Here is a 57,671-nt window from a genome sequence, read left to right as displayed (position 1 = left end):
CTGCCAGCAGAGAGGCGTGCCCGTGGTGGATATCTTCCATGTGGACGAAGACGATGTCTTTTCGCTGGCTTCGGGGTTTGTTACGCCGATGCCATTTTTACGCCACGAGCCAGCGGTCAGTTTCCAGAAACACGTCCACAACGCGTTCACCGATACCGGGCTGGATCATTGGCTCCGTACCAGAGACATCAACCACCTGATTATCTGTGGGATCCGCACCGAGCAATGCTGCGAAACCACGACGCGGGTGGCATCCGATCTGGGTTACCGGGTTTCTTTTGTTAGCGAGGCAATGCTGACCTTCCCGATGACCTGGAAAGGCGTTACGCTGGACGCCACCACCCTGCGTCACCGCACAGAAACCGTGCTGGCAGGGCGGTTCGCCGAAATTCAAACTGTAGCCGAGTGCCTGGAGTCGCTGGAATGAGTGTAGGGGTCTGGTTTGTGGTGCTGCCGGGAGTTTTGTCCCTCGATCTGAGCGGCCCGGCGGAAACGCTGGTGCTGGCGAAGAACGCGTTTGACCTGCACTACATTGGCCCGGACCCTGAGGTCGAAACCTCTATCGGCCTGACGTTCAGCGGCATTCAGCCGTTACCTGAAACCCTTCCCGCCGGGAGCCTGCTGGTGCTGCCCGGCGTATGCGATTCAAACCGCTTTTTTGCCACGCCGCAGGCGGAAGAAGTCCGACGCTGGTTAACCCGCCTGCAGCCACAAATCCACAGCCAGCAGCTTAATTTGATGTGTGTTTGTTCCGGGGCGCTGCTGGCAGCCCGTGCAGGTTTGATGCACGGCATTCAGTGCACAACGCATCATGATGTGCTTGAGCGACTGAAAATCGCAGCGCCTGGTGCGCAGGTGAAAGACAACCGCATTTTTGTGGAAGATCGGGGCATCTGGACTAGCGCAGGGATTACGTCGGGGATCGATCTCGCTTTGCATTTGATTAACCGCTACTGCGGTCCACGGGTGGCACTGGATGTTGCCAGGGAGATGGTGGTTTGGTTCCGCCGCTCGGGCGACGATCCGCAGCTTTCGCCCTGGCTACGTTACCGAAACCACATTCACCCGGCGGTGCATCGTGCGCAGGATCTGCTTTCGGCTGCGCCTGAGGCTGCCTGGCCGATCCCCGAAATTGCTAGCCGGGTTCACGTCAGCCCCCGACATTTATCCCGTCTTTTTCAGCATCACCTGGGCATTTCCGTGCGTGACTACCTGGAACAGCTCCGGCTGGCGGTAGCGGAACAGCGGCTGCAGCAGGGGCAGCGTATGGAACAGGCGGCCAGCGCAGCCGGGTTTTCCTCTCCGCGCCAGCTCCATCGGGCCAGGGGCCGGAGCCGCGACGCTTAGCTCACCAGTTTTTTGCGGTCGAGTTTTCCTACCCCAAAGGCCAGCAGCAGGCTGCCCGCCAGCGTCGCACCGAAGATCCACATAATATCCAGCACCGGCCAGTGGGTCAGCTCGATATTATGGGTACGCAGGTAATGGATAATCAGCGCATGAAACCCATAAATACCTAGCGAGTAGCGTGAGATAAACGTCAGGCCCGGCAGCGGGCGCTGGTTCAGGCAGTTTTTGGCAACAACCAGCAGGCTGATGGCGGCGATAAACACCAGCGGGCCGCAGTAGACGTAGAAGGTTTCGGCGAAGTTTTTGTTGATTTCCAACTGCCGATGAGTGCCCAGCGCAATGGAGATGACGCAAATTACAAACAGGCCGGCCGCCAGGCCGCTGACGCCTTTTCTTTGGGTATCGAGCATCCCAATCGCCCGGCCAAGCAGCCCGTAAAGCACGTAATAGAAGGTGTCGCCGTTGATGTAGAGGTTAACGGGCATCCAGCGCATGTTGCCCAACGTCTGCGGCACCGTGTTGGGGTTTGCCACCACGCCGAGCAGCACCATCAGCCCCAGGATTGTCACCGCGCTGACTTTCTTCACCTGTATCAGCGGTGAAAGCAGATAAATCACTATAATCGCGAAGAAGAACCACAGGTGATAGAACACCGGCTTGACCAGGATGTAACGCAGCGCAAGGCCGGTGCTGATGGGGGTAAACAGCCAGATATACAGCAGCGCAATGGCGCTATAAAACAGCAGGCAGCTGGCTATCCGGAGAAAGTGGCGCTGCTGCGCGCTGCGTTCACCAAAAAACAGGTAGCCGGAAATCATGAAAAACAGCGGGACGCTGACGCGAGAAGCCGAGTTCAGAACGTTTGAAAAATCCCAGCTAAACGCGGTGACGGCGTGTGGATTCGTGATGTACCAGGTTGTGGTGTGGATCATGACCACCATCAGGCAGGCGATGCCCCGAAGGTTGTCTATCCAGTTTATTTTTTGCTGCATTCGTTCCTCTGAACCCGCTTGCTTACCCGTGTCCGGAAATGTCTGAGTTTGCCCGGCGCATCTTGCTATCCCCGTGGCGGCTTCGCAAAATGCCTGCTGCACGAGGCGTCGATATAAGAAACCGAGTTTAACGTACTGGTAGCGAATGATGATGGCAGAAAGAAAAAATAGGCTTCTCTTAACCGCTTTTCTGGCGTTAATGCTCAGCGCCTGCAGTTCTCCATCTCAGGAAGGTCAGGCTGCGCAGAAGTTGCGCCCGATGGTTCACACCGAGGAGATGGAGCTTGCCTGTAAAAATCAAGCCGCTTATCGCTACAACACCCAGCCGCAGCGCATTAATCTGTCAGATTTTAAGCAGTATCAGGCCAGCTACGAAATGATGGGCAGCACTGCCCGCAAAGAGGGCTTTACCTGTTCGTTTGACGAAAGCGGTCAATTTTCACACCTTTCCAGCCGCGAAAACCTCAACCAACGCGCAACAACCTGACGCCTTTCTCCCTCACGGCCGTTCCGTTGCCGTGTTGATACAACTCGACCGCGTTTGCGTATATACTGGCCGCTTCTCTTAAATCCACCGAACGCGTGCGAATTCAACATGCAAAAGTTTGATACCAAGACCTTTCAAGGCCTGATCCTGACCTTACAGGACTACTGGGCTCGCCAGGGCTGCACCATTGTTCAACCTTTGGACATGGAAGTAGGCGCAGGCACCTCTCACCCGATGACCAGCCTGCGTGCCTTAGGGCCGGAGCCAATGGCCACCGCTTATGTGCAGCCGTCCCGCCGTCCTACCGATGGCCGCTATGGCGAAAACCCGAACCGTTTACAGCACTACTATCAGTTCCAGGTGGTGATTAAGCCTTCCCCGGACAACATTCAGGAGCTGTACCTCGGGTCGCTGAAAGAGCTGGGTATGGATCCAACGATTCATGATATTCGCTTCGTGGAAGATAACTGGGAAAACCCAACGCTTGGCGCGTGGGGCCTGGGCTGGGAAGTGTGGCTTAACGGTATGGAAGTGACGCAGTTCACCTACTTCCAGCAGGTTGGCGGCCTGGAGTGTAAGCCGGTGACCGGCGAAATCACCTACGGTTTAGAGCGCCTGGCCATGTACATCCAGGGCGTAGACAGCGTTTACGACCTCGTATGGAGCGACGGCCCGCTGGGGAAAACCACCTACGGCGATGTGTTCCACCAGAACGAAGTGGAGCAGTCCACCTATAACTTCGAATACGCCGACGTGGACTTCCTGTTCACCTGCTTCGAGCAGTACGAGAAAGAAGCCCAGCAGCTGCTGGCGCTGGAAACTCCGCTGCCGCTCCCGGCCTACGAACGTATTCTGAAAGCCGCTCACAGCTTTAACCTGCTGGATGCGCGCAAGGCCATTTCCGTGACCGAGCGCCAGCGCTATATCCTGCGCATTCGCACCCTGACCAAAGCCGTGGCCGAAGCCTACTACGCTTCTCGTGAAGCGCTTGGCTTCCCGATGTGCAATAAGAAAAACTAAGAGGCCGCCATGTCTGAAAAAACTTTTCTGGTGGAGATCGGCACTGAAGAGCTGCCACCAAAAGCCTTGCGCAGCCTGGCTGAGTCCTTCGCTGCCAACGTTACCGCCGAGCTGGATGCAGCCAACATCGCCCACGGCGAAGTAAAATGGTTTGCTGCCCCGCGTCGCCTGGCGCTGAAAATCGCTAATCTGGCGGCTTCACAGCCGGATCGCGAAGTTGAAAAACGCGGCCCTGCGGTGTCTGCGGCGTTCGACGCTGAAGGCAAACCAAGCAAAGCCGCCGAAGGCTGGGCTCGTGGCTGCGGGATCACCGTTGACCAGGCCGAGCGTCTGGCTACCGACAAAGGCGAGTGGCTGATGTACCGCGCCCACGTGAAGGGCGAAAGCGTGCAGGCTCTGCTGCCAAACATGATTGCCACTTCTCTGGCGAAGCTGCCGATTCCTAAACTGATGCGCTGGGGCGCGTCCGATATCCAGTTCGTGCGCCCGATTCATACCGTGACGCTGCTGCTGGGTGACGAACTGATTCCTGCCACTATTCTGGGCATTCAGTCCGCTCGCGTGATCCGCGGCCACCGCTTTATGGGCGAGCCGGAGTTCACCATCGACAATGCCGACCAGTATCCGCAGATCTTGCTGGAGCGCGGGAAAGTCATTGCTGATTACGAAGCGCGTAAAGCCGCCATCAAACGTGATGCCGAAGAAGCTGCCCGTAAAATCGGCGGTCAGGCTGACCTGAGCGAAAGCCTGCTGGAAGAAGTTACCTCGCTGGTGGAATGGCCGGTGGTGCTGACTGCGAAGTTCGAAGAGAAATTCCTGGCCGTGCCTGCCGAAGCGCTGGTTTACACCATGAAGGGTGACCAGAAGTACTTCCCGGTCTACGCGGCCGACGGCAAACTGCTGCCGAACTTTATCTTCGTGGCGAACATCGAGTCCAAAGACCCGGTGCAGATCATCTCCGGTAACGAGAAGGTGGTTCGCCCGCGCCTCGCAGATGCCGAGTTCTTCTTCAATACCGACCGTAAAAAGCGCCTGGAAGACAACCTGCCGCGTCTGGAAACAGTTCTGTTCCAGAAAGAGCTGGGTACCCTGCGCGACAAAACCAACCGTATCGAAGCCCTTTCCGGCTGGATTGCGGGCCAGATTGGCGCCGACGTGAACCACGCGACCCGCGCTGGCCTGCTGTCTAAGTGCGACCTGATGACCAACATGGTGTTCGAGTTTACCGACACCCAGGGCGTGATGGGCATGCACTACGCGCGCCACGACGGCGAAGCGGAAGACGTTGCGGTTGCGCTGAACGAGCAGTACCAGCCACGCTTTGCGGGTGATGCCCTGCCGTCTAACCTGGTGGCCTGTGCCGTGGCGATTGCCGATAAGATGGACACCCTCGCGGGCATCTTTGGTATTGGCCAGCATCCGAAAGGCGATAAAGACCCGTTCGCGCTGCGCCGCGCCGCGCTGGGCGTGTTGCGTATTATCGTGGAGAAAAACCTGCCGCTGGATCTGCAGACTCTGACCGAAGAAGCGGTTCGCCTCTACGGCAGCAAGCTGACCAACACCAACGTGGTGGATGAAGTTATCGACTTCATGCTGGGCCGCTTCCGTACCTGGTATCAGGAAGAAGGCCATGCGGTTGACACCATCCAGGCTGTTCTGGCGCGTCGTCCTACCAAACCGGCTGACTTCGATGCTCGCATGAAGGCGGTTTCCCACTTCCGTACTCTGGAAGCGGCGGCGTCTCTGGCGGCGGCTAACAAGCGTGTTTCTAACATTCTTGCCAAGTCTGACGAAGTGCTGAACGACACCGTGCAGGCCACCGTGCTGAAAGAAGCTGAAGAAATTCGTCTGGCGACCAACGTCGTCGTGCTGCGCGATAAACTGCAGCCGTACTTCGCCGAAGGCCGTTACCAGGAAGCTCTGGAAGAGCTGGCCAACCTGCGCGAGCCGGTGGATGAGTTCTTCGACAAGGTGATGGTAAACGCGGAAGATAAAGATCTGCGTATTAACCGCCTGACGCTGCTGACCAAGCTGCGCGAGCTGTTCCTGCAAGTGGCGGATATCTCTCTGCTGCAGTAATGGCGTTGTGTTGTGAAGAAACCCCAAAACCCGCTTCGGCGGGTTTTTTGTTGATTTTTTTACTTTCAAATATCAATGGATTAACAAAAAGTCGCGCCAGGGGCGGTAAGGGAAATCTGCGCCGAACCGATATATCTCATATCGGCCATTACCTCAGGAACGTTGGGCGCTATGAAAAATATCAAAGTTATCACCGGAATTATCACCACGCTGGGGATCTTCAGCGTGCTCTTGCTGGTGACCGGGGCTCTGTACTACTCCTCCGTCAGCAGCGATCGCCTTAACTTCCAGAATACCGGCCTGCTGAACTACCAGCAGCAGCAGCTGGGCGGCAGCTTCCAGACGCTGGTTGAAACCCGCGTCACGATCAACCGCGTGGCAATTCGCGTCCTGAAAAATCAGCGCGACCCTGCCTCACTGGAGGCGATGAACAAGCTGCTGGCGAATGCCGGTGTGCTGCTGGCCGACGCGCAAAAGCAATTTTCCAGCTATATGGATTCCGACGATGTGCCGGGCCAGGATAAAGCCCTCGACGACAAAGCGGCGGCCAGCTTCAAGCAAATGCACGACGTCATGGCCCAGTCCATTGAGTTTCTGAAGGCCGATAACTACCAGGCTTATGGCAACCTCGACGCCCAGCAGGCTCAGGACGATTTCAAAGCCGTTTACGGTCAGTGGCTGACGCAGAACACCCGACTGTTGAAGGCCGCCAGCGCGGAGAACCAAAGCAGCTATACAGGTATGCTCTGGACGCTGGGCACCATTTTACTGATTGTCATCGCGGCGCTGGTAGTTATCTGGCTGGGCCTGCAGCGCGTGCTGCTGCGTCCGCTGAAAAACGTGATGGGGCATATTCAGGCGATCTCTGAGGGAGATTTAACCCGCTCGATCGACGCCGAAGGGCGCAGCGAAATGAGCCGCCTTTCTGCCGGGCTCAAAACTATGCAGCAGTCGCTGGCGAAGACCGTGAGCGTGGTGCGCGACAATGCAGATTCTATTTACACCGGTGCCAGCGAAATCTCTGCCGGCAGCAGCGATCTTTCCTCACGCACCGAGCAGCAGGCGGCAGCGCTGGAAGAGACAGCGGCCAGCATGGAGCAGCTTACCGCGACCGTGAAGCAGAACACCGATAACGCTCGTCAGGCCACCGGTCTGGCGAAAAACGCCTCCGAAACCGCGCAGAAAGGTGGGCGTGTGGTGGATAGCGTGGTCAGCACCATGAACGAAATCGCCGAAAGCTCCGGCAAAATCGTGGATATCACCAGCGTTATCGACAGCATTGCTTTCCAGACCAACATCCTGGCGCTGAACGCCGCGGTAGAAGCTGCCCGGGCGGGGGAGCAAGGGCGTGGATTTGCCGTGGTTGCGGGAGAAGTCAGAACGCTGGCTAGCCGCAGCGCACAGGCTGCGAAAGAGATTAAAGTACTGATTGAAAACTCGGTGTCGCGCATCGATACCGGCTCCAGCCAGGTTCGTGAAGCGGGCACCACCATGAAGGAGATCGTTTCGGCGGTCACCCGCGTGACTGACATCATGGGCGAAATCGCGTCGGCCTCTGAAGAGCAAAGCAAAGGCATTGAGCAGGTGGCGCAGGCGGTATCTGAGATGGACAGCGTGACCCAGCAGAACGCCTCGCTGGTGGAAGAGTCCGCTTCTGCCGCGGCGGCGCTGGAAGATCAGGCGAGCGAGTTGCGTCTGGCGGTGGCGGTGTTCCAGCTCCAGCAATCCGGCGGGCGTCGTGTAGAGCCTGTGCAGGAAAAACTTCGCCCGCAGCCAGCGACATTGAAACCACAAACGGCCTCGGCCTCTGATGCAAACTGGGAAACGTTTTAATCTGGCTCTGAAATGACAAACCCCGCGTCATAGCGGGGTTGTTTTCTAACGGCGCAACGTTTTTCTAGCTTATTAACTGCTTACTGAGGCCTGGGTTGGCCTGAATCAGACGCATTAATTTCAGTTCGGTGATGGAGGGCTTGAGTCGTCTGGACTCCCATTCCTGCACCATCGTCACGCTAACCCCCATCGCCTGAGCAAAATCATCGATTTTTAGTCCGGTGCTTTTACGTAGCTGCTCAAACTCCGAGAAGGCGCTGGGTTTCTGACTCAGGCTAACGGCCTGATTATCTTTAAAAACAATCTGCTCAAGACTGCTAAGCAGCTCAATCATTGGATCTTTATATTCCATTGAGAACTCCTCATAAATCACACAGCGAGAACGTGAACGCAAAGAAGCTTATTAACTGTAGCTGGATTTAAAGCGTGCGTGGGATCACGTTAGTGGCTAAACGTGCTGAGAAAAATGCTTATGCGTTTCAGCTGAATACCCAGTCGAAGTAAGCGCTTGAAAAGGTTCTTATGGCGGGCATTAGTATAAATGTGTAAATAGTTATGCAAATCCTTAGCAAGCTAAGCCAGCCTGCGTCCCACAGGGCTTTTCGATCGTTTTCTTCCCCTGTGGAAGAAGCATAAGAGATTATTGCGAAAGGGTATCTTGCGAAGGGCTGTTGGACTATTCTTAGCATCGTTATTGGGTGGCAATTTGCCAGGTAGTGCATTGGTGACAGGAGTAGAAATGATGGCGACAGGTAAGTCCTGGTCTCGCTGGTTTGCGCCGCTGGCGGCGTTATTAATGGTGGTGAGCCTGAGTGGTTGCTTCGATAAAGAAGGCGACCAGCGTAAGGCGTTCATCGATTTTCTGCAAAACACGGCTATGCGTAGCGGCGATCGCCTGCCGACGCTGACGTCCGATCAGAAAAAACAATTTGGCCCGCTGGTCTCTGACTACGCCATTCTGTACGGCTTTTCTCAGCAGGTTAGCCAGGCAATGGACGAAGGCATGAAGCCGGTTGTGGATAGCGTGAATAGCATCCGCGCCCCGCAGGATTACATGACCCAGCGCGACGCGCTGCGCCAGGCTAACGGTTCGCTGAACGTTTTGGGTCAGCAGGTTCAAAATGCCAAGATGCAGGCCGATGGTGCGCTTGCAGCGCTGAAGCAGCCTGACGATCTGAAAACCGTTTACTATCAGGTTTACCAGAAAGTCGTCACCGGCCCGGCGAATGCCATGGCGCCGCTGATCCCAGCCGCGCAGACCCTGACCCAGCAGCTGGTGCAGGTGGGTGATTTTATCGCCCAGCAGGGAACTCAGGTTGGCTTTGCTAACGGCGGAATTCAGTTCCCGACTTCCCAGCAGGCAAGTCAGTACAACTCGCTGATTGGCCCGCTGTCCGCTCAGCACCAGGCATTTACTCAGGCCTGGGCCGCAGCGCAGACTGCAACGCAGTAAGTTTTATGGGCTAAGAAAAGGCGGAGCGCTTCACGGCGACTCCGCTTTTTTTATGGACAGCAAACGGTGACAAATTTAGGCTAAATTTGACCTCTCCTTTCGTTGCTCATAAAATAGACGCCACTTGTGTTACTGGAGCGAAACCATGCCTAAAACAATGTCGCAAAAAACAGCGCGTGAAAGCTTTAGCACCCCCGGCATCTTTGAAGGGGGAGCGTGGATCACCAAAAACGGTGTGGCAGAGTTATATGTTCAGACGGCCGCAGAGCGCCAGCTTGAAGAAGCCGAGAAGATGAGGGAGCGCCAGAATAATGCATTACTCAAGCTCATCATGAAGGCAAAGCAGGAAGCCGTCAGCGGGAATACATACTCTCCTGATGAGACGCTGGCAAAACTGCGCCAGGCCAGGAAATAAGAGGGGTCATCAGGGATGAGTCGATCGATTACCCTTGCAGAAACGGCGGTAACCAGCCTCCAGGATCTTGAGTTTTTTAAAGCACAATTTATTGGTAATAATGAAGCAGCAAAACTCATTGATGATTTGTTGTTGCGTTCGGTCTCGGCCATTTCTCTCGATCCTGCCCGCTATCGGTTTAATGGTATTCTGGCCGACAAAGGAATACGTATTCGGGAGTGGCTGGATACAGATAATGACTACCGCTGCTTTTATGATGACGGCGATCCGTCTCAGGTGGTGATTCTGCTTTATGCCAGTATGAAGGAGGACTTTGAGTCCGCCTTATACCGGCATAATGTCATTTATTCGACGGGCTAGCCTTTACTGGCCCGCTGAATAAGCTATTTCAGCACCTGAGGATTCACGCAGTTCACTTCCACTTTACCGGTCAGCGCGGTAATCAGGTTTTCCACCGCGCATTCCGCCATGCCGTAGCGGGTTTCATGGGTGGCGGAGCCGATGTGCGGCAGGGCGACCACATTCGGCATGCCGAGCAGCGGGGAGTCCAGCGGCAGCGGTTCCTGTTCGAAGACGTCCAGCCCGGCGGCGTGAATTATTCCCTCTTCCAGCGCCTGAATCAGCGCTTTCTCGTCCACCACCGGGCCGCGCCCGACGTTGATTAAAATGGCCGAAGATTTCATTTTCGCAATTTGCTCTGCGCCAATCAGGTGGCGGGTTTCGTCGCTTAGCGGCAGCAGAATACAAACGAAATCAGACTCGGCCAGCAGGGTGTCCAGGTCGCAGTATCGGGCGTTAAAACGCTCTTCCGCTTCTTTATGCTGGCGGCGGGCGTTGTACAGAATTGGCATACTGAAGCCGAAGTGCGCGCGCTGCGCCAGCGCTAGGCCGATGCGCCCCATGCCCAGAATACCGAGCGTTTTATGATGCACGTCGATACCAAACCAGTCAGCGCCAATACTGCTTTGCCATTCGCCCACCTTCACGCGCTCGGCCACTTCCACCACGCGGCGTGCGCTGGAAAGGATCAGCGCCATGGCGGTGTCGGCGACGGTTTCGGTCAGCACCGTCGGGGTGTGCATCAACACAACGCCGCGTTCGTTAAGGGCGTCCACATGGAAGTTATCGTAGCCGACAGAAACGGTAGAAGCCGCGCGCAGCTTTGGCGTATTCGCGAGAAACGCAGCGTCGACCTTGCCGCCGGAGCCCAGGATACCTTCCGCATTGGCAAACAGCGCTGCGTTCGCTTGCACGGTTTCCGGGCTGATATCGTCAAGCTGGGTGACGGTAAAGTGGCTTTCAAGCCGGGACAGCAGGTTGTCAGGCAGCGCCTTGTAGAGGATGACGGACGGCTTCATGAGATTCTCCGTTTTCGGTTAAACGCGAACCGGGCGACAGAGCGCCCGGCGCGGGGTCAGGCGTGATGTGCGCCGGACGGAATTTGTTGATGATTAGCAGGCTTCACAATCAGAGTAAGCCATACCGAGGCGAGCAGCGCCAGCCCCATAAAGACATAGGACGCTGCCGGGTTGCCCGTGGCACCGTTCAGGTAGCCCACAAACCAGGAGCCGACGAAGGAGCCCAGCGCGCCCATGCTGTTGATTAAGGCCATCGCGCCGCCGGCAACGTTCTTCGGCAGCATCTCCGGGATAATGGCGAAGAAGGGACCATAAGGGGCGTACATCGCGGCCCCGGCAATCACCAGTAGCGTATAGGACACCCAGAAATGGTTGGCGCCGACCAGCCATGAGCCCAGGAATGCCAGGGCGCCAATCAGCAGCAGTGGCCAGACGAACAGCTTCCGGTTTTGCATTTTGTCCGATGCCCAGGAGACGGCGATCATCGAGATAGTCGCTGCCAGATAAGGCACGGAAGAGAGCCAGCCGACCTCCACCATTCCCATGCCAGCCGCGCCTGCGCTGCGGATAATCGACGGCAGCCACAGCACGAAACCGTACACGCCGATGCTCCAGGCAAAATACTGCATACACAGAATAACCACGTTACGTGACCGGAAGGCTTCACTGTAGTTACGCACGGCTTTGATGCCTTCCTGCTCTTTCTGTAACTGCGCCTGCAGTGCGGATTTTTCACTGTCCGACAGCCAGCCCACCTGGGCAGGTTTATCTTTGACCAGCATCCACCAGGCAAACGCCCAGATAACCGCCGGGATCCCTTCGATGATAAACATTTCGCGCCAGCCGAACGCCTGAATCAGGTAGCCGGAAACCACCGACATCCACAGCACGGTCACCGGATTGCCGAGGATCAGGAAGGTATTGGCGCGGGAGCGTTCGGATTTGGTAAACCAGTTGCTGATGTAAATCAGCATCGCTGGCATCACCGCCGCTTCAACCACGCCGAGCACAAAGCGGATGGCGGCCAGCATTGGAATGTTGCTCACCACGCCGGTCAGCGAGGCGCAGCCGCCCCACAGAATCAGGCAGACGAAAATAAGCTTACGCACGCTGCGGCGCTCGGCGTACATTGCCCCGGGGATCTGGAAGAAGAAGTAGCCGAGGAAGAACAGCGCTCCCAACAGCGAGGAAATGCCTTTGGTGATGCCGAGGTCATCGTTGATGCCTGCGGCGGAGGCGAAGCTGAAATTGGCGCGGTCGAGGTAAGCCAGGCTATACGTGATAAACACGATAGGCATGATGTACCACCAGCGCTTTGGCGCGATTGTCTGGTTTTTCATGAGAGTGCCTCTATCTTGAGGTTAACCGTATCGCTTTGTTTGTAGGGGACAGAGCGATGGATTTTGCGTTATTCGCCCAGTGCGCTTCGGGTCGGTAGCCCTTCGCTGTCACCGATGACCTGTATTGCCAGTGAGCCGATTTTGTTGCCCCGGCTGACGGCCTGATGCAAAGATTTCCCTTCCAGCAGGGCGCTGATCACCCCGACCGCAAAGCCGTCCCCGGCCCCTACGGTGTCCACTACGTTTTCCACTTTTACCGCCGCGACCGCGCCTTTCTCGCCGTCTGCGGTTTTATACCAGGCACCGTCTGCGCCGGTTTTTAGCACTACGACCTTCACGCCCTGATGCAGATAAAAATCGGCGATCCCTTCAGGCGTGTTTTGACCGGTAAGCACAATGCCTTCTTTTACGCCGGGCAGCACCCAGTCGGCCTGGAACGCCAGCTGATTAAGTTGTTTCACCATTTCGGCTTCGCTGCGCCACAGCACCGGGCGCAGATTTGGATCGAAGGAGAGCGTTTTGCCCTGCTGTTTCATCGTTTTTGCCGCGTGGTTTAGCAGCGCCAGAGAAGTGTCAGAGAGCGCCGCCGCCACGCCGCTCAGGTGCAGATGGCGTGCCGAGAGGAAATACGCCTCGTTGAAATCGGCCACCGAAAGGTGGCTGGCGGCGGAGCCTTTACGGAAATATTCCACGATGGGATCGGTTCCATCTTCGACTTTGGATTTGAGCTGAAAGCCGGTGCGATATTGCTCATCGACGGTAACACCGTGGCTGTCGATGTTTTCTTTCGCCAGCTGTTGCAGCACGTAGCGGCCAAAGGAGTCGTTGCCCACGCGGCTCACCCAGCCCACGTTCAGGCCCAGGCGAGCCAGCCCCGTGGCGACATTTAACTCCGCGCCAGCCGCGCGTTTCACAAAATGTTCGGCGGCGGCAAGGTCGCCGGTTTCGCTGGCGACAAACATCGCCATCGCTTCACCTATCGTGATGACATCCAGCTGATGCATGGTTATTCCTCGCGTAAAAGATTGACGTAATGCCGGGTAACCGCGACCAGGTCCCGCCCTTCCAGTGGAAACTCAATGCCGCGTGGGGCATCTGGCGGCAGCATATTCAGCAGCCCTTTCCAGTCTGAACTGGCATCGTCCAGCGCCACAGCGCGGTAGCGGTTATGCTGGGCGACCGCTGTTTTGACGTGGATGTAGCTTACGGAAGGTGCCAACGCGCGGGCGGCCTGCTGCGGAGAATCATCCACCCAAAGCCAGTTAGCCATGTCGAAAGTGAGCGTCACCGGCAGGTTGTGAACGCCGCAGGCGGCCTGGAAGCGCTGCATCGGCGCGAGTTTGCCGCTGTCGGTTTGGTCGTTCTCCACCACCAGCGCAACGGGGCTTTCGCTCAGCCACTGTTTCAGCGTGTCGAATGCCCGGGCGGTGTTGAACTGCCCGAGAGAGAGCTTGAGCCAGCGGGCATTTAGCTGGTGGGCTTCCTGCAGGAGCGAGGGGATTATCGGGTTTAGTTTGCCGTCGCCGGTGAACAGCGGCTCCGGCGCGGAATAGCAGGCCTCAAGCCCGTGCTGGGTAATTTCTCCGGCCACGCCGGACAGAAAATCCAGCTGCGTGTCGGTAAACAGTTCGCGGCGGATTTCGACGCCGTCGGCCCCCGCTTCAGCAATGATTGGCAGCACCGCCTGCTGGCCACCCAGGGCGGCAAGGCGGTCGTGGCCGTAAGCGGCGGTGACGACGATAATTTTTCGCGGCATGGCGGTCTCCAGGCGATAACAACGAACGACAGATGTTATTTACGCTAGATGGAACCGGTTCCAAAGAAAAGATCATGCTTGCCAATTTTTGAGCGCCATCACGAACAAAAGATTTAGCGGGAGGTGGAGCCGCGCACGATAAGCTCGCCGGAGAATAGCTGTTCACGCACGGTTTCAGCGGTGCCTTCAATGCGCCTCACCACCTGCTCCAGCGCGGCGTAGCCTATCTGCCAGGTCGGCTGTTTCAGGGTGGTAATGCCGACGCCGGCAAGCTCTGCCCACTCCAGCTCATCAAACCCCAGCAGGCCGATATCGCTGCCCCAGCTCAGGCCGAGGCGGCGCATTGCGCGGGCAACCTGCAGCGTTAGCGCGCCGTTGGCGGAGATCACCGCTTTGCGCATTCCGCGGTTGTTGGCGTGGAACTGACGTAGCGTGTTTTCTATTAGCCCGGCTTCGTGTAATGGTGTTTCTGCATTTTCGGCAATTATGCCGGGATATCGCTCAAGCGTGCTGCGAAATGCGCGTAATCTTTCATGTCGGGTGTTCACCATGCCAAGCGGTTCGCTCAGGAACAGCAGGGCTTCGAAACCCTGCTCAATCAGGTGCTCCGTCGCGTTTGTGGCGGCCTGAATATTGTCCAGCCCGACCATATCGCAGGCAAAACCCGGTATTTTGCGGTCGATAAGCACCATCGGCAGGGCGGACTGCTGCAGACGGTTAAGCCCCTCTTCGCGCATCCCGACAGCATTGACCACGATCCCTTCAACCTGATAGCTGCGCAGCAGGTCGAGGTAGTGCAGCTCCTGGTCAACTTCGTTGTTGGTGTTACACACCAGCGGCGTGAAGCCTTTCTCGCGGCAGGCGGCTTCTATGCCGCTCAGCACGTCGACGGAATAGGGATTGGTGATGTCGGCAATGATCAGGCCGATAAGGCGGGTACGGCCTCTTTTGAGGCCTCGTGCCATCTGGCTTGGGCGGTAGTCGAGTTCGGCAATGGCGCGCTCAATGCGCCCACGAAGATCGTCAGACAGCGCGTTCTGTTCGCCGTTAAGGTAGCGGGAAACGCTGGTCTTCCCTGTCTTCGCCGCTTTCGCGACATCGCTTATTGTAGGGCGCGCTGCCTTGCCGTTCATAGCCGTCTCCAGAGGGGTAACCCTGCGGAGAGTAACATATTTTTATGCGGGGAAAAGTGAGGCGGTGCCCTTGCATTCGTCAGGCAAATCGAGCCACAGCCCATTCGATAAACACCCGCAGCCTGGCGCTAAGGTGGCGGTTGGACGGGTAAACCAGGTACATCTGTTCTGGCGGCGGCTGATAGGCATCCAGCACGCTGACCAGCTTCCCGCTGTCGAGATACGGCTGTGCCGCAAAACGGACGACTTGAGTTAAGGCGGCCCCGGAAAGTGCAATGCCAAGATGGGCGTTACTTTCGTTGACACTTATCTGGTAGCGGTGCTGTACCTCGATGTTTTTTCCCCGGTCGATAAAGCGTAGCGGGTAGATGCGGTCGTTGCGTGCGTGGCGGTAATACGCCAGCGGATACCCCTGCTCAAGTTCTTCAGGGCGGGCTGGCGTGCCGTAGCGCTGAAAGTAGCCCGGCGTCGCGCAGGTGACCCAGTCCATGGTAAACAGGCGGCGGGCAATCAAAGTGGAGTCGACCAGCGGGCCGCTGCGTATAACGCAGTCTGCGTTGTCGTTGATTAAATCCACCAGCCGATCGCTGACGCCAAGATCAATGGAGATATCCGGGTAGCGTTCAAGAAATTCCGGCAGGGCGGGGATCAGCACCTGGCGCGCTAACGAGCCCCCGGCATCTACACGCAGCACGCCCTGAGGTTCGCTTTGTGATTCGGTCATGCTGCCTTCCATCTGCTCCAGGTCGGCCAGCCATTTTACGGTGCGGCGGTAATAGCATTCACCCTCTTTGGTGACCGATACGCTGCGGGTGGTGCGCTGGAACAGCTTGGTTTGCAGGTGGTTTTCAAGATTCTGAATCAACTTGGTGACGGTAGCTTTTGGCATGCGCAGCGAGTCGGCGGCGCGGGTAAATCCGCCAGTTTCAACCACGCGATTGAACACCCGAATAGCCAGCAAATGGTGATCCATAACACTCTCCAACGAAAAACCCTGTATCAGACAGGGTTTTGTTTATCCACGTAAACAATTATCCGCATTGTTTAGCGCTAATCATCCGGGTGCGCAAGGAGAGGCCGAAAACTAGCGTGGCCGAGAGCATCAGCGCCCCGCCAAACAGCATCGCGCTGCTTACGCCATGCCAGTCCACCACTTCACCGCCGAGCAGAGCGCCTGACGCCAGCGCAATCTGAATCACCGTGACCAGCAACGACTGGCCGGCTTCTGGCGCATCTGGCACCGCTTCAAACATCCAGTTTGTGGCGCAAACCGGAACGGCCCCAAAAGCCAGGCCCCACACCAGCACCATGACCGTAGCGCCGGCCAGGCCGCTGAGTAACGGAGAAACGATCAGGATGATGGCCAGCATTGCCGTCACCAGAATAAAGGTCGCGCGCAGGCTGTGTTCCGCCAGGCGCTCACCGATAAAGGTTCCCAGCAGGCCAACCGCGCCGTAGGCCAGCAGCTGGAAGGTGATCACCGATGGGCTGAGGACAAAGACCTGTTGCAGCAGTGGACGCAGGTAGGTGTAAGCCGAGAAGTGGCCCACAAACAACAGCACGATGGCGATAAGGCCAATGCGGGCCATCGGCAGGCGCAGTGGAGACAGTAAATCCTGAACGGTAACCGGGCGGCCTGGCGGCACGGAAGTCAGCAGGCGAAGCTGGGCGAGCAGCGTGATGGCGGCTAACCCGGCGCTGGCAAAGAATGCTGAACGCCAGCCGAACAGGTCGCCAATTAATGCTCCGGCCGGGACGCCGCAAACTGCGCCAATGGACACGCCGCTGACAATCAATGCTACTGCGCGTCCCTGGCTCGCTTCCGGCACAAGGTGGCGGCCATAGTTCATTGAGAATGACCAGAACCCGCCGACGCAGATCCCCAGCAGCACGCGACCCGTTAGCATCATTGGGAAGTTCACGGCCAGCGCGGACACAAGGTTTGAGACGACCAACAGCAGCGACAGGCCAAGCATCAGCAGGCGGCGGTCGAGGCTACCTGAAGCCAGGCTCAAAACTGGCGCGGCGACGGCGGCAACAATGCCTGGCATGGTGACCATCAGCCCGGCGGTACCGGTGGAGACATTGAGGGAGGGTGCGATGTTGGTCAGTAAACCGATGGGTAAGAACTCGGTAGTAACCATGACAAAACAGGCCACAGTCAGGGAAAAGACCGCGATCCACGGGGATGTTGCAGGTTTATCTTTATTATCAGGCATAAAAGTGTGCTTCCGCAGAGGCTACATGAGTGACAAGGATCACAATTTACGCAGTCAGCGGCGACGAATAAATGCAGGATTTATGATTTCACTGTTTCTGTGGAGGAATAATGTGGGTGAGATTTACGTTTTGATTAAAATGTATATTTAATCAAGGGGATGGTTGAATACCCTCCCCCAAAAGGGAGAGGGTAAAAACGATTAACGCAGTTCCCCATTAACATCCTGGTCAACCGCGAAACACGCTACCAGCTGGCCGTTGCCGTAGTCTTTCAACTGCGGCTGGAGCTGGGTGCATGGCCCGAAGCGACGGCTGCAGCGGGCGTTAAAGGCGCAGCCCGGCGGCGGGTTCAGCGGGCTTGGCAGCTCGCCGGTCAGCTTGATGCGTTCGCGACGTTCATCCGGGTTCAGGCGTGGCGTGGCGGACAGCAGCGCCTGGGTGTACGGGTGGCGCGGGTTAGAGAAAATCTGCTCTTTGCTGCCTTTCTCCACGCAGCGGCCCAGGTACATCACCATCACTTCATCGGCGATGTGCTCCACCACCGACAGGTCGTGGGAGATAAACACGTAGGACAGCCCCAGATCCTGCTGCAAATCCATCATCAGGTTCAGTACCTGAGCACGTACCGACACGTCGAGCGCGGAGACCGGCTCATCGGCAATCACCACGTCCGGGTCAAGCATCAGGCCGCGGGCGATAGCGATACGCTGGCGCTGGCCGCCGGAGAACATGTGCGGATAGCGGTCGTAATGCTCGGTTTTCAGACCCACTTTCGCCATCATCTCCAGCGCTTTTTCGCGGCGCTCGGCTTTGCTCAGGCTGGTGTTGATTTGCAGCGGCTCTTCCAGGATCTGTCCCACTTTTTTACGCGGGTTCAGCGAGCCATACGGGTTCTGGAAGACGATCTGGATTTTCTGCCGACGCAGCTTTTCCGCCGAGGCATCCGGGATCAGCAGATCCTGGCCCTGGTAGTAAAGCTCCCCGCCGGTCGGGACTTCTATCATGGTCAGCAGGCGGCCAAGGGTGGATTTCCCGCAGCCGGATTCACCGACGACCGCCAGCGTTTTGCCGCGCTCGAGGGTGAAACTCACGCCGTCCAGCGCTTTCACCAGGCGTTCTGGGGCGAAAAAGCCCTTCTTCACCGGGTAGTGTTTTTTCAGGTCGATGGCCTGCAACAGCGGTTGCGCGGCGGCCTGTTGGGTACTCATAGGGTTGGCCTCCCGGCATCATCGAGTGGGTAGTGGCATTTGGACTGACGCCCGTCTGCCAACAAGGTTAACGCTGGCTCTTCGCTGCGGCATTTGTCGGTCGCATACGGGCAGCGCGGGTTCAGCAGGCAGCCGTTCGGGCGGTCGTATTTGCCTGGAACCACGCCCGGCAGCGAGGCCAGACGCGCTTTATCCTGAGCAAATTCCGGCAGCGCGCGGAGCAGCGCCTGAGTGTACGGGTGGCGAGGCGCGCGGAAGATATCGTGGGACGAACCCGCTTCCACAACCTGGCCTGCGTACATCACGATGATTTTATGGGCGGCTTCGGCAACCAGCGCGAGGTCATGGGTGATCAGGATCAGCGCCATGTTCTCTTTTTGCTGTAGCTCCAGCAGCAGTTCGATGATCTGCGCCTGAATGGTCACGTCGAGCGCGGTGGTTGGCTCATCGGCGATCAGCAGCTTAGGACGACAGGCAATCGCCATGGCGATCATCACGCGCTGGCTCATGCCGCCGGAAAGCTGGTGCGGGTAAACGTCAAGACGTGAGGCCGGGTCAGGAATCCCCACCTGGGTCAGCAGGTCGATTGCGCGCTGGCGGCGGGTTTTCTTGTTGCCACCCTGGTGCACCTTAATGGCTTCCATAATCTGGAAACCGACGGTGTAGCACGGGTTCAGGCTGGTCATCGGGTCCTGGAAGATCATCGCCACTTCGGCGCCCACCAGGTTGCGGCGCTCTTTCTCAGAAATGCGCTTCAGGTCCCGGCCGTTGAATTCCAGTTTTTCCGGCATCACACGGCCTGGGAAGTCGATAAGCCCCATTATTGCCAGCGAGCTGACGGATTTACCGGAGCCGGACTCGCCTACGATGCCGACAACTTGCCCCTGATCCACGCTATAGCTAATGCGGTCTACGGCACGGAACGGTGCGTCTTCGTCGCCGAAATGCACCGATAATTTATCTACATTTAATAACGCCATCTCGAACCTCTTACTGCTTCAGTTTGGGATCGAGCGCGTCACGCAGACCGTCACCCATCAGGTTAAATGCCAGCACCGTTAGCAGAATCGCAACCCCTGGGAAGGTCACAACCCACCAGGCACTCTGCGCGAACTGCAACACGTCGGCGAGCATGGTGCCCCACTCCGGTGTTGGCGGCTGCGCACCCATGCCGAGGAAGCCAAGGGCGGCCATATCGAGAATGGCGTTCGAGAAGCCGAGCGACGCCTGAACGATCAGCGGCGCAAGGGTATTCGGGAAGATATTCACAAACATCTGGCGAACGGGGCCAGCGCCCGCCACGCGGGAGGCAGTCACGTAATCGCGGTTAACTTCCACTAGCACCGCAGCACGCGTTAAACGCACATAGTGCGGTAGTGCCACGAAGGTCAGTGCCAGCGCGGCGTTACCGATGGACGGGCCGAAGATAGCTACCAGAACCAGTGCCAGCAGCAGGCTCGGCAGCGCCAGCATGATATCGACCACGCGCATGATGATGTTGTCGACCACGCCGCCGAAGTAACCGGCGACCAGGCCCAGCACAATCCCCATCACCAGCGAAAGGACGACCACCAGGCAGCCGACCAGCAGCGACAGGCGAGCGCCGTACATCAGGCGGGAAAGCACGTCACGACCTACGTCGTCGGTGCCGAGGATGTAGCTCCAGCTCCCGCCTTCCTGCCATACCGGCGGGTGCAGCAGCGCGTCGCGGAACTGCTCCGCAGGCGCGTGGGGCGCGAGGAAGTTAGCGAAGATGGCGATGAAGATCATGATGGCGACGTACACCAGGCCGATCACTGCGCCTTTATTGCGTTTGAAGTAGTGCCAGAACTCCTGGAAAGGCGTCATCGGCTTGGGTGCTGCCACCACTTTATTTTCTGTCAGTTGCGTCATGATGGCCCCTTATTTCTTATGGCGTATACGCGGGTTCACCACGCCGTACAGCAGGTCTACCAGCAGGTTGACGAGGATAATCATCGTCGCCACCAGCAGCACGCCGCCCTGGACTACCGGGTAGTCACGACGCTGCAGTGCGTCGATGAGCCAGCGGCCAAGACCCGGCCAGGAGAAGATAGTTTCCGTCAGGATGGCGCCAGCCAACAGAGTACCGACCTGCAGGCCGATAACCGTGACGACCGGCAGCATCGCGTTGCGCAGGGCATGAACCACGATCACGCGCATACGGGTCAGACCCTTGGCGCGAGCGGTACGAATGTAATCTTCGCCCAGCACTTCCAGCATGGAAGAACGAGTCATACGCACGATAACCGCCAGCGGAATAGTGCCCAGCACAATGGCAGGCAAAATCATATGGGCGACGGCATCAATAAAATCACCCGGCTGGCCCCAGATAGCGGTATCTATCAGCGCAAACCCGGTGAGTGGTAGGGAATCATCCAGGAACACGGTGTCGCTAATACGCCCGGACACCGGCGTCAGGTTCCAGTGCACCGACACCAGCATGATGAGCATCATGCCCCACCAGAAAATTGGCATGGAATAGCCGGTCAGCGCGAGGCCAACGGCGGTGTGGTCGAAGATTGAACCACGCTTCACGGCGGCCAGAACGCCCACCGGAATGCCGACGGCAACGGCGAAAATCATCGCGCAGATGCCGAGTTCCAGCGTCGCTTTAAAGCGCGGCACGAACTCGTCCCAAACCGGGAGGCGGCTCTTTAATGAAATGCCCAGATCGCCATGCATTACGCCCCAGATGTAATGGAGGTACTGCTGCCACATTGGCTTGTCGAGACCCATCTCGGCCAGCAATTGGGCATGGCGCTCAGGAGAAATACCGCGCTCTCCGGCCATGATCATCACCGGGTCTCCGGGGATCATATGCACGAAAGCGAAGGTGAGTAGGGTAATACCTATAAACGTGGGGATGACTAACCCCAGTCGTCGGAGGATGAACTGCAGCATATCCCGGATTCTCTGTAGTGACGGAAAGCCTGGTAACTGTTCCGTCTGTATTGCTCACAAATGTTTCCCCCTCTCCCTTTGAGGGAGAGGGTCGGGGTGAGGGTGGACAGCGCCAATACCCCTCACCCTAACCCTCTCCCCACGGGGGAGAGGGAATAAAGCACGTTACTTTTATTATTCGACGGACACGTTTTCGAAGTGGTGTTTGCCCAGTGGATCAACCACGTAGCCTTTAACTTCTTTACGCACTGGCTCGAACACGGTGGAGTGAGCGATGATCAGCGCTGGCGCCTGATCGTGCATCACAACCTGAGCCTGTTTGTACAGTTCAACACGCTTGTTGTGGTCGTCGGTGGCGCGAGCCGGCTGAATCAGATCTTCAAACGGCTTGTAGCACCAGCGAGAGTAGTTGGAGCCGTCTTTCGCTGCGGCACAGCTGAACAGGGTGGCGAAGAAGTTATCCGGATCCCCATTGTCGCCGGTCCAGCCCATCATTACGGCTTGGTGTTCACCGGCTTTAGCACGCTTCAGGTACTCGCCCCACTCGTAGGTCACGATTTTGGCGGTTACGCCGACTTTCGCCCAGTCAGCCTGAATCATCTCAGCCATGCGGCGAGCGTTCGGGTTGTACGGACGCTGTACCGGCATAGCCCACAGGTCAACGGTGAAGCCTTTGTCCTGGCCCGCTTCTTTCAGCAGCGCTTTCGCTTTTTCAGGATCGTAGGTGTAGTCCTTCACGTCATCGTTGTAGCCCCACATGGTTGGTGGGATCAGGTTTTTAGCCGCGGTGCCCGCGCCCTGATAAACGGCTTTGATGATCGCTTCTTTGTTCACCGCGTAGGTCAGCGCCTGACGCACTTTCACGTCATCGAACGGCTTCTTCTCGGTGTTGAAGGAAAGGTAACCCACGTTCAGGCCAGCCTGTTCCATCAGATTGATGTTCTTGTCTTCTTTCATGCGGGCGATGTCAGCCGGGTTCGGGAACGGCATCACCTGACATTCGTTTTTCTGCAGTTTGGCGTAACGCACGGAAGCGTCTGGCGTGATGGAGAAGACCAGGCGATCGATCTGCGGCTTGGTACCCCAGTAGCCCGGGAAGGCTTTATACAGAATACGGGAGTCTTTCTGGTATTGCAGCAGCTGGAATGGACCGGTACCGATTGGGTTCAGGTCGGTTTTTTCCGGGGTGCCGGCTTTCATCATGTTGTCCGCATATTCTTTAGAAAGAATAGAGGCGAAGTCCATGGCCATGTCCGCGAGGAATGGTGCTTCTGGACGAGCCAGCACGAACTGCACGGTGTTATCGTCGACTTTTTTGATGTCGGTGATCAGGTCAGGCAGGCCCATACCTTCAAAGTATTCGTAGCTGCCGCCAGAGACTTTGTGATACGGGTTGTCTTTGTTTTTCTGACGGTCAAAGGAGAACACAACGTCGTCGGCGTTGAAATCGCGAGTCGGTTTGAAGTCTTTATTGTCCTGCCACTTCACGCCTTTACGCAGGTGGAAGGTGTAGGTTTTACCGTCCGGGCTAACGTCCCATTTCTCAGCCAGGCCTGGGATGATTTCGGTGGTGCCGGTTTTGAATTCCACCAGACGGTTATAAATCGGTACGGAGCTGGCATCGTAAGTCGTGCCGGAAGTGAACAGCTGTGGGTTAAAGCCCTCTGGGGAACCTTCTGAACAATAAACCAGGGTTTTGGCTTGTACGCTTGCTGCAACGGTCATGGCAACCAGGCTCAGACCAAATTTCAGCATCCCTGACTTCTTCAAGGAAATACTCATTATTCTGCTCCAATTATGTGTCGTGTTGTGTTTTGTAACCGTCTGACCATTGTTATTTGTGGGTGGTCGGTACGGTGTGCCCGGAGGCGGTGGTGAGGCTAGCAGTTCCTTTCGCGAGTCATGCATGGAGGTAGCACAGACGGTCCGTAAATAGCCCCTCTCGTCCTACAATCTGTCAACAGATTAAGGAAACGTCAATACAGGTCACGGGGATTTACAAGCAAGGTGGGATTCGGCGGGCAAAGATTAAAAAAACCTTCCGGGGGCATTTCCAGCAGGGAAATTTATGCTACAGGCTTGTTACCAGAATATTGCACTGCTTAATTTGCAACCTATAGCGCGAACCGATTGTCCGGAATAGGTAAAATTTTGTGTTAAACGATGAATTGTTGCACGATTTATTTTGTGATCTGCATCGCTCACAGCGGAAAATGCTGTGCCCCATCATAAGCGGCCGCGCAAAAAACCACGCTTTTCCATAACCAAATACGATGAATTAATCTGGCCTGGCAGAGGTAAAACTGGCAGAAACTGAGGCGAATAAACGGCGGGGCTGAAAATATAAAAACACTCCGTAGTACGGAGTGTTTTATTTAATTGCTGGCTGCGCCGTGAATATTAATTCACGGCTTTATCCGGCACGTGACACCAGTTGTTATTTTGATTAATTCCGCCGTTGGGCGAGGTGTAGCCCAGACAGCCGAGGACGGTGTCGAACAGCTCAACGTGACGATGCGGCACCTTCATTGCTGCCTGCTCTTGCATATGCTTAAAGGCGTCGGCAGCCGTTGGATTTTCCAGGTATTTATCCGAGGCCCAAACCAGCAGCGGGACGCGGAATTGTTCCGGCGGTGCCATTTTGCGAGGAGTGCCGTGCAGATGCATGGAATCGCTGATGGACTCGCCGTGGTCGGCGGCGTAGAAGACTATCGCTTTTTTATCGCGAAGCTGGTCGAGCACGCTGTCTATCATTGTATCGACATAAAGTACCGAATTATCAAAGGCGTTAATCAGCATCTCCTTTGAACAGCCTTTGCCAAGATCAATGCATTCTGGCGTCCATTTCGCAAAGCTGCGCGGGTAGCGCTGGGCATAGGAGAAGTGGGAGCCTTTGGTATGCAGAATGATCAGATGTTTGCCGTCAGGATTCTGCGCGAGAGATTGCTTCATCTCATCAACCAGCAGCATGTCGTCCACGGTTTTACCGCGGTTGCGGGGCTCTGCGGCGATTTGTTCGCGGAAGGCAAGGGTATCCGGCATGGCGTTTTTGTAGAACCAAATTTCGCTCTGCATGGCGTAAAGGTCGGCACTAAAGCCCAGCTGTTTTAAGACCGCGAAGATGTTTTGCTCTTTCAGCGTACGCTGAGGGTTTTCTTCTGCCCCGCCTTCGCGGACAAACATACAGCGCAGCGAGAGCTTGGTGGCGGTGTCGCAGGATTCCCCGCGGAAGGCGACCAGGTTTTTCTCTTTAGCGAGGTTTGGGGTGGTGTCACGGCCATAGCCCAATATCCCCATATGATCCCAGCGCGTGGTTTCGCCAATAATAAACACTACATAAGCATCGTCCAGACCTGGAGGCGTGACGTAGGTGAACTTTTTCGTCGGGTTCATTAGCGAGCCGTTGCCGGTGGATTCGTCGGCATTCGCCCAGGCAAACAGCCCCAGGGAAGAGACCCAGTTGACCGGCACATAGGAGCTTGCCACCACGCCGCCGTAGCTTGCCATATCCGTCGTTGAACCTTTCTCATCGTCGGACTGCATTTCACCGAGCATACGCAGAGGCGCCCAAACCAGCAGCCCCGCACAGAGCAGGATAGCGATGTTTTTGATGCGCTGGCCGGGGGTTTTCAACTGCTGAAGCAGCGTGTCTTGCGACCTGTTGAACCAGATAAGGAACAGCGGGATAGCGCTGACCAGCGTCATCCAGATGGCAAAGTGGTAGCCCACAACCTCTTTAGAAAGGTCGATATCGGTGGTCATCACCGAGGCAATGATGCCGTAGCCGATCACCACATTGAAGAAGGTCATATAGTAGCTGGCGGCCACCGAGCACAGCACCACGAAGGAGGCCAGCAGTCGCCAGAGATTACGGCCAAAGAGCGACAGCAGGCGTAACAGGAAAAATGTCACCAGCAGGCAGGCAAAAAACTCGGCCGCAGCGGCGATGCCTTTCCAGGCGATGAAGACCTGGGAGGGGCTATCAAAACGTTGGTAGAAAACAGAGATATTCAAAAACCAGCCGATGTATACCCCGAGCAAAAGGCACAGCTTTTGCTGGGAGAGCGTTTTTATGTAATTCATTCAGGCATCCGGGCGATATAAAAATATTAGCGCTACTCAGACCGTGGAGTTGCCAGGGAGTTCTGAATGGCTGGTGAAACGAAGAAAATTCCTGGCGAGGCGTCAAAATTTGAAGGAAATGGCCGTTTTTAAACAAAAAAAGACCCCGTTTTTGTGGAGTCTTTTTCGGTCTGCTTAGCAAAGAGGATCAGGGTTTCGAGGCCGCATGCAGTTCATCGTAGATATAGTGCCGGTAGCTGTTAAATAGCGTTGTGTCCGGGCAATCATTCAGTCTGCCCTGGCACAAATGGCGCATATCGATATTGGCCTGATAGAACGGCGACACTTTGAGCTGGGCCTGTTCGAGCAGCATCCCGCCAAGGAAGGCGATATCGGTGATGGCGCCCAGGTCCGCCACTGGCGGGGCATTATAATTGTCCCGCAGGCTGAATTGCGAAATATGGGCAGGGTCTGTCAGCTCCGTCGTGTAGCCGTTAGCCCAGTCTATGGCTGGCTGGTGGTCGCCAAAGTACATAAACATCGTAGGCCGTGGGCGTTGGTCAACAAACTGGAAGAAGTCAGCCAGCGCGGTTTCTGAGTTTTTAATCTTCTCTACATAATGGCTAAACTTCCCGGCAGCATCCTTGTTCTGCATGGCGGAAGTGAGCTGGTAATCATCGCTATGCCCTGCGTCATAGGGGCCGTGTTCAAACATTGTTAAGGCATAAACAAACACAGGCTTATCGGTGTGGCTGGCAAGCAGCTTTTTCACATAGCTCAGGACATCTGCAGTGGGAATGTGCCACAGGTTGTCTGCCAAATCACCCGGGTAGCCCAACTCCTGCGGCTGGATAATTTTATCCACGCCCATCATGGTGTAGGCGTGACCGGCGTTATAGGCCGACTTGTTGAAAGGCGTCAGAACCACGGTGTAATAACCGTTGTCTTGCATCTGTTTAAACAGGCTGTCGTTGACGTGATCGACGGCTGAATAAAAGACCGAGTTTTTCATCGCCCCAAAATCATCGCTGCGCATTCCGGTTAAGGCTGCGAATTCAGACAGCCAGGTGCCGCCCCCGAAGGTTTGCACGCGCATCAGCGTGTGGGCTTTCACCTTGCTGTCCTGCTCAAACATAGAAAAGTGCGGCAGCAATTTAGGATCAGGCACTTTATACAGGCGCGGATCCACCGTTGATTCCTGCAGCAGCAGAACGATATCAGGCTTCACGCTGGCTGAGGCGGTGGTCTTGTTATTCAGCGCCGCCGCTCGGGAAATAAATTCCTGAGACGTTGCCTGAGGGAAAGTTGGCGCGTCATAGCTGGCCTGAATGCCGGACAGCGCCAGATTCGACAGCACGCCGGTGCCGCCAGGCAACGTAGTGGCCCAGTCGTGCTGATTCTTCAGTACGCTGTGGCTCAGCGTCGACACCGAACCCAACATCAGCCCGAGGGCAATCAGCGGGGCGAGCATCCCTTTCCGGCGTGGTACGGCGCGCCAGCTGATGATAATCGTCAGGATAAACAGCGCTATCATCGCCGCAACGGCGATACCGGCGGAAGGATAATGCAGCAGCGTGCCCGCATTGGCCGGATCGGCCATCAGGTAAAAATCGCTAAACAGCAGCTGGTCCTTGTAATAGTGGACCTTAAGCTGGTTACAAAATTGCAGCAGGATCACCAGCAGGCTGCTGGTCCCGAGGGCAAAAATGACTCTGGCGGAGAGTAAATAAAGCAGTCCGCAGGCGAAAATAAAAGTACTGGCAGCGATAACAAGAGGATAGATATCACGCGGTGTGTTACCGGCAATAATGATCAGAGCTGCAATAAGGAGCAATGTGACATAAAGGTATGTCCAGAGCGATTTTAGGCTGGTTTTTTTTACCATGATGCTCGTTTTCTCTTTGGGACTGTTCTGGATAGCAAATGCTGTCTTAGGAGAGGCATCCCTCTGCTGGCCTGGAGAGTGAAAAGAGGATGAGGCGATGAGAAGGGGGATTTATCCTGGCCGGGATAATACAGCTTGTGGCAAAAAAGTCTCCCTAAAGAGGGTTATTTCATTGCTGCGGTTGTGCTTTTGTTTGAAGAGAGCAAACGAGGTGGTGATCAACTGCGTTAAGGCCGCCCTATTCAGGCGACCTTAATATGGGGGTTACGAGGGCTATCAGGCGTGGGCGTGCTTATGATTGAGCACGGCACGAACGGGCTGGCGAATGGTGGTGGAAATTGCCAGCGACAGAATCAGCAGTGCAAAGATAACGCAGAAGGTCACGTAGAAGCCGCCGAACAGCGAAGCGATGATGGAGCCGCAGATGCTGCCGATACCGAAGCCCAGGTAAATCACGCCGTAGTTTTTGGTCAGGTTGTTCAGGCCAAAGAATTCGCTGACCAGCGAAGGGTAAACGGTGATGGTGCCGCCAAAGTTAAAGGCAACGCAGGCGATGGCCGCAAAGAAGGTGGCTTCGTTCAGCGGGGCAAACAGCAGGGCCGCCATACCGACCAGAGAAATCACCTGACCAATAGTGATCACGCGAATGCGGGCAATTTTATCGGACAGAATACCGAGCACCAGGCGGCCGCTCAGGTTAGCAATGGAGATAACGGTGACCGCGTTGGCGGCGGACATGGCATCCAGGTGAACCATGCCCTGAGCGATATCTTTTGCGACGCCGATAACGTACAGGCCGCTCATGCAGGCGGTGAGGAACATCAGAGCCAGCATCCAGTATTGTGGCTGGCGCATAGATTCAGCGAGGGTGAAATCGGTTTTCGCCGCGCCGTTTGCGGATTTAGTTTCCTGCAGCGGGGCATCTTTCATCATGGTGGCGCCGAACAGCACCATCACCATCGCCAGGCCACCCCAAAGCATAAAGGTGTTTTCCAGGCCGTAGGCTGCCAGCAGGTGGGTATCAATGTATTTAAAACCGAGGCTGCCGAGGCCATAGGCGCCGATAGAGAAGGCAGAAATCAGGCCTTTACGCTCCGGGAACCACTTCACGCAGTTCGACAGCGTCAGCAGGTAGCCTGCGCCATCTGCCAGGCCAACCAGCACGCCGGCCGTGAGCCACAGCATCATCAGGTTGTTGGCATGGGCCGTGAAGAACAGCCCGGCCCCGAGCAACACGCCCGCCGCCATGGTGACTTTACGCACGCCAAAGCGATCCTGCAGTTTGCCCGCCACGGAAGAAGAGATGGCGAGGCCAAGGCTCAGCAGGCCGAAGGAGAAGGCGACCTGGCTGATTGGCGCGTCCAGTTTCTGGGACAGCGCGCTGTTGAACAGGCTCCAGGTATAAACGGATCCCAGTGCGAACTGAGTAATGATGGTTCCGATAAGGGTTAACCAGCGAGTACGGTTGTAGGTGGCAGTGTTCATGGCAGATGTCCTGCGAATCTAAGGGAAGTTATCTGCCGCCTACGATAGCGAAGCGCCGTTTATTCCAGGAAAAAACGGCATGAAATGCATGAAGAACGGAATGAAGTGCCTCTGAGACGGTATGAACGGCCTTCCCGTTGCACTTTATGTTTTGTTTGTTAGTGCTTGCTATCGTTGTGATGTGCGTATTTGCTGTATATCAAATGTTAAATCATAAATGAGACATAGTTAACACTTTGCAAAATTACCGGTGTTAAGTGCCCTTTCTTTGATCTCATTCAGGGTTGCGAAATATCCCGGATTCACTATTGTCAGAAAGTAAAATTTACCCGCACTCGGCAGGTTACAGGGAGAGCAAAATGGAACGTTGTGGCTGGGTCACTCAGGATCCGCTGTATCTGGAGTATCACGACAAAGAGTGGGGCGTGCCGGTTACCGACGGGCAGAAGCTCTTTGAGATGATTTGTCTGGAAGGCCAGCAGGCCGGGCTGTCGTGGATTACCGTGTTGAAAAAACGCGAAAATTACCGCCAGCGTTTCCGGTATTTTGACCCCTATGCCGTGGCGCTAATTCAGCCGGAAGAGGTGGATGCCCTGATGCAGGATGCCGGGATTATTCGCCACCGGGGGAAAATCGAGGCGATTATCACCAACGCCAAAGCTTTCCTCGCGATGGAAGCTAACGGCGAGAGCTTCCCGGACTTTGTCTGGGGATTTGTCGACCATAAACCTCAGGTGTCACATCCCGCCTTGCTCAGCGAAGTCCCTGCGTTTACGCCGACGTCAGATGCGCTGTCTAAGGCGCTAAAAAAGCGCGGGTTTAAGTTTGTGGGGTCGACAATCTGCTATTCGTTTATGCAAGCCTGCGGCCTGGTTAATGACCATGTGACGGGCTGCTTCTGCCACCCTGATTTTCGCCAATGATCCAACTGTTCAGCATTGAGCAAATGGATGCGCTCATGGCGCTCTGGCTGGAAAGTACTATCGACGGCCATCCGTTTATCCCGGAAAGCTACTGGTACGAAAGCCTTAACCTGGTGCGCAATGTCTATATCCCTCAGTCAAAAACGTGGGTTTATCTGCACCAGCAGCAGATGGTGGGGTTTGTCAGCGTGATGGACCGGCAGTTTATCGGCGCGCTGTTCGTGGCGCCTTCTTTTGCCGGGCAGGGCGTCGGCGGTGAATTGCTGGAAAAGGTGAAGGCGGAATACCCGGCCCTAAGCCTCGAGGTGTATCAAAAAAATCGCCGGGCGGTGCATTTCTACCACCGCCACGGCTTTCATATTGAAGAAAGCGCGTGGCAGGAAGAAACGCAGCACCCGACGTGGATTATGAACTGGCAGGCGGATCAAACGCCGTCACGGCAGGTGCCGGGCCGGTAAATTTCTCCGCCCAGACGAGGGAGTTATTTGCCGCGCAGCCGTTGGCCAGCCGCGAAGACGGGATATCCATGGTGAGTACGTTAACCGCCCCGTTTTTACACAGTTTATCTTCATCCAGATCGGGCCATGCACCCTGGTGGATACACACCACGCCGGGCCTGATGCCATCGGTTACCTGAGCGCCAACCAACACCTGTCCACGAGCGTTCCATACCCGCACTAAATCTCCGTGAGCGATGCCGCGCGCTTTGGCGTCAATCGGATGCAGCGTTATAGGCTCTCGCCCGGCAATGGCGTACTGGTCGCGCAGTCCGGCATAGTTCAGCTGACTATGCAGGCGGTGAGCCGGATGGGATGAAAGCAGCTGTAGCTGGCCGGAGGCGGCATTACCCTGCCATTCGTCAGGTGCCAGCCAGCTTGGGTGTGGCGGGCAGTCGGCATAACCAAAGCTGGCGATGCGCTCAGAGTAGATCTCAATTTTACCGCTCGGCGTTTTGAGTGGGTTTGCCTCAGGATCGTCCCGAAAAGCGGCAAAGCGAATAAATTCGGCGTTTTTCGCATTTTCTGGCATTTCTATCAGCTGGTTAGCTGCCCAGAACTCACTGAAATCCGGGAGCTCTATCTGCTGCGTAGCGCCACGCTGACGAGCGATTTCATAGAAAGACTCCAGCCATTCAAGCTCACTTTTCCCTTCGCTGAACCGTGCTTCACCGCCTGCTTCCCAGCGTTCGCTTAGCTCTGCAAAAATATCAAAGTCGTTTCTCGCTTCTCCCTGCGGGGCGACGACCTGTTTCATGGGGACCAGATGCTGATTGCTGTAATCACCGGTCATCGTCATGTCGTTCCGCTCGAACGAAGTGGTCACCGGCAGAACGATATCGGCGTGTTTTGCCGCAGCAGTCCAGAAGCATTCGGAGATAACGATCAACTCAGGTTTTTGCCAGGCTGCGGCAAGGCGGTTGGTGTCCTGATGATGGGTGAAGTTACTGCCGCCGGCCCACCACAGCATACGAATGTTCGGGAAGGTGTGCCGTTGTCCGTTGTGCTGGTAATCCATGCCGGGGTTTTCCAGCGCTTCGACGATGCGCGCCACGGGGATTTTCTCCACGGCATCGGTGCCGCCCTTAAGCGATCCCTGCAGGGAACCGAGAACCGCCGCGCTACGGGTCGGGTTGCCGCCGTTGGCGAAGTGGTAGGAAAGGCCAAAGCCGCCGCCTGGGGTGCCAATCTGGCCGAGCATGGCCGCCAGCGTGACCAGCATCCAGTGTTTCTGTTCGCCGTATTGCTGACGCTGCATGCCCCAGCCCGCCATCAGCATAGTGCGCTTGTGGCTGAAAAGATCCGCCAGTTTTTCGATGGTAACCGCAGGAATGCCGCAGATCTCAGCCGCCCAGGCCGCACTTTTGGGCGTCCCGTCGGTTTTGCCGAGCAGGTAAGCTTCAAATTTGTCATAGCCATAGGTACAGCGAGCGAGGAAAGCGGTATCGTGCCTGCCGCGAATGACCAGCGTATGGGCAATGCCAAGCATCAGCGCTACGTCGGTCCCCATATGCGGCGCGATCCATTCGGCACGTTCCCCGAAGAAATCCACCGTTTCAGAGCGCATCGGGTCGATGGCGACGATCGTTTTGCCGCTGTTTTTTAGCTGTTCGAAGAACTTCACGCCCTGTTCGTCGCTGGCATTCCAGGCAATTTTCAGCGTGTTGAGCGGGTTTGCGCTCCATAGCACCACGACTTCGCTGTTCTCAAGCAGGAGCGGCCAGCTGGTCTGCTGCTGGTATACCTCGTTGGAACCCACTACGTAGGGCATGATCACCTGTGCAGCACCGGTGGAGTAGTCGCCGGAATGCCCGGTATAGCCGCCCGCAAGGCTCATGTAGCGCTGAAGCAGCGTGGAGGCTTTGTGCAGCACGCCGTTGGAGCGCCAGCCGTAGGAGCCCGCGAAGATGGCCGCCGGGCCGTAACTTTCGCGAATGCGCTTGTGCTGCCTGTGAATCAGCGCGAGGGCGTCATCCCAGCTAATTCGGACATAGTCATCTTTACCGCGAATACCCTGCGGCTTATCCGGGGAGGCCAGAAACCCTTTCCGGGCCATAGGAAACGCCACGCGGGCTTTACTGTGAACCTGGTCGGGTACGGCGCTTTGTAGCGAGTTCTGATGACCGGTTTCAAGCGCGCCGCGAGAGCGGTAAACCCTTTCTCCGTCGGTTTCGACCAGCATGGGGCCCCAGTGTGCGGCGGTGAGGATCTGTTTACGTACAGGCGATGTATTGGCCAATTTGGGCTCCGCGATGGCAGGCGGTGGGCTTTATGCCCACACATTTATGACAACGATTCAGAATACTTACCGGAATTTTCTACACGATTTGCCGTCATAATCAATCGCCGGGCCCATATCCGGCAAAGGATGAATAAGGATAGAAGGAAATAAGATGAAAAAACGCGTCATGATTATCGCCGCCGTCGTGTGTGGCACCTTAGCGGTTTCCGGCTGCACCACTAATCCATACACCGGGGAAAGCCAGGCCGGGAAATCAGGCATAGGCGCCGGGATTGGCTCGCTGGTTGGGGCGGGCGTAGGGGCTCTTTCTTCATCGAAGAAAGTTCGCGGCAAGGGCGCGCTGATTGGCGCTGCTGCCGGTGCGGCGCTCGGTGGCGGGGTGGGTTATTACATGGATGTGCAGGAAGCTAAGCTGCGCGACAAAATGCGTGGAACCGGCGTGAGCGTAACCCGCAGCGGCGACAATATCGTGCTGAATATGCCGAACAATGTCACCTTTGACAGCAGCAGTGCCATGCTGAAACCGGCGGGTGCCAATACCCTGACTGGTGTGGCGATGGTGCTGAAGGAGTACCCTAAAACGGCGGTTAACGTGGTCGGCTATACCGACAGCACCGGCAGCAAAGAGCTAAATATGCGCCTGTCACAACAGCGCGCGGATGGCGTAGGAAGTGCACTGATTACTCAGGGCGTTGACGCCAGCCGTATTCGCACCACCGGCGCAGGCCCGGCGAACCCCATCGCCAGCAACAGTACCGCAGACGGTAAAGCACAGAATCGCCGCGTAGAAATTACCCTGAGTCCTTTGGGGTAAACTCGCTCATAGCGGGTCATATTTTTCGATAGCTGCAAAAAAACCGGCGCCTGGAGCGCCGGTTTTTGGTCATCTAAAGGCAAACTTTATTGTGGATAAGGTACCCAGTCGCCGCCGCTCAGGCGGACATAAGGCTTATCCTGGTACTTCAGCACTACCGCCGTCGCATTTTCGGAAACCGGTGCGGTTTGCGGTAAACCACTGGTGAGTGCGCTCCAGTCCACCTGGTCGGCGACAAAGTTTTTGCCGTCCACCGAGCGGGAAACCAGTTCTGAAATAGCCAGATAGCTGCTTGGCTGGTTAATTTCAATGGCGTCGCCGCTGTGCGGTGCTTTCATACCGATGAACTTCACGCCAGCCGGTACGTGGGTGATGTCAGGACTTGGGATGTCACGCAGCCCGGAAACCTGCATTTTATCGCCTTTCAACGCCGCGCCGTGCTCCGGCACAATTACCACCATGACTTTGCGGTTCGACTTCTCAAGCTCGGTCAGGAAAGAATCCAGCTCATCGAACAGCTTCTGTGCCCGCGCCTTATAGTCGGCGGTTTTGCTGTTGCCCGGATAATGGTTACCGTCGTGCAGCGGTACCAGGTTATAGAAGGTGGCCGTACGTGGATTCGCGCCGTCATTTTGCTCACCCTGCAGCCAGCGATGCAGCACGGCGGTATCGTCGTAGATTGGTGAGTTATCAAATGCCAGCAGATCGCTCGGGAGCCCGCTTTGATCCATCAGCGGAACCTGAACGCCGCCGTATTCACGCACTTCTTTCAGGAAGTTACCGAATACGCCGTTGTGGTCCATCATCAGCTGCTGCTTGAAGCCGAGACGGGCCAAATCATCAAACAGATAGCATTGATTACCCGCAGGCTCATAAAGCCCTTTGTGAGATGACTGTCCGCAGCTCGCGCGAAGCAGGCGGATAGCCGCCGGGCCGCTGTAGGAGGTCGCCGAGTTGAAATTTTTGAACAGAATATCAAAGTGTTTCCACAGCGGGTGCGAGCTGAGGCCAACCGCCTCGATGTCGGACCATGAGAGGGAACAAATATTGATAATCAGCAGTTCAAATGGCTGCGCGTCGGCCGGTAGCGCGTCCGGGAACTTGGTCTGACGTTTGGCTTCGCTGGCGTAAAAACTGTTTAGCCAGGCGGTAATATTGTCGCTTGTTGGCGGGGCCGTTTGTGCCGGGATATCGCCAGGAACTGGCGCCAGCGTCGTGCCGGAAGCCGTTGCTCCACCCGTACTGCCAGTGCTGACGGAGGCCGTTGTTTGTGATGTGGATGGCAGTAAAGAAATAGCCGGGCCGGCCACCGTTAACACGTTGAGCCAGACCAGGATAGCCACGACAAATACCGTGACGCGAAGCCACTGGGAAACAAAAAGCCAGGCGACAAGCAGGACAAACGCCGCGCCGATCATTTGCCAGTTAATAAAGCGGGTGACCAGGTCGAGAAGGTAGTCTGCGCTGAAGCCGACGACCTGCGAGCCCTGGCTCATCATGCTGTCGAAGCCGGGTAGCCAGGTATCGTGCCAGAACAGGCCTATCCCCACGGGGAGGGCAATCCAGTTACGCAGTTTGTGCAGCTTTAGCGGCGGCAGCGGGAACAGCAAAAAAGCAACAAAGACCAGGTTCGCCAGCGGATGAAAATTCAGATAGCCGGTCCACAGCAGCCCGAACTTCAACAGGAAGTAGTAGTTCCAGCCCCCCAGACCACGCCAATACTGCAGAAAATGAGACGGCGACTTTGCCGTTTGAGAGTGATTAGTCATGTTGATGGTCTGCCCTGGCGGAAGGTCGGCGCAGCGTTCCGGCCGATTTCACATAGCGTGGTTTTAAAAACATCAGCCGTACCGAGGCGGTAAGGCGGGGAAGCCAGCGATGAGCGGTATAGCCCAGCGGAATAAAAACAATTGCGCAAAGCACGACGAGCTGAATGATGTCGGTGAGGTTCATCATTGTGTCTGCTCCCTCGGAGTATCATCAAGCAGCGTGACAGGCGTTGGCTGTCGGCGCCAGCTATGTCCTTCGCGGCTCACATGGCGAACGCTGTTCAGGTCGAGCGTGGCGGCCAGCGGTTTCACCCATTTTTCTGGGCTCAGAGCCTGCATTTGAAGTATTTCGGCGGCGATTTGACTATCTTCAAACCACACCATGCGGTTGGTGAAAATATCGTTTACCGGCAGCGGGAAAATGTGGTTCAGGGCGGTATCGAGATCGTTAATGCGGCAGAACGAGAGGAATAGCATCAGCCGGTTTTCTCCGATAGTCACGATATCACCCATGCGGTTCGGTCGGCACAGCGTAAGTGCTTGCTCAACGCGCAGCCCCGGTACAGGCCGCAGCGCGACCATCACGCCTTTACCGTCTTCCGGCAGTAGGGTGTTGTTCATTAGCGCACCGATACCGTTGCAGAATACTTCCCACTTCTGGTAACCGCGCAGCTTCAGCGGCTGCATCTGGTCGATCAGCACGGTAATGTCTTCCGGGACGTGGCGGGTAAACTTCACGCCCTGCACGCTTTCTATCATCGTCAGGCAGCGCGAGAGCGGGGCATTCCACGGAATAATGAGCGTTGCACCGCAGCCCAGCAAAAGTCGTTCATCGGTGGCTCGCAGGCTGGCCTGGTTTTCTCGTACGATCAGTTTCAGTGCGCTGCCGCGCTGGCGGCGAAGCGAATGAATCTGGCGAGCGATACTGTTGATTTGGCTGTTTTGCGTTAGTGAAAAAATGATCGTGGCGGCCTGCGCGGTTCGCGCGGCTTCAAACAGTTGTTCATTGTTTTCGAAGAGCTGCCAGTTTTCCGACAAGGCTGGGGCACCTTCCAGAACGGCTATGTGGCTGAGGACACGCTTTTCATCGCTGCGCGGCTGTGGCGCGCTTTCGGAATTTTCTACAATTTGCCATGTTCCGTTTTGCCAGTGAACATTGAGTTGCTGATCGGCCGTGACGCCTTTCTCGTTACACCAAAAGGCGATGTCATAACGGTGAATATCGCTTTGCGCCCGCAGACTGGCAAGCCCGGACAGGCTGCGATGCTCGCTGACTAATAATGAGAATTGTTTGTCATTATTATTTCCGACGTTAACAAAAAGCAGGCTGCACTTATTGCGTTCGGTCCATTTGCCCATTGCGGCCAGCCAGTGACGTAAATCCGCCGGGGGGATATTCTCCCAGACGTTATCTGCGCTTAAGAGTATAAAAAAGTAGTGTTCCGGATTAATGCTGCACATCAAATCGCGGCGTAGCGCATTGAGCCCATTGATGGACGAATGCATGGTAAAAAGACGTATTTTTTCCGGCCCTTCAGCCGAATCGAGCGTTATCGCTTGTTTGAGCTTTGCCGACATTGAAATGACGGCAACTTTTGCCTCCGGTTGTTGGGCGGCAACTGTTTGATTGACAAGATTTATTGCATCATCCTGACTTTCTACGTTTAGCCACCAGACGCCACCTGCGGGCATATGGTTCAATTCGTTCCACAACGAACGGATGCCAAGCGAAAATATGGGTTCCATGGCGTCCCCTGGAGATAAATTAGTATGTATGTCAGTTTACTAGCGTAAGCTCAGAAAGAAACCTACCATTGAAAATAAACAGCATCAGTTTTAGCATTGTAAAACATTTTTCGTTTTCCGGACATTTGCCGTTATCACTGGTGACGAAACCTGACCGAGGGATGACAACCAAAATGCAAGATGAAGAGACTGGCAATGCTCAGGAAAACAAGCTTGTTTATGCCTTCCAAAATGATTTTCTGGCGCTGAGTAAAGCATTTTCTCTGCCGGAAATAGATTACACCGATATATCGCAGCAAGAACAACTGGCGGCGGCAATTAAACGTTGGCCGTTGCTGGCTGAATTAACGCAACAATAGGGAGTAGGCCTGATGGCTGTCATTGGGTTGCAAGGGCTGCGTGGTGGCGTAGGGACGACATCTATCACCGCAGCGCTTGGTTGGTCGTTGCAGCAACTTGGGGAATCGGTGCTGGTGGTGGATATATCGCCAGATAATCTGCTGCGCCTGTTTTATAATATTGATTTCGCAGAGCCTAAAGGCTGGGCGCGCGCAATGCTGGATAACGAAGACTGGCGTCAAAGCGCCTGGCGTTATACCAACCACCTTGACGTATTGCCGTTTGGGCAGCTTAGCCCGGCCGAGCGTGAAACCTTCGATACGGTAGAAAAAGCGCTTGGGCAGTTCAGTCATTTTCTTGCCGACTTGAAAGCGAGCCAGCAGTATCAATGGATTTTGCTGGATCTCCCACACGGCTTTAACGCCCTGACCCGTCAGATTCTGGCGCAAACCGACAGCGTGGTGACGGTGGTGAAGCCGGATACTAACTGCCATATCCGTTTGCACCAGCAGGCCTTGCCCCAGGGGGCACATATTCTGGTGAACTATCTGCTGGTGGCCAGCCAGGTGCAGGACGATATCTACCAGATCTGGCTTCAGAGCCAGCGCACGATGATCCCGATTGTTCTCCACCGCGATGAGGCGATGGCTGAAAGTGCAGCGGTTAAACAGCCGCTTGGCGAGTACCGTCCGGATTCGCTGATTGCTGAGGAAATCATGACGCTCGCCAACTGGATGTTGCTGAATCTTTCAGGGAAAAAGGCATGAGTCATCTCGCCTCCTGGCTATTACTCCCTGCTGCCAGCCAGCGGCTGGGAGAGCGTTATCGTACTTTCCGCCGCAACGGCGCGCCAATATTAAGTGCGATGCTGGGCTGCATCATCTTTATTTTGGCCTGGGTTTTTCTGCCCCTTGAAGGTCCCCGCTGGCAGCGTATACGCGACGGGCACGATCGATTTTATCCGCATATTAATCCCGACAGGCCTCGCCCGCTGGATGTGGTTCGTTACGGTATCCAAAGCCTGTGGTTGTTGATTCGCGCAAGTGGGCAAACCGGGCGGCCGCGCGTAAGCTCCTTCAGCCGGATACGGGCCTGGCGCGAGAGCTGGCATGGCTGGCTGGAGAAGCTGCCTGAAAACTTTAGCCACCGAACGCAGCATCTCGACGAGAAGAAAGAACTGGCTCATATCAACCATACCGCCCGGCGGATCCTGCTTGGCGTGATAGTTGTCTTTTCGGCCATTCTGGCTTTGCTTTGTATCACTCAGCCATTTAACCCGTTATCGCAGTTCATCTTCCTGATGCTGCTGTGGGGCGTGGCGTTGCTGGTTCGTCGCTTACCTGGGCGTTTTGCCGCGCTGATGCTGATTGTGCTGTCGCTCACCGTGTCGTGCCGCTACATCTGGTGGCGCTACACCTCGACCCTGAACTGGAACGATCCGCTCAGCCTTGCCTTCGGTCTGGGGCTGCTGTTTGCTGAGACGTATGCCTGGCTGGTGCTGGTGATGGGGTATTTCCAGGTGGTGTGGCCGCTTAACCGCCAGCCGGTGCCGATGCCAAAAGACATGAACACCTGGCCGGTGGTCGATATCTTTGTGCCGACCTACAACGAAGAGCTCCACGTCGTGAAGGGGACCATCTATGCCTCATTGGGCATTGACTGGCCGAAGGATAAGCTGAATATCTGGATTCTGGATGACGGTGGGCGCGACGAATTTAAGCAGTTTGCCGATATGGTCGGGGTCAATTATATCGCCCGTCCAACTCATGAACACGCCAAGGCGGGGAACATCAACAATGCGCTGAAGTATGCGAAGGGTGATTTAGTCGCTATCTTCGACTGCGACCACGTACCCACACGCTCCTTCCTGCAGTTGACCGTGGGCTGGTTCTTCAAAGAGAAGTCGCTGGCGATGATGCAGACCCCGCACCATTTCTTCTCGCCTGACCCATTCGAGCGCAACCTGGGGCGTTTCCGTAAAACGCCTAACGAAGGAACGCTGTTCTACGGTCTGGTGCAGGACGGGAACGATATGTGGGATGCCACATTCTTCTGCGGCTCTTGTGCGGTGATTCGCCGCGGCCCGCTGGATGAAATTGGCGGTATTGCCGTTGAAACCGTGACTGAAGATGCACACACCTCGCTGCGTCTGCACCGCCGGGGTTATACCTCGGCTTACCTGCGTATTCCGCAGGCGGCAGGGCTGGCAACGGAAAGCCTCTCGGCGCACATCGGGCAGCGTATTCGCTGGGCGCGAGGGATGACGCAGATATTCCGTCTCGACAACCCGTTCTTCGGCAAAGGGCTGAAGTTTGCGCAGCGACTCTGCTATGCCAACGCCATGTTCCACTTCTTATCTGGGATACCGCGGCTTATTTTCCTGACGGCGCCGCTGGCGTTCTTGCTGTTCCACGCCTATATCATTTACGCCCCGGCCATCATGATCGCGCTGTTTGTTTTACCGCATATGATCCATGCCAGCCTGACTAACTCCAAAATTCAGGGCAAGTATCGCCATTCGTTCTGGAGCGAAATTTACGAAACGGTGCTGGCCTGGTACATCGCCCAGCCGACGTTGGTTGCCTTGTTTAATCCGCATAAAGGGAAATTCAACGTGACCGCGAAAGGCGGGTTGGTTGAAAACGAGTATGTGGATTGGGTCATCACGCGTCCTTACCTGATTTTAGTGCTGATTAACCTGTTGGGCGTTGCCTTTGGGGCATGGCGCTTCTTCTACGGCCCGGAAAATGAAGCGCTAACCGTGGTGGTGAGCCTGCTGTGGGTATTCTACAACTTGATAATACTGGGCGGCGCGGTGGCCGTTTCCGTTGAGAGTAAACAGGTCCGACGAGCGCATCGCGTTGAAATTGCCATGCCGGCAGCGCTGGCGCGTGAAGATGGTCACCTCTTTCCATGCACCGTGCATGACTACTCTGATGGCGGGGTAGGGATCAAGATTCATGGTCCAACTCAGGTGCTTGAAGGGCAAAAAGTGAACCTGCTGTTGAAGCGCGGGGCGCAAGAGTTTTACTTCCCGGCACAGGTCGTGAGGGTCTTTGGCGACGAAGTTGGCCTGCAGCTGGCGCAGATGACCACGAAGCAACACATCGACTTTATTCAATGTACTTTTGCGCGCGCCGACACCTGGGCGCTGTGGCAAGACAGTTTCCCTGAGGATAAGCCGCTGGAAAGTCTGGTGGATATTCTCAAGCTTGGATTCCGGGGCTACCGGCACCTTGCGGAGTTCGCTCCACCGTCATTGAAGTTTGTTTTCCACGCGATCACCGTGCTGGTGGACTGGATTGTGTCGTTTATTCCGCACAGTCCGACGACCGAACCGGCAAAACGGCGGACCTTGTCTGCATTGGCTTAACGAGATTGCTGATGAAAAGGGAAGAAGCGTGGTTTTTCCCTTTTTGTAGCCGGCAACTGAAATCACGAATTGATGTTCTCTGGTGTCTCTTCTTTCGCCTGAGGTTTATCAACAGCCTGATTAATTTGATGAAAACGCGATGAAAAGAAAAATATCCTGGTTTTATGCAGCGGCGGTAGGCATCAGCGCCCTGCCTGTTACGGTAGCAAACTCGGCTGACACAACGCCGGCTCCGACGGTTCCTGCCGTGGCTACGGCAAATCAGGCAGTGATTACGCCTGCGCCAGGTGCAGCGGAGGCGCTGGTGCCTGCCACGCCTGCGGATAATGCGGCAACAGTTGGGCAAGTTTTACCTGGCGTAAAGGGTGCAAATGCGCCCATCGTCGCCGAAAATGTGCCTTCTCGCGATGTGAAGCTAAATTTCGCGCAAATTGCGCCTCCGCCGGGGAGCATGGTGCTGACCGGTGTGAACCCGAATGGCGGGGTTGAGTTTGGCATGCGCCGGGATGAAATCGTCTCGAAAGCGCTGCTGAACCTTGAATATACCCCTTCGCCTTCGCTGCTGCCGGTGCAGTCGCAGCTCAAAGTCTATCTTAACAACGAACTGATGGGCGTTCTGCCGGTGACCAAAGAGCAACTGGGCAAAAAAACCTTTGCACAGGTGCCGGTTGATCCGCTCTATATCACCGACTTTAACCGCGTGCGCCTGGAGTTTGTCGGCCACTACCGCGACATCTGTGAAAACCCGGCCAGCACCACGCTGTGGATGGACGTTGGGCGGAGCAGTTCGCTGGCGCTGACCTATCAACGTCTGCCGGTTCAAAACGATCTGTCGCATTTCCCGGTGCCTTTCTTCGACTCGCGTGACGATCGCCCGCTGACGTTGCCTATCGTTTTTGCAGCCAGCCCGGATATTGAACAGCAGCGTGCCGCAGGGATCGTGGCTTCATGGTTTGGTTCCCGTACCGCATGGCGTGGGCAGAGCTTCCCGGTGCTCTTTAACCAGTTGCCGACCAGTAACGGGATCGTATTTGCGACCAACGATAAGCGCCCGGACTTCCTGCGGGACCACCCGGCTGTGAAAGCACCAACCGTTGAGATGATGAGCCACCCGGATAATCCGTACGTCAAACTGCTGGTGGTGATGGGACGTGATGATAAAGACCTTGTGCAGGCTGCAAAAGGTATTGCCCAGGGGAATATCCTGTTCCGCGGCAGCAGCGTTACCGTGGATGACGTGAAGCCTCTGCTGCCACGCGTACCTTACGATGCGCCAAACTGGGTGAGAACAGACCGCCCGGTCACGCTGGGTGAGATGAAAACTTATCAGGAGCAGCTGCAGTCCAGCGGCCAGGAGCCGAGCGCCATTAGCGTGACGATGAATCTGCCGCCTGACCTCTATCTGCTGCGCAGTAATGGCATCGATCTCAACCTGAAATATCGCTACACCGCGCCAGCGATGAAAGACAGTTCGCGCATGGATATCAGTCTGAACAACCAGTTCCTGCAGTCGTTCAACCTGACGCCAAGCGAAGAGAACAACAAGCTGCTGCTGCGCCTGCCGGTGCTGCAGGGTCTGCTGGACGGCAAAACCGACGTGTCGATTCCCGCGCTGCGCCTGGGCGCCGCCAACCAGCTGCGTTTTGACTTCTCGTACATGAACCCGATGCCTGGCGGTTCGCTTGAGAACTGTATTACCTACCAGCCAATTCAAAACCACGTTGTGGTGGAAGACGAGTCAACCATCGACTTCTCAAACTATCACCACTTTATTGCCATGCCGGATTTGCGCACCTTCGCGAATGCAGGCTTCCCGTTCAGCCGCATGGCCGATCTTTCACAAACTATCGTGGTGGTCAGCAAGGAGCCTAAACCGGCTCAGGTGACCGCGCTGCTGGACGCGTTGGGCACCATTGGCTCACAAACCGGTTTCCCTGCAATCAACGTGAATTTGACGGATGATGGCAGCACGATTCAGGGCAAAGATGCGGATATCATGATCATCGGCACCATCCCACCGGCGCTGAAAGATGACAAACGTATCGATCTGCTGGTTGATGCGGCCCAAAGCTGGGTGAAAACCCCGGTTCGCCAGACCCCGCTGCTAAACGGTGCTTCAGATCCAAAAGATCGTGCGGCGGATACGCAAACGGCGATCACCTCCCAGGGCGCGATGGCCGCTATTGTGGGCTTCCAGTCGCCGTATAACGACCAGCGTAGCGTCCTTGCTTTACTGGCCGACAGTCCTCGAGGCTACGAGCTGCTGAATAATGCGCTCAACGATAGCGGCAAACGGGCGGCGATCTCTGGTTCGGTCGCGGTGATTCGTGAATCCGGTGTCGATAGCCTGCGCGTAGGCGATATTTACTACGTTGGTCACCTGCCGTGGTTCGAGCGTATCTGGTACGCGCTATCGAACCATCCGGTTCTGTTGGCTATCTTCGCGGCGATAAGCGTTGTGCTGCTGGCCTGGGTGCTGTGGCGTATCCTGCGCATTATTAGCCGCCGCCGTATCGATCCAGAAGACGAGTAATTACGATGAAAATCAGCGCCGCACTGCTGATGGTCGGGCTGATGCTGACAAGCGTTTCCGGGCAGGCCGCCTGTAGCTGGCCTGCCTGGGAGCAGTTTAAAGCCAGCTATGTCAGCGACCAGGGCCGGGTGATCGATCCCAGCGATGAGCGAAAAATCACCACCTCGGAAGGGCAGAGCTATGCGCTTTTCTTTGCCCTGGTCGACAACGATAGGGCGACGTTCGACAAGCTGCTGGGCTGGACGGAAAACAACCTCGCTCAGGGGGCGCTGAAAGATCACCTTCCCGCCTGGCTGTGGGGCAAAAACGACAAAGATGAGTGGACGGTTTTAGACAGCAACTCCGCTTCCGATGCCGATATGTGGATAGTCTGGAGTCTGCTCGAAGCGGGGCGTCTGTGGCATGAGCCTGCCTATAAGCGCCTTGGTGAGCAGCTGTTAAAGCGCGTGGCGAAAGAGGAAGTGATTAAAATCCCCGGGCTGGGTTTTTCACTGTTGCCGGGACGTGTCGGTTTTAACCATTCCCCTGACTGGCGGTTGAATCCAAGCTACCTCCCCCCGCAGGTACTGCAGCGTATGGTGCGTTACCGCGGCCCCTGGTCGGCCATGCAGGTGGCAAACCAAAGATTGCTGCTTGAAACCGCGCCCAAAGGATTTTCACCCAACTGGGCCGACTGGCGTGAAGGCAAAGGCTGGCAGTTCCAGACTGACGATGCCCGCAGCGGCAGCTATGACTCGATACGTGTCTACATGTGGATTGGCATGATGGCCGACGACTCGCCGCACAAAGCCGCGCTGCTGAAGGCCTTCCAGCCCATGGCGGATATCACCATCAAACAAGGTTTGCCGCCGGAAAAAGTCGATGTGCAAACCGGCAGCGTTCAGGGCAATGGCCCAGTGGGATTCTCCGCCGCCATGCTGCCTTTTTTACAGGATAGCGAAGCACGGGACGTGCAGCGTCAGCGGGTGAAAGACAATTTCCCTCAGGCTGATGCCTATTACAGCTATGTTTTAACGCTCTTTGGTCAGGGATGGGATCAAAATCGTTTTCGCTTCAATTCTCGGGGTGAATTAATCCCGAGCTGGGGTCAGGTATGCGCAAGTTCTCATTAAGTTTAGTCACTCTCTCATTGGGCATGGCGCTGATGCCGATGGCTCAGGCCGCCTTGACGCCTCAGCAGCAACTGCTGGAGCAAGTGAGGATGGGCGAGGCCAGCAAGCGCGAGGATATCGTGCGGCAGTCGCTGTCCAGGCTGGAGCTGATGGCGCCGGACGATCCGGACGTGATTGCGGCCCGAATGCGCTACCTGCTGCGCCAGGGTGATAACGCCGGGGCGAAAGCACAGCTTGAGCGTCTGGCAAAACTGGCCCCCGGCTCCGCCGGGTATAAACAGGCTCAGGCCACGTTGATGCTGACCGGCGCGGATGGCCGCCAGCAGCTGCAGGAAGCTCGATTATTAGCGGCCAGCGGGCACACCGAGCAGGCCATTGCCGCCTATGAAAAGCTGTTTGACGGCAATCCGCCTGAAGGGGATTTAGCGATGGAATACTGGATGCTGATGGCGAAGCGTCCGGCAACCACCAACCAGGCGATCGATAAACTGAAAGCGCTGGATGCCGCTGCGCCGGGGAACGGCGAACTGCGTGGCAATCTGGCGCGGCTGATGTTTGCCAACGGCCGCAGCGCCGAGGCATATCAGGTGCTTGAGCAAATGGCGAAATCCAACGGCAGCCGGGAAGACGCGGCGGCTTTATGGTATGGCCAAATCAGCAACTTACCGACAGGACCGCAAAGCGTCGCGGCCCTGCAGCGTTTTCTTAATGTCTTCACCGAAGGCGATACGGTGGCCACTGCCCGTGACAGGCTTGCGCAGCAGCAGAAACAGTTGTCTGACCCGGCTTTCCTCGCCAGGGCTAAAGGTCTGGAAGACGTGGGCGGTGGGCGTGGGAACCAGGCCATTCCGCAGCTGAAAGAGGCGTTAAGCTCGAAGCAAAACGACAGCGAAGTAGTCGGTGCGCTGGGGCAGGCTTATTCTCAGCAGGGAAAACGCGCCCTCGCGGTACAGCAGTTCGAGAAAGCCATTCAGATGGACCCGCAAAGCGATAACCGGGGCAAGTGGGACAGTTTGTTAAAAACCAACCGCTACTGGCTGCTGATTGAACAAGGTGATGCTCAGCTCAAAGCCAATAATCCTGATGCCGCGCTGCAGAAGTACCAGCAGGCGCAAAGGGTAGACAATACCGACAGCTACGCGGTGCTGGGCTTTGGCGATGTGGCCGTGGCCAAAAAAGATGACGCCAGCGCCGAGCGTTATTATCAGCAAGCGCTGCGCATGGATCGCGGCAACAGCAACGCGATTCGCGGGCTGGCGAATGTCTATCGCCGCCAGTCGCCAGAGCGCGCAGCAGCGTATATTCAGAGTCTTTCTGTCAGCCAACGCAAAAGTATTGATGATATTGAACGTAGCCTGGCCGGTGAGCGTCTGGAGCAGCAGGCTGCTGCGCTGGAAAGCCAGGGCCAGTGGGCAAAAGCGGCAGAGATCCAGCGCCAGCGGCTCAAGCTTGACCCGGACAGCGTGTGGATCACCTACCGCCTGTCGAACGATCTCTATGCCGCCGGAAAACACAGCGAGGCGGACAGTCTGATGCGCGGTCTTGTCCAGCGTAAGCCGGGCGATCCGGAGCAGGTCTTCGCTTACGGTCTTTATCTCTCAGGCAATAACCATGATGCGGCGGCGCTAAGCCACCTCAATACGCTGCCCAAAGCGCAGTGGACTGACAATATTCATGAGCTTTCAGACAGACTGCAGTTTAACGGAGTAATGCAAACGGCTAACCGGCTGCGGGACAGCGGCAAAGAAAAAGACGCCATCGCGCTGCTTCAGCAGCAGACGCCGTCCGACCGCGTGGACTTAACGCTGGCCGACTGGGCTGCCGAACGCGGTGACCGTACTACGGCGGAATCGCAATACCAGAAAGTCCTGCAGCGTTCACCGGGTAACGAAGATGCGCTGTTAGGCTTAACCGAAGTGCTGATTGCCGAAGGGGACAAACCTCAGGCCCGCGATCTGCTGGCGAAGTTGCAGCAAGCACCTGCGGGTGAAACACCATCCATCAATACTCAACGCCGCGTCGCCAATGCCTGGGCTGCCCTGGGCGATAACGAGAAAGCCGCGCAAACCTACGCGCCGATTCTGGTCGCGGCGAAAAGCCAGCCACCGTCGATGGAAAGCGCGCTGGTGATGCGTGATGCCGCGCGTTTCCAGGCCGCCAGCGGCCAGCCGCATCAGGCGTTGGAGACTTACAAAGACGCGATGGTTTCCTCGGGGATTACCCGGCAGCGCCCGCAGGATAACGACACCTTCACTCGCCTGACCCGCAACGATGAGAAAGACGACTGGCTGAAGCGGGGCGTGCGCAGCGATGCCGCCGATCTTTATCGCCAGCAGGATGTGAACGTGACGCTTGATCACGAATACTGGGGCTCAAGCGGGACGCCGGGTTACTCCGATCTGAAAGCGCATACCACGATGCTGCAGGTGGACGCTCCGCTAAGCGACGGGCGGATGTGGTTCCGTACCGATATGGTGAATATGGATGCGGGCTCGTTCAAAGATAATGGGGGAGGCTACAACGAGCGTTGGGGCACCTGTGCGGAGCACAACTGCTTCGGCAACAGAAAACAGAGCGGCAACGGCGCAAGCCTGGCCGTTGGCTGGAAAAACAATACCTGGCAGACGGATATTGGCACCACGCCGCTGGGCTTTGACGTCGTGGATGTTGTCGGCGGGGTGAGCTATAGCAACGACCTCGGGCCGATTGGCTACACCGTCAATGCACATCGTCGGCCTATCTCCAGTTCGCTGCTCTCCTTCGGCGGGCAGCGGGATCCTAATACCAATACCGTGTGGGGTGGTGTTCGCGCGACCGGTGGCGGTGTCAGCCTGAGCTACGACAAGGGTGAAGCCAACGGCGTCTGGTCCAGCCTGAGCGCGGACACGCTGACCGGTAAAAATGTGGCCGATAACTGGCGCGTGCGCTGGATGACGGGCTACTACTACAAGCTGATTAACGAGAATAACCAGCGGCTAACCGTGGGCCTCACCAACATGGTCTGGCATTACCAAAAAGACCTCAGCGACTACTTCCTCGGCCAGGGGGGGTATTACAGCCCGCAAAAATATGTGTCGTTTGCCGTGCCGGTTATCTGGCGTAAACGTACCGAGAACTGGTCCTGGGAACTGGGTGCTTCCGGCTCCTGGTCTTACTCTCACAGCAATGCGGGCCAGCGCTATCCGCTGCGTAACCTCGTGCCAAATGACACTAACCCCTACCCGCAAGATCCTTATGCTTACCCGGATCGCAACGAGCCTACCTCGGCCAGCAGCAGTAACGGCTTCGGTTATACGGCCAGAGCGCTGGTAGAACGCCGGATCAGTTCGCACTGGTCAATTGGCGCCGGGATTGATATTCAGCAGGCCAAGGACTACACCCCAAGCCACGCGCTGATTTTCGTGCGCTATTCCATGGCGGGCTGGCAGGGCGATATGGACATGCCGCCTCAGCCGCTGGTGCCTTACGCAGACTTCTGATTAGGTGTGATGTAAAACGGCGGGTTAACCCGCCGTTTGCGACTTTTCGCTCAGGATTCGGCGCAAATTTGCCCATAAAAGCAGAATTACCCGATTCTCCTGGGGCGAGGATTAAAAAGGGTGGCAATGCAGTATACTCTGCGGGCGTAAGAATATCCTGAGGCCGGGCGTGGCACAGGTTAAGCAAAAGCGGAGAGTCAGTTTGCGAGTCAGTCGTTCCCTAACGATAAAACAGATGGCTATGGTGTCAGCCGTGGCCCTGGTGTTTATTTTTATTTTTATCGTCATTCAGCTGTTCCATTTTGTGCAGCAAAATCGCTACGACACCGCCACGCAAATGGAGAAAATCGCCCACTCCGTGCGTCTTCCGCTGTCTGAGGCCATTTTGCGGGCTGACATTCCGCAGGCCGAGGCCATTCTTCACCAGATCCAACCCTCGGGCATCATCAGTCGAGCCGACGTCGTGCTGCCAAACCAGTTCCAGGCGCTTCGCATTAGCTTTATGCCGGAGCACCAAATCCCGATGCTCATCACCCGCGTGTTTGAGCTGCCGGTGCAGATTTCCCTGCCGCTTTATTCCCTCGAACGCCCGGCAAACCCGCAGCCGCTGGCTTATCTGGTGCTACAGGCGGATTCCTGGCGCATGTACCGCATTATCGTCAGCACGATTTCCACTCTGCTGACTACCTATTTGCTGCTGGCGCTGATTTTGACCGTGGCGATCAGCTGGTGCATTAACCGGCTGGTGGTGCATCCGATCCGTAAAATTAGCCGCGAGCTGGATGGCCTTAATCCTCAACAAGCGGGCGAGCATCAGCTTACGCTGCCGCCGCTGCATCATGACGATGAGATTGGCATGCTGGTGCGCAGCTATAACCGCAATCAACAGGTCACCCAGCGTCTTCAGCAGCAAATGAATTCGTTGAGCACCCACAATCCGGTCTCTGAGCTGCCGAATAAGGCGCTGCTGATGGCGCTGATTGAACAGATGGTGGGGAACGATAAGCACGGCGCATTAATACTGATCGGCAGCGAAACGCTGCAGGATGCGGCCGGCGTGCTGAATGAAGAGCAGCGCGAGATGCTGCTGCTGACGCTGGTCGAGAAAATTAAACCCGTGTTGCCGACCAATGCGGTGCTGGCCCAGCTTAGCCAGAATGATTTTGGGTTGCTGCTCTATGGCGTCAGCGACCCGTGGAATGCCATGACGCTGGCACAGAAAATCATGGAAACGCTCAACGCTCGTTTGCCCATCCAGGCGCTACAGTTGAAACCGACCGCCAGCATTGGCATAGCGATGTTCAGGGGCGGTCTTGATGCCGAGCAGCTTTATCGTCGGGCGGCTTCGGCAACGCTTGCGGCCCGCCGCTTTGGGAAAAACCAAATTCAGTTCTTCGACCCCGATCAAATGGAAAAAGCCCAGCGCCGCCTGACCGAAGAGCACGATATTTTGAACGCGCTTGAGAGGCATCATTTTGCCGTCTGGCTGCAACCGCAGGTGGATATGCGTGATGGAAGCGTGGTCAGCGCCGAAGTCCTGCTGCGCCAGCGCCAGCATGATGGTAGCTGGAGTCTGCCTGAAGGGTTGATTGAGCGCATCGAAGCCTGCGGGCTGATGATTACCGTTGGTAACTGGATCCTCGAGGAGTCCTGCCGCACCCTGTCAGCCTGGCAAAGCCGGGGGATTACGCTGCCGCTGTGCGTCAACCTTTCCGCGCTCCAGTTGCTGCATGAAGCCATGGTGCCTTCACTGTTAGAGTTACTTGGGCGTTACAGAATCCAGCCCGGCACGCTGATTCTTGAAGTGACCGAAAGCCGCCGCATTGAAGATCCGCAGGCGGCGGTCAATATTCTGCGGCCGCTTCGTCAGGCCGGGGTGCGCATCGCGCTGGATGATTTTGGCATGGGCTACGCCAGTCTTCATCACCTGCATCATATGAAAGCGCTGCCGATTGACGTGTTGAAAATAGATAAAAGCTTTATCGAAGGGCTACCGGAAGATAACGCGATGGTGGGCGTGATTATCGCGATGGCCAAAGCGCTTGATCTGAAAGTCGTCGCGGAAGGCGTAGAGCAAGAAGCCCAGCGTGAGTGGTTAGTGCAGCAGGGCGTTATCTACGCCCAGGGCTTCCTGTATGCCAAAGCACACACCCTCGAGCAGTTTGAACGTGAATTTCTTACTGCGTAAATGAAAAACAATAGTTACAAATGTTACGAGCTGGATCGGTTCAGTTCAAGTTTTTAACAATGTCGTTAACAAAATCGATCCACGCCACTTCTGCGTTTTTTTTAGGGTGATATGTTGAGTGCCGCAGTCATACCGGTTCCTGAGCCGGGGCTGCGGTTACTCTCCGTCCAAGGATACTCTAATGAAAACCTCACTCTTCAAAAGTCTGTATTTTCAGGTGCTGACCGCAATTGCCATCGGTATTTTGCTGGGTCACTTTTACCCGGAATTGGGTGCCCAAATGAAACCGTTTGGCGACGCGTTCGTCAAACTGATTAAAATGATTATTGCGCCCGTCATCTTCTGTACCGTGGTGACCGGGATCGCAGGCATGGAAAGCATGAAAGCCGTGGGCCGTACCGGCGCGGTAGCGTTACTTTATTTTGAAATTGTCAGCACGATTGCGCTGATTATCGGGCTGGTCGTGGTTAACGTACTGCAGCCTGGCGCTGGCATGAACGTGGATCCGGCGACGCTGGATGCCAAAGCGGTAGCGGTTTACGCTGAACAAGCTCAGCAGCAGGGCGTTATTGCCTTCTTGCTGGACGTGATCCCAGGCAGCGTGATTGGCGCGTTTGCCAGCGGTAACATTCTGCAGGTGCTGCTGTTTGCCGTCCTGTTTGGCTTTGCGCTGCATCGCCTGGGCCACAAAGGTCAGATGATCTTTAACGTCATCGAAAGCTTCTCTCAGGTGATCTTCGGCATCATCAACATGATCATGCGTCTGGCACCTATCGGGGCGTTTGGGGCCATGGCGTTCACCATCGGTAAGTATGGCGTAGGTTCTCTGGTGCAGCTGGGCCAGTTGATCGTCTGCTTCTACATTACCTGTCTGCTGTTTGTGATTTTGGTGTTGGGTTCCATCGCCCGTGCCACCGGCTTCAGCATCTTCAAGTTCATCCGCTACATCAAAGAAGAACTGCTGATTGTGCTGGGGACATCCTCTTCCGAGTCCGTTCTGCCGCGTATGCTCGATAAGATGGAAAAACTGGGCTGCCGTAAATCCGTTGTGGGCCTGGTGATTCCAACCGGTTACTCCTTCAACCTGGACGGCACCTCGATTTACCTGACCATGGCGGCGGTGTTTATCGCCCAGGCGACCAACAGCCACATGGATATCTTCCATCAGATCACGCTGCTGGTTGTGCTGCTGCTCTCCTCTAAAGGGGCGGCGGGCGTGACGGGAAGCGGATTTATCGTGCTGGCGGCAACCATTTCTGCGGTAGGCCATCTGCCGGTTGCGGGTCTGGCGCTGATTCTGGGTATCGACCGCTTCATGTCCGAAGCGCGCGCGCTGACCAACCTGGTCGGCAACGGCGTGGCGACCGTTGTTGTCGCGAAATGGGTTAAGCAACTGGATGAAAAGCAACTTCATCAGCAGCTGGATAATCCAAAATCTGACAAAAAAGTGACCGAAGTCTCCCACTAATCCGACCAATTGCCCGCAGCGACTTGCCCTCGCTGTGGGCGACTCTGCATAATCCCCCTAATACCCGTCATACTTCTTGCAGGTGTGTTAATTGCCGCCTACCAGCAGCTCGAATTATTTAGGGTCTTTATTCTCTATTTTTCACTTTCTTACGTGACGTTTTCGCAGAAATGCGGTCAAACGGATTGGTGAAACGTCACCTATGTCGGTCTGCGGACGTCGAATGCCGCGCCGATGTGCTACTTTTAACCAGGATTGTTTTTAGGGGTTCACATGCAGGGCACCAAGATTCGACTTTTAGCTGGCGGGTTGCTATTAGCCGCAACGGCCGGCAACGTGCAGGCAGAAGCGCTCCAGCCGGACCCGGCCTGGCAACAGGGAACGCTTTCTAACGGCTTCCAGTGGCAGGTTTTGGCCACCCCTCAGCGCCCAAGCGATCGCGTTGAAATTCGCCTGATGGTGAACAACGGTTCGCTCACCGAAACCGCCCAGCAAAGCGGTTACAGCCACTTTTTACCGCGCATGCTGCTGACGCAGACTGGCGGTCTGCCGACGAGCCAGGCGCGTTCGTTATGGCACCAAAGCAGCGACCCGGAGCGTCCACTTCCTCCGGCTATCGTCTCCTATGACTTCACGCTGTTTAACTTAAGCTTGCCTAACAACCGCAATGATTTGCTGAAAGAAGCGCTGGCATTTATGTCGACCAATATCGGGTCGTTGGACGTGACGCCGGCAACCGTGACTGCGGCACTGCATGTGCCGGATATGGTTGCGACCTGGCCGATGAATACCAAAGACAGCTGGTGGCGCTACCGTCTGAAAGGTTCCACGCTGCTTGGCCACGATCCAGCTGAGAATCTCAAGCGCCCTGTAGATGCCGCGCAGCTGAAAGCGTTTTACGACAAGTGGTACACCCCGGATGCGATGACCCTAATTGTGGTCGGCAACGTGGATAGCCGCAGCGTGGCGGAGCAAATCAACAAGACCTTCGGCGAGCTGAAAGGTAAGCGTGATACCCCTGCACCTGTGCCAACGCTTTCCCCGCTTAACCCTGAGCCGGTGAGCCTGATGACCGACAGCGTGCGCCAGGACAGGCTGTCCCTGATGTGGGATAACACCTGGCAGCCGATTCGTGAATCCGCGGCGCTGCTGCGCTACTGGCGTGCCGATCTGGCCCGTGAAGCGCTGTTCTGGAATGTGCAGCAAAGCCTGAGCAAAAACGGCGTTAAAGATCTCAATCTGAGCTTTGACTGCCGCGTGCTTTATCTGCGCGCCCAGTGCGGGATCAATATTGAATCCCCGAACGATAAGCTGAACGCCAGCCTTACCAGCGTCGGGCGTGAACTGCTGCGAGTGCGCGATAAAGGGCTGTCTCAGGAAGAATTCGACGCGCTGATCGCGCAGAAAAAGAATGAGCTGACGAAGCTGTTTGCCACCTACGCGCGCACCAACACCGATGTACTGATCGGCCAGCGTTTGCGTTCGCTGCAAAACCAGGTGGTTGATATAGCGCCAGAGCAGTACCAGAAGCTGCGTCAGGACTTCCTCAACAGCCTGACCGTCTCAATGCTCAACCAGGACCTGCGCCAGCAGCTGTCTCAGGATATGTCGATGGTGCTGTTGCAGCCTAAAGGCGAGCCTGAGTACAACATGAAAGAGCTGAAAGAGACGTGGGATAAGGTGATGGTGCCGGCCGCTGTGCCGCCTGCGACCGACGATCCTAAGCAGGATGTTTCGGATATTCCACCGGCTTCTTAGTGGTGGGATTGCCCCTCACCCCGACCCTCTCCCCATAGGGGAGAGGGGGAATTCGTGAAGGCGTTTTCTTTTCGTCCCCACTCCTTTAGCGCGAGGGGGAATTCGTCAGGTGTTTTCTTTTTATCCCCTCTCCCTTCCAGGGAGAGGGTTAGGGTGAGGGTCCACTTATTTGGGCATCGCTTCCCGCGGGATAATCGCTCCGCGATACTGAATCACCGTGCCCGCCGTCAAATGACCGCGCTTCGCGGCTTCTTCCGCCGTTCCTCCCGTTAAACGCACCGCCAGATAGCCTGCGCTAAAGGAATCCCCTGCCGCGGTGGTATCCACGACTTTTTCTTTTGGCAGACGAAGTGCCGGGACGTCTAGTAGATCCTTGCCGCTGACCGAGACCAGGCAAGACTCAGCGCCTCGCTTGATGACCACCTCTTCTACGCCAGCAGCATGCGTCCGGTGAATCACGTCTTCTGCCGGGAAGGCACCCCATAGTGCGTCTTCGTCGTCCAGCGTCAGGAACGCAATATCCGTACAGGTCAGCATTTGCCGATAAACGCGCTGTGTCTCTTCCGGGTTGGCCCATAAGCGTGGCCGATAATTATTGTCGAAAATGACTTTGCAGCCGTTAGCTCTGGCCTGCTTCAGCATCGCGAAAAGCTTCTCCCGGCTGGCGTCATTGAGTATGGCCAGGCTGATGCCGCTCAGGTAGAGATAATCAAACTGGGCCAGCTCCGCGCATATTTCGTCTGAACGCTCGCTCTCCAGCCAGAATCGTGCCGCCGCTTCGTTACGCCAGTAGTAGAACGTCCGCTCGCCGTGGCTATCGGTCTCAATGTAATACAGACCCGGAAGGCGGTGCTCCAGGCGCTGAATCAATGTCGTGTGTAGGTGCTCCTGGCGCCAGATATCCAGCATTTGCTGGCTAAAACTGTCCTCGCCAAGCGCGGTGACATAATGCACTTCCAGTGCACTTTCGTTCACCTGGCGGGCGAGATAAACCGAGGTATTTAGGGTATCGCCTCCAAAGCCGCGTTGCACCTGAGCGCCATTCTGAGACAGTTCGATCATGCATTCGCCGATCACGGCAATTTTCTGAGTGAGCATAAGAAACCTGATGATGAAATGAGCAAAAATGCTGTTTTTTTGCATTCTCCATCTGGGTGAAAAGTGAGTCAAACAATTTAAAACAGCGTTTCGAAAATTTTTGAGGTACGCCAGGTTATTGTGATTGTGACGAAAATCGCCATAGCCCATTTTGCTGCGAAAGCGAGCATAAAGTTCTCTATTCCGACGCCGATAACCTTTCGACGAGCCATGTAGAGTCATCAGGGCAAACAGGATGTACAGATGAAGTTGAAGCAGATCACTCACCGGCTGCATACGCTTGAGGCGAGCGTTGAAAGTTTGCAGGAGCGACGATTCTGGCTGCAATGCCAGCGCCGCTACACCTTTCAGCCGATTTACAGAACAGACGGGAAATTGATGGCAGTTGAGCTGCTCACGGTGGTCACACATCCGGCTGAGGCAGACGTGCGCATTCCTCCCGACCGCTATTTTTCTTCGATCCCCAGCCGCCAGCGTCTTTCGGTGGTGGAAGAGCAGCTGCGCCTGCTGGAAGCCTGGGAGCAGACCTTCATTGGGCACGACATCCTGGCGTCGGTCAACGTTGATGGCCCCACTTTGATTGCCATGAAGCAGCATCAGCCGATTCTCGACCTGATTGCCAAACTGCCGTGGGTACGTTTTGAACTGGTGGAGCATATTAACTTGCCGCAGGCGGCCACTCTGGCCGGTATGCACGAGTTTGGCCCGCTCTGGCTTGATGATTTCGGCACTGGCCTGGCTAACTTCTCTGCGCTGAGCGAAGTCCGCTACGACTATATCAAAGTGGCGCGCGAGCTTTTCATCATGCTGCGAAAAAGCGATGAAGGGCGGAATTTGTTTACCATGCTGCTGCAATTAATGAACCGCTACTGCAAGGGTGTGATTGTAGAAGGCATTGAAACGGTTGAAGAATGGCGAGATGTTCAGTCTTCACCTGCTTATGCGGCACAAGGTTATTTCCTGTCCCGCCCGGTCCCCTTCGAAAACCTGGAAAACGTTCTGATTCGCCTTCCCTGATGTCGTTTCGGTCACGCTGAACTATCTTTTAGTCAGGCAGACCGGCATCAGGAGAGGTAAGAGGGATGACAAAAACGGGTAAAATTAGCAGCGCAGTTGCCGGGATTTTCTTGTTGTTGGTTGTCGTAGCGATCGTGTTGATCGCCACGTTTGACTGGAACCGGCTGAAACCAACCATCAACCAAAAAGTCTCGACAGAGCTGAACCGCCCCTTTGCTATTCGTGGCGACTTAGGGGTGGTTTGGGAACGTAATAAAGACGAGCCCGGCTGGCGCAGCTGGGTGCCGTGGCCACACGTTCATGCCGAAGATATCCTGCTTGGTAACCCGCCGGACATCCCCGAAGTCACCATGGTCCATCTGCCAAGAGTGGATGCGACGCTTGCCCCGCTCTCGCTGCTCACCAAAACGGTCTACATCCCCTGGATAAAACTGGTCGAGCCCGATGCCCGAATTATCCGGCTGTCGGAAAAAATCAATAACTGGACCTTTAACCTTGCCAGTTCTGGCGACAGCGATCCCAATCCAAAACCTTCCGGCTGGTCCTTCCGGCTGGATAACATTTTGTTCGATAAAGGCCGGATCGCCGTAGACGATCGAGTGACCAAGGCTGAACTGACGATCCTCGTCGATCCGCTGGGTAAACCGCTGGCTTTCAGCGAAGTGTCCGGCCAAAAGCCACAGGGCAAAGACGCAGCGAAGGCGGCAGATTACGTTTTCGGCCTGAAAGTCAGTGGCCGCTACAACGGCCAGCCGGTGGAGGGGAGCGGTAAAATCGGCGGCATGCTGGCGCTGCGCAGTGAAAGCGATAGTGCGTTCCCGGTGCAGGCCGATGTGCGTTCAGGGACGTCGCGAGTGGCCTTCGTTGGCACCGTCAACGACCCGATGAAAATGGGCGGTGTCGATCTCAGGCTTAAATTCTCCGGCGATTCTCTCGGTAACCTTTACGCGCTGACCGGCGTGCTGCTGCCGGATACGCCTCCGTTCGAAACCGATGGCCATCTGCTGGCGAAAATCGACACAGATAAAGGCTCTGTCTTCCGCTATCAGGATTTTAACGGGCGCATTGGCGACAGTGATATTCACGGTTCCCTGACCTACAGCCAGGGGAAACCACGCCCTAAACTCGAAGGCGATTTAGTCTCTAAACAATTGCGGCTGGCCGATTTAGGGCCGCTGATTGGCGTTGATTCCGGAAAAGATGCCGAAAAGACGAAAAAAGCCAGGCAGCAGCGGGGCGACAGAACGGTGCAACCCGCTGACAAAGTGCTGCCTTACGATCGCTTTGAAACGGACAAATGGAACGTGATGGACGCCGATGTGCGCTTCAAAGGGCAGCGCATTGAACACAGCGGAACGCTGCCGCTGAGCGACCTGACCACCCACGTGATCCTGAATAACGCCGACCTGCGCCTGCAGCCGCTGAAATTCGGCATGGCGGGCGGCTCCATCAATGCCAACATCCACCTTGAGGGCGATAAAAAGCCGATGCAGGGGAAAGCGGATATTCAGGCGCGTCGCCTGCAGCTGAAGCAGCTTATGCCGAAGGTTGAGTCGATGCAGAAAACGCTGGGCGAGCTGAATGGCGACGCCAACCTGAGCGGGCGCGGTAACTCGGTCGCCGCACTGCTGGGCACCAGTAACGGCAGTTTGAAGCTGTTGATGAATGACGGGCTTATCAGCCGTAACCTGATGGAAATCGTCGGCCTGAACGTGGGCAACTACATTGTCGGCAAAATTTTTGGCGATGATGAGGTACGGATCAACTGCGCCGCCGCGAATCTGGATTTACGCAACGGAATTGCGACACCGAGAATTTTTGCCTTTGATACAGAAAATGCACTGATTAATGTCACCGGCAGCACCAATTTCGCCAGCGAACGCCTGGATTTGACCATCGATCCTGAGAGCAAAGGGATTCGGATTATTACTCTGCGTTCACCGCTTTATGTGCGCGGCACGTTCAAGAGCCCGGATGCGGGCGTGAAGCCGGGACCATTGATTATTCGTGGTGCAGTGGCCGCAGCGCTTGCAACGCTGGTTACTCCGGCAGCGGCGCTGGCCGCGTTGATATCGCCTTCTGAAGGCAGTGAGAATCAGTGTCGGACGATTTTGGGGCAGATGAAGAAGTAAGGCTGCCCCTCACCCCGGCCCTCTCCCCAGAGGGGCGAGGGGGGAAAACAGAAAGGAAAAACTGACATTTCCTTTTAGGACGGTTTCCTTCTTTGTCCCCTTGTATGTTTAAAGTCACTTCAGTTACCCGCCGTCAGGCGGGTACACTGTCAAAGCGTTTGACCTGATGCCACAGCCCGTTTCCCCTC

General features: G+C 56.1%; 45 protein-coding genes (1 of these 45 running past the window's edge). 23 read left to right on the top strand and 22 right to left on the bottom strand.

Annotated elements, in window-relative coordinates:
- Together B9Y90_RS15165 and B9Y90_RS15160 are read left to right on the top strand one after the other, a co-directional pair.
- Positions 1-427: the 3' portion of an isochorismatase family protein gene (locus B9Y90_RS15165; RefSeq protein WP_085541715.1), read on the top strand. Its footprint begins 116 nt before the window's first position; only the last 427 of its 543 coding nucleotides appear in the window; its start codon lies off the left edge, out of view; its stop codon occupies positions 425-427.
- On the top strand, positions 424-1,347 hold the full coding sequence (locus B9Y90_RS15160; RefSeq protein WP_085541714.1) for a GlxA family transcriptional regulator: 924 nt from the start codon (positions 424-426) through the stop codon (positions 1,345-1,347). The genes B9Y90_RS15165 and B9Y90_RS15160 overlap by 4 nt, the downstream gene beginning before the upstream one ends.
- Here B9Y90_RS15160 and B9Y90_RS15155 read toward each other — a convergent pair.
- On the bottom strand, positions 1,344-2,339 hold the full coding sequence (locus B9Y90_RS15155) for an acyltransferase (RefSeq protein WP_085541713.1): 996 nt from the start codon (positions 2,337-2,339) through the stop codon (positions 1,344-1,346). The genes B9Y90_RS15160 and B9Y90_RS15155 overlap by 4 nt on opposite strands.
- 145 nt (positions 2,340-2,484) lie before the next feature.
- On the opposite strand from B9Y90_RS15155, the gene B9Y90_RS15150 reads away from it, so the two are divergent.
- The 4 genes from B9Y90_RS15150 (at position 2,485) to tcp (ending at position 7,758) form a co-directional block, all read left to right on the top strand.
- On the top strand, positions 2,485-2,826 hold the full coding sequence (locus tag B9Y90_RS15150; protein ID WP_441302656.1) for a YsaB family lipoprotein: 342 nt from the start codon (positions 2,485-2,487) through the stop codon (positions 2,824-2,826).
- 108 nt (positions 2,827-2,934) lie between these two features.
- Positions 2,935-3,846, top strand: a complete 912-nt coding sequence (gene glyQ / locus B9Y90_RS15145; protein WP_016538773.1) for a glycine--tRNA ligase subunit alpha — start codon at positions 2,935-2,937, stop codon at positions 3,844-3,846.
- 9 nt (positions 3,847-3,855) lie between these two features.
- Positions 3,856-5,925: a glycine--tRNA ligase subunit beta gene (glyS, locus tag B9Y90_RS15140; RefSeq protein WP_039289007.1), complete on the top strand. Its 2,070-nt coding sequence runs from the start codon at positions 3,856-3,858 to the stop codon at positions 5,923-5,925.
- Between the two features lie 171 nt (positions 5,926-6,096).
- Positions 6,097-7,758: a methyl-accepting chemotaxis citrate transducer gene (gene tcp / locus B9Y90_RS15135; RefSeq protein WP_085541712.1), complete on the top strand. Its 1,662-nt coding sequence runs from the start codon at positions 6,097-6,099 to the stop codon at positions 7,756-7,758.
- Positions 7,759-7,822: 64 nt separating this feature from the next.
- Here tcp and B9Y90_RS15130 read toward each other — a convergent pair whose 3' ends face one another.
- Entirely contained in the window at positions 7,823-8,110 is a 288-nt protein-coding gene (locus tag B9Y90_RS15130; protein ID WP_039289003.1) for an HTH-type transcriptional regulator, read from the bottom strand.
- Positions 8,111-8,500: 390 nt separating this feature from the next.
- Between B9Y90_RS15130 and B9Y90_RS15125 the strand changes: the two genes are divergently transcribed.
- The 3 genes from B9Y90_RS15125 to B9Y90_RS15115 all read left to right on the top strand — a co-directional run bounded on the left by B9Y90_RS15125 (position 8,501) and on the right by B9Y90_RS15115 (position 9,986).
- Complete coding sequence (locus B9Y90_RS15125; RefSeq protein ID WP_039296391.1) at positions 8,501-9,211, top strand: DUF3053 domain-containing protein; 711 nt, start codon at positions 8,501-8,503, stop codon at positions 9,209-9,211.
- Positions 9,212-9,356: 145 nt separating this feature from the next.
- Complete coding sequence (locus B9Y90_RS15120; protein ID WP_085541711.1) at positions 9,357-9,626, top strand: hypothetical protein; 270 nt, start codon at positions 9,357-9,359, stop codon at positions 9,624-9,626.
- 15 nt (positions 9,627-9,641) lie between these two features.
- The gene (locus tag B9Y90_RS15115; protein WP_039289000.1) at positions 9,642-9,986 is read left to right on the top strand and encodes a hypothetical protein; all 345 of its coding nucleotides are present in this window, start codon (positions 9,642-9,644) and stop codon (positions 9,984-9,986) included.
- Positions 9,987-10,009: 23 nt separating this feature from the next.
- Here the strand turns inward: B9Y90_RS15115 and ghrB are convergent, their stop codons facing one another.
- From ghrB to B9Y90_RS15040, 15 genes are all read right to left on the bottom strand, one after another.
- A complete protein-coding gene (gene ghrB / locus B9Y90_RS15110; protein ID WP_085541710.1) occupies positions 10,010-10,984 on the bottom strand; it encodes a glyoxylate/hydroxypyruvate reductase GhrB in 975 nt (324 codons plus the stop codon).
- 56 nt (positions 10,985-11,040) lie between these two features.
- On the bottom strand, positions 11,041-12,324 hold the full coding sequence (locus B9Y90_RS15105; protein ID WP_085541709.1) for an MFS transporter: 1,284 nt from the start codon (positions 12,322-12,324) through the stop codon (positions 11,041-11,043).
- Between the two features lie 68 nt (positions 12,325-12,392).
- Positions 12,393-13,328 carry a sugar kinase gene (locus tag B9Y90_RS15100; RefSeq protein WP_085541708.1) on the bottom strand — a complete coding sequence of 312 codons (936 nt, stop codon included), beginning with the start codon at positions 13,326-13,328 and terminating at the stop codon, positions 12,393-12,395.
- Positions 13,329-13,330: 2 nt separating this feature from the next.
- Complete coding sequence (locus B9Y90_RS15095; protein ID WP_039288993.1) at positions 13,331-14,080, bottom strand: sugar phosphate isomerase/epimerase family protein; 750 nt, start codon at positions 14,078-14,080, stop codon at positions 13,331-13,333.
- A gap of 113 nt (positions 14,081-14,193) precedes the next feature.
- Positions 14,194-15,213 carry a LacI family DNA-binding transcriptional regulator gene (locus tag B9Y90_RS15090; RefSeq protein ID WP_085541707.1) on the bottom strand — a complete coding sequence of 340 codons (1,020 nt, stop codon included), beginning with the start codon at positions 15,211-15,213 and terminating at the stop codon, positions 14,194-14,196.
- A gap of 79 nt (positions 15,214-15,292) precedes the next feature.
- Positions 15,293-16,186, bottom strand: a complete 894-nt coding sequence (locus B9Y90_RS15085) for a LysR family transcriptional regulator (protein WP_085541706.1) — start codon at positions 16,184-16,186, stop codon at positions 15,293-15,295.
- A gap of 58 nt (positions 16,187-16,244) precedes the next feature.
- Positions 16,245-17,432 carry an MFS transporter gene (locus B9Y90_RS15080; protein WP_039288986.1) on the bottom strand — a complete coding sequence of 396 codons (1,188 nt, stop codon included), beginning with the start codon at positions 17,430-17,432 and terminating at the stop codon, positions 16,245-16,247.
- 201 nt (positions 17,433-17,633) lie between these two features.
- On the bottom strand, positions 17,634-18,641 hold the full coding sequence (gene dppF / locus B9Y90_RS15075) for a dipeptide ABC transporter ATP-binding subunit DppF (protein ID WP_008457615.1): 1,008 nt from the start codon (positions 18,639-18,641) through the stop codon (positions 17,634-17,636).
- Positions 18,638-19,621, bottom strand: coding sequence for a dipeptide ABC transporter ATP-binding protein (gene dppD, locus B9Y90_RS15070; protein ID WP_008457613.1), 984 nt, complete (start codon positions 19,619-19,621; stop codon positions 18,638-18,640). Before dppD ends, dppF begins: the two co-directional genes overlap by 4 nt.
- 10 nt (positions 19,622-19,631) lie before the next feature.
- The gene (gene dppC, locus B9Y90_RS15065) at positions 19,632-20,534 is read right to left on the bottom strand and encodes a dipeptide ABC transporter permease DppC (protein WP_085541705.1); all 903 of its coding nucleotides are present in this window, start codon (positions 20,532-20,534) and stop codon (positions 19,632-19,634) included.
- A gap of 9 nt (positions 20,535-20,543) precedes the next feature.
- Positions 20,544-21,563 carry a dipeptide ABC transporter permease DppB gene (gene dppB, locus B9Y90_RS15060; protein WP_008457609.1) on the bottom strand — a complete coding sequence of 340 codons (1,020 nt, stop codon included), beginning with the start codon at positions 21,561-21,563 and terminating at the stop codon, positions 20,544-20,546.
- A 174-nt stretch (positions 21,564-21,737) separates the two neighbouring features.
- Positions 21,738-23,345 (bottom strand): dipeptide ABC transporter periplasmic-binding protein DppA, encoded by a 1,608-nt coding sequence (dppA, locus tag B9Y90_RS15055; protein WP_039288980.1) that lies wholly within the window; start codon positions 23,343-23,345, stop codon positions 21,738-21,740.
- Between the two features lie 618 nt (positions 23,346-23,963).
- Positions 23,964-25,646 carry a kdo(2)-lipid A phosphoethanolamine 7''-transferase gene (gene eptB, locus B9Y90_RS15050; RefSeq protein ID WP_085541704.1) on the bottom strand — a complete coding sequence of 561 codons (1,683 nt, stop codon included), beginning with the start codon at positions 25,644-25,646 and terminating at the stop codon, positions 23,964-23,966.
- 187 nt (positions 25,647-25,833) lie between these two features.
- Positions 25,834-27,510, bottom strand: a complete 1,677-nt coding sequence (locus B9Y90_RS15045) for an LTA synthase family protein (protein ID WP_085541703.1) — start codon at positions 27,508-27,510, stop codon at positions 25,834-25,836.
- A gap of 276 nt (positions 27,511-27,786) precedes the next feature.
- Complete coding sequence (locus tag B9Y90_RS15040; RefSeq protein WP_085541702.1) at positions 27,787-28,995, bottom strand: L-lactate MFS transporter; 1,209 nt, start codon at positions 28,993-28,995, stop codon at positions 27,787-27,789.
- A 359-nt stretch (positions 28,996-29,354) separates the two neighbouring features.
- Here B9Y90_RS15040 and tag point away from each other — a divergent pair, with 359 nt between their 5' ends.
- Both tag and B9Y90_RS15030 read left to right on the top strand, forming a co-directional pair.
- Entirely contained in the window at positions 29,355-29,918 is a 564-nt protein-coding gene (gene tag, locus B9Y90_RS15035; protein ID WP_085541701.1) for a DNA-3-methyladenine glycosylase I, read from the top strand.
- On the top strand, positions 29,915-30,376 hold the full coding sequence (locus tag B9Y90_RS15030) for an N-acetyltransferase (protein ID WP_085541700.1): 462 nt from the start codon (positions 29,915-29,917) through the stop codon (positions 30,374-30,376). Before tag ends, B9Y90_RS15030 begins: the two co-directional genes overlap by 4 nt.
- Here B9Y90_RS15030 and B9Y90_RS15025 read toward each other — a convergent pair.
- Positions 30,324-32,654, bottom strand: a complete 2,331-nt coding sequence (locus tag B9Y90_RS15025; RefSeq protein WP_085541699.1) for a molybdopterin guanine dinucleotide-containing S/N-oxide reductase — start codon at positions 32,652-32,654, stop codon at positions 30,324-30,326. The genes B9Y90_RS15030 and B9Y90_RS15025 overlap by 53 nt on opposite strands.
- Positions 32,655-32,808: 154 nt before the next feature.
- Between B9Y90_RS15025 and B9Y90_RS15020 the strand changes: the two genes are divergently transcribed.
- Complete coding sequence (locus B9Y90_RS15020) at positions 32,809-33,471, top strand: OmpA family lipoprotein (RefSeq protein ID WP_085541698.1); 663 nt, start codon at positions 32,809-32,811, stop codon at positions 33,469-33,471.
- A gap of 86 nt (positions 33,472-33,557) precedes the next feature.
- On the opposite strand, the gene bcsG is transcribed toward B9Y90_RS15020, so the two are convergent.
- The 3 genes from bcsG to bcsE are packed head-to-tail and all read right to left on the bottom strand — an operon-like array spanning position 33,558 to position 36,986.
- Positions 33,558-35,240, bottom strand: coding sequence for a cellulose biosynthesis protein BcsG (gene bcsG, locus B9Y90_RS15015; RefSeq protein WP_039288965.1), 1,683 nt, complete (start codon positions 35,238-35,240; stop codon positions 33,558-33,560).
- Positions 35,233-35,427, bottom strand: a complete 195-nt coding sequence (gene bcsF / locus B9Y90_RS15010) for a cellulose biosynthesis protein BcsF (RefSeq protein WP_039288963.1) — start codon at positions 35,425-35,427, stop codon at positions 35,233-35,235. Before bcsF ends, bcsG begins: the two co-directional genes overlap by 8 nt.
- A complete protein-coding gene (gene bcsE, locus B9Y90_RS15005) occupies positions 35,424-36,986 on the bottom strand; it encodes a cellulose biosynthesis protein BcsE (protein ID WP_085541697.1) in 1,563 nt (520 codons plus the stop codon). Before bcsE ends, bcsF begins: the two co-directional genes overlap by 4 nt.
- Positions 36,987-37,159: 173 nt before the next feature.
- Here bcsE and bcsR point away from each other — a divergent pair, with 173 nt between their 5' ends.
- The 9 genes from bcsR to B9Y90_RS14960 all read left to right on the top strand — a co-directional run bounded on the left by bcsR (position 37,160) and on the right by B9Y90_RS14960 (position 53,236).
- The gene (bcsR, locus tag B9Y90_RS15000) at positions 37,160-37,345 is read left to right on the top strand and encodes a cellulose biosynthesis protein BcsR (RefSeq protein ID WP_038483072.1); all 186 of its coding nucleotides are present in this window, start codon (positions 37,160-37,162) and stop codon (positions 37,343-37,345) included.
- Positions 37,346-37,357: 12 nt separating this feature from the next.
- Complete coding sequence (gene bcsQ / locus B9Y90_RS14995; RefSeq protein WP_085541696.1) at positions 37,358-38,092, top strand: cellulose biosynthesis protein BcsQ; 735 nt, start codon at positions 37,358-37,360, stop codon at positions 38,090-38,092.
- On the top strand, positions 38,089-40,698 hold the full coding sequence (bcsA, locus tag B9Y90_RS14990) for a UDP-forming cellulose synthase catalytic subunit (protein ID WP_085541695.1): 2,610 nt from the start codon (positions 38,089-38,091) through the stop codon (positions 40,696-40,698). Before bcsQ ends, bcsA begins: the two co-directional genes overlap by 4 nt.
- Positions 40,699-40,837: 139 nt before the next feature.
- On the top strand, positions 40,838-43,231 hold the full coding sequence (bcsB, locus tag B9Y90_RS14985) for a cellulose biosynthesis cyclic di-GMP-binding regulatory protein BcsB (RefSeq protein WP_085541694.1): 2,394 nt from the start codon (positions 40,838-40,840) through the stop codon (positions 43,229-43,231).
- A 5-nt stretch (positions 43,232-43,236) separates the two neighbouring features.
- Complete coding sequence (gene bcsZ, locus B9Y90_RS14980) at positions 43,237-44,343, top strand: cellulose synthase complex periplasmic endoglucanase BcsZ (protein ID WP_085541693.1); 1,107 nt, start codon at positions 43,237-43,239, stop codon at positions 44,341-44,343.
- Positions 44,325-47,822, top strand: coding sequence for a cellulose synthase complex outer membrane protein BcsC (gene bcsC / locus B9Y90_RS14975; RefSeq protein ID WP_085541692.1), 3,498 nt, complete (start codon positions 44,325-44,327; stop codon positions 47,820-47,822). The genes bcsZ and bcsC overlap by 19 nt, the downstream gene beginning before the upstream one ends.
- Positions 47,823-48,024: 202 nt before the next feature.
- The gene (hmsP, locus tag B9Y90_RS14970; RefSeq protein ID WP_217808985.1) at positions 48,025-50,010 is read left to right on the top strand and encodes a biofilm formation regulator HmsP; all 1,986 of its coding nucleotides are present in this window, start codon (positions 48,025-48,027) and stop codon (positions 50,008-50,010) included.
- Between the two features lie 181 nt (positions 50,011-50,191).
- Positions 50,192-51,478 (top strand): dicarboxylate/amino acid:cation symporter, encoded by a 1,287-nt coding sequence (locus tag B9Y90_RS14965; RefSeq protein WP_008460613.1) that lies wholly within the window; start codon positions 50,192-50,194, stop codon positions 51,476-51,478.
- Between the two features lie 273 nt (positions 51,479-51,751).
- Complete coding sequence (locus B9Y90_RS14960; protein WP_085541690.1) at positions 51,752-53,236, top strand: M16 family metallopeptidase; 1,485 nt, start codon at positions 51,752-51,754, stop codon at positions 53,234-53,236.
- A gap of 165 nt (positions 53,237-53,401) precedes the next feature.
- Here the strand turns inward: B9Y90_RS14960 and B9Y90_RS14955 are convergent, their stop codons facing one another.
- Positions 53,402-54,334 (bottom strand): 2-dehydro-3-deoxygluconokinase, encoded by a 933-nt coding sequence (locus B9Y90_RS14955; RefSeq protein WP_085541750.1) that lies wholly within the window; start codon positions 54,332-54,334, stop codon positions 53,402-53,404.
- A gap of 243 nt (positions 54,335-54,577) precedes the next feature.
- On the opposite strand from B9Y90_RS14955, the gene pdeH reads away from it, so the two are divergent.
- A complete protein-coding gene (pdeH, locus tag B9Y90_RS14950; protein ID WP_039298792.1) occupies positions 54,578-55,351 on the top strand; it encodes a cyclic-guanylate-specific phosphodiesterase in 774 nt (257 codons plus the stop codon).
- A gap of 65 nt (positions 55,352-55,416) precedes the next feature.
- Positions 55,417-57,483 carry an AsmA family protein gene (locus B9Y90_RS14945; RefSeq protein WP_039288943.1) on the top strand — a complete coding sequence of 689 codons (2,067 nt, stop codon included), beginning with the start codon at positions 55,417-55,419 and terminating at the stop codon, positions 57,481-57,483.
- Positions 57,484-57,671 lie beyond the last annotated feature (188 nt).

The sequence above is a fragment of the Cedecea sp. NFIX57 genome (assembly GCF_900177785.1).
GTDB lineage: Bacteria > Pseudomonadota > Gammaproteobacteria > Enterobacterales > Enterobacteriaceae > Cedecea > Cedecea neteri_C.
This window is presented reverse-complemented; position numbering and strand designations above follow the sequence as displayed.

Coding starts and splice junctions, on each gene's coding strand:
- B9Y90_RS15160 (WP_085541714.1), top strand. CDS start 424: ATGAGTGTAGGGGTCTGGTTTGTGGTGCTGCCGGGAGTTTTGTCCCTC.
- B9Y90_RS15155 (WP_085541713.1), bottom strand. CDS start 2,339: ATGCAGCAAAAAATAAACTGGATAGACAACCTTCGGGGCATCGCCTGC.
- B9Y90_RS15150 (WP_441302656.1), top strand. CDS start 2,485: ATGATGATGGCAGAAAGAAAAAATAGGCTTCTCTTAACCGCTTTTCTG.
- glyQ (WP_016538773.1), top strand. CDS start 2,935: ATGCAAAAGTTTGATACCAAGACCTTTCAAGGCCTGATCCTGACCTTA.
- glyS (WP_039289007.1), top strand. CDS start 3,856: ATGTCTGAAAAAACTTTTCTGGTGGAGATCGGCACTGAAGAGCTGCCA.
- tcp (WP_085541712.1), top strand. CDS start 6,097: ATGAAAAATATCAAAGTTATCACCGGAATTATCACCACGCTGGGGATC.
- B9Y90_RS15130 (WP_039289003.1), bottom strand. CDS start 8,110: ATGGAATATAAAGATCCAATGATTGAGCTGCTTAGCAGTCTTGAGCAG.
- B9Y90_RS15125 (WP_039296391.1), top strand. CDS start 8,501: ATGGCGACAGGTAAGTCCTGGTCTCGCTGGTTTGCGCCGCTGGCGGCG.
- B9Y90_RS15120 (WP_085541711.1), top strand. CDS start 9,357: ATGCCTAAAACAATGTCGCAAAAAACAGCGCGTGAAAGCTTTAGCACC.
- B9Y90_RS15115 (WP_039289000.1), top strand. CDS start 9,642: ATGAGTCGATCGATTACCCTTGCAGAAACGGCGGTAACCAGCCTCCAG.
- ghrB (WP_085541710.1), bottom strand. CDS start 10,984: ATGAAGCCGTCCGTCATCCTCTACAAGGCGCTGCCTGACAACCTGCTG.
- B9Y90_RS15105 (WP_085541709.1), bottom strand. CDS start 12,324: ATGAAAAACCAGACAATCGCGCCAAAGCGCTGGTGGTACATCATGCCT.
- B9Y90_RS15100 (WP_085541708.1), bottom strand. CDS start 13,328: ATGCATCAGCTGGATGTCATCACGATAGGTGAAGCGATGGCGATGTTT.
- B9Y90_RS15095 (WP_039288993.1), bottom strand. CDS start 14,080: ATGCCGCGAAAAATTATCGTCGTCACCGCCGCTTACGGCCACGACCGC.
- B9Y90_RS15090 (WP_085541707.1), bottom strand. CDS start 15,213: ATGAACGGCAAGGCAGCGCGCCCTACAATAAGCGATGTCGCGAAAGCG.
- B9Y90_RS15085 (WP_085541706.1), bottom strand. CDS start 16,186: ATGGATCACCATTTGCTGGCTATTCGGGTGTTCAATCGCGTGGTTGAA.
- B9Y90_RS15080 (WP_039288986.1), bottom strand. CDS start 17,432: ATGCCTGATAATAAAGATAAACCTGCAACATCCCCGTGGATCGCGGTC.
- dppF (WP_008457615.1), bottom strand. CDS start 18,641: ATGAGTACCCAACAGGCCGCCGCGCAACCGCTGTTGCAGGCCATCGAC.
- dppD (WP_008457613.1), bottom strand. CDS start 19,621: ATGGCGTTATTAAATGTAGATAAATTATCGGTGCATTTCGGCGACGAA.
- dppC (WP_085541705.1), bottom strand. CDS start 20,534: ATGACGCAACTGACAGAAAATAAAGTGGTGGCAGCACCCAAGCCGATG.
- dppB (WP_008457609.1), bottom strand. CDS start 21,563: ATGCTGCAGTTCATCCTCCGACGACTGGGGTTAGTCATCCCCACGTTT.
- dppA (WP_039288980.1), bottom strand. CDS start 23,345: ATGAGTATTTCCTTGAAGAAGTCAGGGATGCTGAAATTTGGTCTGAGC.
- eptB (WP_085541704.1), bottom strand. CDS start 25,646: ATGAATTACATAAAAACGCTCTCCCAGCAAAAGCTGTGCCTTTTGCTC.
- B9Y90_RS15045 (WP_085541703.1), bottom strand. CDS start 27,510: ATGGTAAAAAAAACCAGCCTAAAATCGCTCTGGACATACCTTTATGTC.
- B9Y90_RS15040 (WP_085541702.1), bottom strand. CDS start 28,995: ATGAACACTGCCACCTACAACCGTACTCGCTGGTTAACCCTTATCGGA.
- tag (WP_085541701.1), top strand. CDS start 29,355: ATGGAACGTTGTGGCTGGGTCACTCAGGATCCGCTGTATCTGGAGTAT.
- B9Y90_RS15030 (WP_085541700.1), top strand. CDS start 29,915: ATGATCCAACTGTTCAGCATTGAGCAAATGGATGCGCTCATGGCGCTC.
- B9Y90_RS15020 (WP_085541698.1), top strand. CDS start 32,809: ATGAAAAAACGCGTCATGATTATCGCCGCCGTCGTGTGTGGCACCTTA.
- bcsG (WP_039288965.1), bottom strand. CDS start 35,240: ATGACTAATCACTCTCAAACGGCAAAGTCGCCGTCTCATTTTCTGCAG.
- bcsF (WP_039288963.1), bottom strand. CDS start 35,427: ATGATGAACCTCACCGACATCATTCAGCTCGTCGTGCTTTGCGCAATT.
- bcsE (WP_085541697.1), bottom strand. CDS start 36,986: ATGGAACCCATATTTTCGCTTGGCATCCGTTCGTTGTGGAACGAATTG.
- bcsR (WP_038483072.1), top strand. CDS start 37,160: ATGCAAGATGAAGAGACTGGCAATGCTCAGGAAAACAAGCTTGTTTAT.
- bcsQ (WP_085541696.1), top strand. CDS start 37,358: ATGGCTGTCATTGGGTTGCAAGGGCTGCGTGGTGGCGTAGGGACGACA.
- bcsA (WP_085541695.1), top strand. CDS start 38,089: ATGAGTCATCTCGCCTCCTGGCTATTACTCCCTGCTGCCAGCCAGCGG.
- bcsB (WP_085541694.1), top strand. CDS start 40,838: ATGAAAAGAAAAATATCCTGGTTTTATGCAGCGGCGGTAGGCATCAGC.
- bcsZ (WP_085541693.1), top strand. CDS start 43,237: ATGAAAATCAGCGCCGCACTGCTGATGGTCGGGCTGATGCTGACAAGC.
- bcsC (WP_085541692.1), top strand. CDS start 44,325: ATGCGCAAGTTCTCATTAAGTTTAGTCACTCTCTCATTGGGCATGGCG.
- B9Y90_RS14965 (WP_008460613.1), top strand. CDS start 50,192: ATGAAAACCTCACTCTTCAAAAGTCTGTATTTTCAGGTGCTGACCGCA.
- B9Y90_RS14960 (WP_085541690.1), top strand. CDS start 51,752: ATGCAGGGCACCAAGATTCGACTTTTAGCTGGCGGGTTGCTATTAGCC.
- B9Y90_RS14955 (WP_085541750.1), bottom strand. CDS start 54,334: ATGCTCACTCAGAAAATTGCCGTGATCGGCGAATGCATGATCGAACTG.
- pdeH (WP_039298792.1), top strand. CDS start 54,578: ATGAAGTTGAAGCAGATCACTCACCGGCTGCATACGCTTGAGGCGAGC.
- B9Y90_RS14945 (WP_039288943.1), top strand. CDS start 55,417: ATGACAAAAACGGGTAAAATTAGCAGCGCAGTTGCCGGGATTTTCTTG.